This is a genomic window from Noviherbaspirillum humi (assembly GCF_900188095.1).
Lineage (GTDB): Bacteria > Pseudomonadota > Gammaproteobacteria > Burkholderiales > Burkholderiaceae_D > Noviherbaspirillum > Noviherbaspirillum humi.
Genome location: NZ_FZOT01000005.1, coordinates 113,839 through 169,828 on the forward strand (window position 1 = coordinate 113,839; position 55,990 = coordinate 169,828).

Consider the following 55,990-nt stretch of genomic DNA (forward strand, 5'->3'; position numbering starts at 1 on the left):
GGTGTTCCCGGAAGCCATCACCACGCTGGACATGTACAAGACCTTCGCCGACGCGGTGAAGGTGCCCATCCTGGCCAACATCACCGAATTCGGCGCCACGCCGCTGTACACGGTGGAAGAGCTGCGCGGCGTCGACGTCGGACTGGTGCTGTATCCGCTGTCGGCCTTCCGCGCCATGAACAAGGCGGCCGAGAACGTTTATACCGCCATTCGCCGCGACGGCAGCCAGAAGGCGGTGGTCGACACCATGCAGACCCGCATGGAGCTGTACGAGCGCATCAACTACCACGACTTCGAGCAGAAGCTGGATGCGCTGTTCGCCCAGCAAAAAGCCAAATAATCCATAGCCGAAAACGAGGAGATCACCATGAGCGAACAACAGGCAAGCGGCTTCAAGCCGAAGAAATCCGTCGCGCTGTCCGGCGTCACCGCCGGCAATACTGCGCTGTGCACCGTCGGCCGCACCGGCAACGACCTGCACTACCGCGGCTACGACATCCTGGACGTGGCGGAAGCCTGCGAATTCGAGGAAATCGCCTACCTGCTGGTGCATGGCAAGCTGCCCAACGCCGCCGAGCTGCGAGGCTACAAGGCCAAGCTGAAGATGCTGCGCGGCCTGCCGGCCAATGTGAAGGCGGTGCTGGAAGCGTTGCCGGCGGCTTCGCACCCGATGGACGTGATGCGCACCGGCGTCTCGGCGCTCGGCTGCGCCCTGCCGGAGAAGGATGACCACAACATCCCCGGCGCGCGCGACATCGCCGACAAGCTGATGGCTTCGCTCGGCTCCATGCTGCTGTACTGGTACCACTACAGCCACAACGGCAAGCGCATCGAGGTCGAGACCGACGACGACTCCATCGGCGCCCACTTCCTGCACCTGCTGCACGGCCAGAAGCCCTCTCCGCTGTGGGAGCGCGCGATGCACACCTCGCTCATCCTCTACGCCGAGCATGAGTTCAACGCCTCCACCTTCACCGCCCGCGTGGTGGCCGGCACCGGCTCTGACATGCATTCCGCCATCACCGGCGCCATCGGCGCGCTGCGCGGCCCCAAGCACGGCGGCGCGAATGAAGTGGCGTTCGAGATCCAGAAACGCTACGACAATGCCGACGAGGCCGAGGCCGACATCCGCCGCCGCGTGGAGAACAAGGAAGTCATCATCGGCTTCGGCCATCCGGTCTACACCGTTTCCGACCCGCGCAACAAGGTGATCAAGGACGTGGCGCGCCAGCTGTCGCAGGACGCCGGCTCGATGAAGATGTTCGACATCGCCGAGCGCCTGGAAAGCGTGATGTGGGACGTGAAGAAGATGTTCCCCAACCTGGACTGGTTCTCGGCCGTGTCGTATCACATGATGGGCGTGCCGACGGCGATGTTCACGCCGCTGTTCGTGATCGCCCGCACCTCCGGCTGGTCGGCCCACATCATCGAGCAGCGCATCGACAACAAGATCATCCGCCCGAGTGCCAACTACGTCGGCCCGGAAGACCTGAAGTTCGTGCCGATCCAGGACCGCGAGTAAGCAGAAACCATCACCGATCGAGCCTCCATGAATACCCAATACCGCAAGACACTGCCGGGCACCGACCTGGATTACTTCGATGCGCGCGCCGCCGTCGATGCCATCCAGCCCGGCGCCTATGACAAGCTGCCGTACACTTCGCGCGTGCTGGCGGAGAACCTGGTGCGCCGCTGCGACCCGGCGACGCTGACCGACTCGCTCAGGCAGCTCATCGAGCGCCGGCGCGACCTCGACTTCCCCTGGTTCCCGGCGCGCGTGGTCTGCCACGACATCCTCGGCCAGACCGCGCTGGTGGACCTGGCCGGCCTGCGCGACGCCATCGCTGCCCAGGGCGGCGATCCCGCGCTGGTCAATCCGGTGGTGCCGACCCAGCTGGTGGTCGACCATTCGCTCGCCGTCGAGTGCGGCGGCTTCGACAAGGATGCCTTCGAGAAGAACCGAGCGATCGAGGACCGCCGCAACGAGGACCGCTTCGACTTCATCAACTGGACCAAGGAAGCCTTCAAGAACGTCGACGTGATCCCGCCGGGCAACGGCATCCTGCACCAGATCAACCTGGAGCGCATGAGCCCGGTGATCCAGGTGCGTGACGGCGTCGCCTTCCCGGATACCCTGGTCGGCACCGACAGCCACACGCCGATGGTGGATGCGCTGGGCGTGATCGCCGTCGGCGTCGGCGGCCTGGAAGCGGAGACGGTGATGCTCGGCCGCGCATCCTGGATGCGCCTGCCGGACATCGTCGGCGTGGAGCTGACTGGCAAGGCCGGGCCCGGCATCACCGCCACCGACATCGTGCTGGCGCTGACCGAATTCCTGCGCAAGGAAAAGGTGGTGTCGGCCTACCTCGAGTTCTACGGCGAGGGCGCATCCAGCCTGACCCTGGGCGACCGCGCCACCATCTCCAACATGGCGCCGGAGTTCGGCGCCACCGCGGCGATGTTCTCCATCGACGAGCAGACCATCAAGTACCTGAAGCTCACCGGCCGCGAGGATGGGCTGGTGCGCCTGGTGGAAATCTACGCGAAGGAAACCGGCCTCTGGTCCGACACGCTCAAGCAGGCCGAGTACGAGCGCGTGCTGCGCTTCGACCTGTCCTCGGTGGTGCGCAATATCGCCGGCCCGAGCAATCCGCACAAGCGGGTGCCGACCTCGGAGCTGGCGGCGCGCGGCATCGCCGGCAAGGTGGAGAACGAGCCCGGCCTGATGCCGGACGGCGCGGTGATCATCGCCGCCATCACCAGCTGCACCAATACCAACAACCCGCGCAACATGATCGCCGCCGGCCTCCTGGCCCGCAATGCGAACCGGCGCGGCCTGCTGCGCAAGCCCTGGGTGAAGAGCTCGCTGGCGCCGGGATCGAAGACGGTGGCGCTGTACCTGGAGGAGGCCGGCCTGCTGCCCGAGCTTGAGCGGCTCGGCTTCGGCGTGGTGGCCTTCGCCTGCACCACCTGCAACGGCATGTCCGGCGCGCTCGATCCGGCGATCCAGAAGGAAATCATCGAGCGCGACCTGTACGCCACCGCGGTCCTCTCCGGCAACCGCAACTTCGACGGCCGCATCCATCCTTACGCCAAGCAGGCTTTCCTCGCCTCGCCGCCGCTGGTGGTGGCCTACGCCATCGCCGGCACCATCCGCTTCGACATCGAGAAGGATGTGCTCGGCCAGGATGACGACGGCAAGCCGGTGCGCCTGGCCGACATCTGGCCGTCCGACGAGGAGATCGATGCCATCATCGCTTCCAGCGTCAAGCCGGAGCATTTCCGCAAGGTCTACATCCCGATGTTCGCGCCGCAGCAGGCTTCCACCGAGACGGTGAGCCCGCTCTACGACTGGCGGCCGACGAGCACCTACATCCGCCGGCCGCCGTACTGGGACAAGGAAGGGCAGGGCGCGCTGGCGGCCAGCCCGCGCACCCTCAAGGGCATGGTGCCGCTGGCGGTGCTGGGCGACAACATCACCACCGACCACCTGTCGCCGTCCAACGCCATCCTGGCCGACAGCGCCGCCGGCGAATATCTCGCCAGGATGGGCTTGCCGGAGGAGGATTTCAATTCCTACGCCACCCACCGCGGCGACCACCTGACCGCCCAGCGCGCCACCTTCGCCAACCCGACCCTCGTCAACGAGATGGTCGTGGTGGACGGCAAGGTGAAGGCGGGATCGCTGGCCCGCATCGAGCCGGAAGGCAAGGTTGCCCGCATGTGGGAAGCGATCGAGACCTACATGGAGCGCAAGCAGCCGCTGATCATCATCGCCGGCGCCGACTACGGCCAGGGCTCTTCCCGCGACTGGGCCGCCAAGGGCGTGCGCCTGGCCGGCGTGGAAGCCATCGTCGCGGAAGGCTTCGAGCGCATCCACCGCACCAACCTGGTCGGCATGGGCGTGCTGCCGCTGGAGTTCAAGCCGGGCACGGACCGCAAGACGCTGGGCATCGACGGCAGCGAAACCTATGACGTGATCGGCGAGCGCAAGCCGCGCGCCACGCTGACGCTGGTGATCACCCGCCGCAGCGGCGAGACGCTGGAAGTGCCCGTTACCTGCCGCCTGGATACGGCAGAAGAAGTCGCCATCTATGAAGCCGGCGGCGTGCTGCAGCGCTTCGCCCAGGACTTCCTGGCGTCAACCAAGGCTGCGGCATAACGCGAAGCAAACACGAGGAAACCATTCATGTCCCACGTACCCCAAATCAAGATTCCCGCCACCTACATGCGCGGCGGCACCAGCAAGGGCGTGTTCTTCCGGCTGCAGGATCTGCCGGAAGCGGCCCAGGCGCCGGGCGCGGCGCGCGATGCGCTGCTGATGCGCGTCATCGGCAGCCCCGACCCCTACGGCAAGCAGATCGACGGCATGGGCGGCGCCACCTCCAGCACCAGCAAGACGGTGATCATCTCCAGGAGCAGCCAGCCGGATCATGACGTCGACTACCTGTTCGGCCAGGTCTCCATCGATACCAGGTTCGTCGACTGGAGCGGCAACTGCGGCAACCTCACCGCCGCCGTCGGCCCCTTTGCCATCAGCAACGGCCTGATCGATCCGGCGCGGGTGCCGAAGGATGGCATCGCCACCGTGCGCATCTGGCAGGCCAACATCGGCAAGACCATCATCGCCCATGTGCCGATGACCAATGGCGCGGTGCAGGAAACCGGCGATTTCGAGCTGGATGGCGTCGCCTTTCCGGCGGCCGAGGTGCAGCTCGAATTCCTCGACCCGGCGGCCGAGGAGGAGGGCGCCGAGGGCTCCATGTTCCCGACCGGGAACCTGGTCGACGACCTGGAGGTGCCGGGCGTCGGCACCCTGAAGGCGACCATGATCAACGCCGGCATCCCGACCATCTTCATCAATGCCGACGCCATCGACTACCAGGGCACCGAGCTGCAGGACGCCATCAACGGCGATGCGCGGGCGCTGAAGATGTTCGAGACCATCCGCGCCCACGGCGCGGTGCGCATGGGGCTGATCAAGCATGTGGATGAGGCGGGCAAGCGGCAGCACACGCCCAAGGTGGCCTTCGTCGCCAGGCCGGCTGCCTATACCGCGTCGAGCGGCAAGCAGGTCGGCCCAAACGACATCGACGTGCTGGTGCGCACCCTCTCCATGGGCAAGCTGCACCATGCTTCGCCGGGCACGGTGGCGGTCGCCATCGCCACCGCGGCGGCGGTGCCGGGCACGCTGGTGAACCTGGCGGCCGGCGGCGGCACCCGCACCGCCACCCGCTTCGGCCATCCCTCCGGCACGCTGCGCGTCGGCGCCGAGGCGACGCAGGCGAACGGCGAATGGACCGTCACCAAGGCCATCATGAGCCGCAGCGCGCGGGTCCTGATGGAAGGCTGGGTGCGCGTGCCGGGCGACGCGTTCTGATGCCTGTGCGGAGCCGGCCGGTCCGGCTCCGCACAGGCGATTGCATCCAAAAAATGTAAGTGCGCAGTAAGTGGGCAGGCACACAATGTCCACATCAACGGTGCAAGAAACGCCCGCGCGGCGGGCACGATGGATGCCGCAAACAGCCGAGCCTCCGCCAATAAAGCCACCGCAGTTCCGGTTCCCTTTCACGGAGTGCAGGAGACATCATGAACTTCACGGACTTCCATCAGCGGTCGGTCGACGACCCGCAGGGCTTCTGGGCGGAGCAGGCCACCCTCATCGGCTGGAACAAGCCTTTCAGCGAAACGCTCGACTATTCCCGACCGCCGTTCACGCGATGGTTCGTCGGCGGCGAAACCAACCTCTGCCACAACGCCATCGACCGCTGGCTCGATACCCGCGGCGACCAGCCAGCGCTGATCGCCATCTCCACCGAGACCGATACCGAGAAGGTGTACAGCGTGCGCGAGCTGCACCAGGAAGTCATGCGCACCGCCGCCATCATGCAGTCGCTCGGCGTCGGCCGCGGCGACCGGGTGCTGATCTACATGCCGATGATCGCCGAGGCCGCCTTCGCCATGCTGGCCTGCGCCCGCATCGGCGCCATCCACTCGGTGGTGTTCGGCGGCTTCGCCGCCAACAGCCTTGCCACCCGCATCGACGATGCGCAGCCGAAGCTGATCGTCTCCGCAGACGCCGGCTCCCGCGCCGGCAAGGTGGTGCCCTACAAGCCGCTGCTGGACGAAGCCATCGGCCGCGCCAGCCACAAGCCGGCGAAAGTGCTGATGGTAGATCGCGGCCTGGCGCCGATGGACAAGGTGGACGGACGCGACGTCGACTATGCGCTGGCGCGCGAGCAGCACATGCATGCGCAGGTGCCGGTGACCTGGCTGGAGTCGAACGAGATTTCCTACATCCTCTACACCTCCGGCACCACCGGCAAGCCCAAGGGCGTGCAGCGCGACGTCGGCGGATACGCGGTGGCGCTGGCCGCGTCGATGAAATACATCTTCCTCGGCCAGCCTGGCGGCACCTTCTTCTCCACGTCGGACATCGGCTGGGTGGTCGGCCACAGCTACATCGTCTACGGTCCGCTGATCGCCGGCATGGCCACCATCATGTACGAAGGCTTGCCGATCCGGCCCGACGCCGGCATCTGGTGGAGCATCGTGGAGAAGTACAGGGTGACGGCCATGTTCTCGGCGCCGACGGCGGTGCGGGTGCTGAAGAAGCAGCCGGCGGAATTCATGAAGAAGCACGACATCTCCTCGCTCAAGGCGCTGTTCCTGGCCGGCGAGCCGCTGGACGAGCCGACGGCCCAATGGATCTCGGGCGAGCTGGGCGTGCCCATCATCGACAACTACTGGCAGACCGAGACCGGCTGGCCCATCCTCACGGTGGCGCGCGGCATCGACGATACGCCGACCCGCCTCGGCAGCCCGGGCAAGCCGATGTACGGCTACAAGGTGAAGCTGATCGACGAAGCCACCGGCGAGGAGTGCGGACCGAACCAGAAGGGCGTGGTGGTGATCGAGGGGCCGCTGCCGCCGGGCTGCATGCAGACGGTGTTCGGCGACGACGAGCGCTTCGTCAACACCTATTGGTCCAACATTCCGGACCGCCAGGTCTACTCGACTTTCGACTGGGGCGTTCGCGACGCCGACGGTTACTACTTCATCCTCGGCCGCACCGACGACGTGATCAACGTCGCCGGCCACCGGCTCGGCACGCGGGAAATCGAGGAAAGCATCGCCAGCCATCCGAACGTGTCGGAGGTGGCGGTGGTCGGCATCGCCGACAAGCTCAAGGGACAGGTAGCGGTCGCCTTCGCCATCCTCAAGCATCCGGAGCAGGCGGAAACGATGGAGCAGAAGCTGGCGCTGGAAGGCGACGTCATGGCCACGGTGGACAGGCAGCTCGGTGCCGTCGGGCGTCCGGCACGGGTGTATTTCGTGCCGCTGCTGCCGAAGACGCGCTCGGGCAAGCTGCTGCGGCGCTCCATTCAGGCCATCTGCGAAGGCAGGGATCCAGGCGACCTCACCACCATCGAAGATCCGGCATCCCTGCAGCATGTGAGGGACGCCGTCGGGGGCTGAGCCTCGTCGTTCCCGCCGATTCAGGAAGAAAGAAGCCCGACGACGGGCTTCTTCCGGTTTTCCGGCATGGCCGGATTGCTGCCTGCCCAGTGATCAATGCTTGACGGCGTAATGCTCGGCGCCGGTGAAATCGATCAGCATGCAGGGCTGGTCTCCCACCACCCAGGCGTCGTGGCCGGGCGGCATGTAGAAAGCGTCGCCTTCCTGGTAGGTCACTTCCTCGCCATTGTCCATGTGCACGCACATCTTGCCGGACAGGATGATCCCGGTGTGCGCCGCCTTGCAGGAGTCGGTTCCCGCCATCGGCTTGACATGCATGCTCCAGCGCCAGCCCGGCTGGAATTCGCCGCGCCCGAGCGTGCAGCCGCCGACGCCGAATACCGACAGGCGTCCCTTGTCGTCCAGGAAGGTCCTGACCTCATCCGGCTGGTTGATCGGTTTCCTTATCAGCGCCTCCGTCTTTTCCATGACTTCGTTCATGTCTTTCTCCTCGATGAAGAAGCGCCCGCGCCGGGCGCAGCTTCAGTATCGGCGCCGCGGAAGCGATGAACAGGGAAGATCCGGAACGATGCTTGAGCAATGTCAATCCGCACCGGTTCGCGTCCGGCAGTGCCGCGAGAGTCCGGCCTCTCAGCGCAACTCGATCCGCTTGCCGGCCAGCTGCGCCATCTGCATCCACTCGAACACCGAATCCGCGCTCACCGTCTGGATGCGGTCGGCAAAGCGCTTCTCCGGCGGATGGTCGTCGAAGGCGACGTTGGCCGCGGTGATGCGGCCGCCGAGCCGGGTCAGCGGCCCCAGCCGCAGTTCCGCCGGCTGGTAGCCCATGGTTTGCAGCCATGCCTGGGCGCGTTCCCGGCTGGTGATGCCGGGTTCCATGGCCGCCGCCAGGGTTTCGATCAGCCACTGGTTCGACTGCTGATATTTCCGGCCCCAGGCATAGCTGACGATGCTGTACGGCTTGCGGTGCATGAGCAGCGGCCGGTGGCCTTCCAGCAGCGCCGCCAGCAGCTTTTCCTGCACCGCCGGCGACGGGATCACATAGGCGGCTTCATAGCGCCAGGGATCGTCCAGGAAGAATTCGCCCAGCCCCTGGCGGTAGATGGCCGATTCATCGGTGCCGCACTGGTTGAGCTTGTGCAGCACCCGCCATACATGGCCGCCCTTGCCGTCGGGCTGCCGGTAGGCGAAGCCGAGATGGGAATAGCGCACCCGGTACTTGCTCAAGTCCTGGCCGGCGCGCGCCAGCACCACCACCTGCTGGCCGCTGGCGTCGAGGGATTGCATCACCTTCTGCGCCAGTTGCAAGCCGTTTTCGAAGGATTGCAGGCTGGGTTTCTTTTCCTCGCAGCTGCGCCCGGCATGGGCGCCGGTAGCCAGCGCCAGGCTGCACAGCAGGGCGAGGAAGCAGGTTCGCATGGTTTTCATGGCACGTACCCTCAGTCGGTCAGGCGCTCGTTGTGCAGCAGGGCCCTGCCAATGGCATTGGGAATGAAGGCGATGGCTTCGCCGGCAGCGGAGAGGATGACGCCGGCGCCCACCACGCTCACCGCCACGGTGGCGCCGACCGCCAGCGACGCGGCTCCCACGCCTTGGCCGGCGATCTCGATACTGGCCTTCGCGCCGTCCGACAGGCGCTCCAGCACGTAGATGGTGCCGCGGGCGGTGGACTCCACCGTCTTCACCACCAACACCGCGCCGGCCGTGGAAAGCGCGACCGGGATGGCGATCGTGGCGGCTGCGGCCGAGGCCCCTGCGCCGACGATCGAGGCGACCGGCAGGGCGGACAGGGCGCTGGCCGCGGTTTCGCTCTGCGCGGAAGCGCTTCCGGGCAGCGCGGTGCAGACCAGGGAAAGACTCAGGATGAGAATCAGCTTGCGAAAGCGGGTGCTCATGGTCGGCTCCTTTTCAGTGGGTTGCAGCGGAGTTGCGGCGGGCGGCGTCGCGCTCGGCGAGATCGGCTTCATGGTTGTCGCGCAGGGTCTTGGCCAGGGTGAAGGCGCAGGTGACGAGGTAGAGCCAGCTCACGCCGAGGAAGGCCTTGTAGGTATCGCTGATGTCCATGCGCAGCAGGCCCCACAGGGTCAGGCCCATGGCGAGGAAGAAGCCGCTCCAGGCGACATAGCCGAACATCGGATTCCCGCTGCCGTCCGCTTCTTCCCTTTCCAGGTCGCGTACATGCTTGGCGAGCACCAGGGCGGCGGTGAGGCAGAACACATAGCCCATGACCATGAAGGCGCGGTCGAGGTCCTTGCCCGGCAGGTAGGCGAGGCCGACGGCGCAGAGGAACACCGCGACGCCGAAGGAAGCCCAGGCCTGGATGCGCCAGGCGCGCGTGTCGCGGCGGATGATGAGGGTTTTCATGCTGATTCCTTTCTCGTTGTGGGGGTGGAATCAGTGTCGGGCAGGCGCGGCTGACTTTCCAGCGGATGCGATGCCGGTCCGAGGCCGCGCTGCCCCGGGTATCGGATTACGATACCTTTTCTGTCATCAAGGTTGCCACCTGTTCGTGCAGCCGGTCCGGATGCGCGTCCGTGCCAGAGAGCGGCGTGCCCACTTCCAGCCCGACGCGGTTCCACAAGCCGCGCCGGAACGGCTTCGCCATCGCGGTCGGTTCGCCGTCGACCAGCTCGGCGCGGGAGAAAAAGGAGCCCCAGAGGTTGGTCAGCGCCATCGGCACCACCGGCGGCTCGATGCCGTCGGCGCGGGCGCGCTCCAGGATCTTCATGATGCCGCCCTTGAAAGGCTGCAGGGTGCCGTCGCGGGTGATGCCGCCCTCGGGGAAGATGGCCAGCAGGTCGCCTTCGCGCAGCACCGCGGCAGCGCGCTCGAAGGCTTGCTCATAGGTGCGCTCGTCGGCCGAGCGCGGGGCGATAGGGATCGCCTTGGCGAGGCGGAAGATGGCGCCCAGCACCGGGATGCGGAAGATGCGGTGGTCCATCACGAAGGTGATCGGGCGCGGACTGGCGGCCATCAGCAGCACCGCATCGACGAAGCTCACATGGTTGCACACCAGGATGGCCGGACCCGTCAGCGGAATGTTGTCCTCGCCGCGCACGCGAAAGCGGTACATCAGGTGCGAGGTGATCCAGGCGATGAAGCGCAGCAGGTATTCCGGCACCAGCATGAAGATATAGCCGGCCACCACCGCGTTGGCTAGGCCGACCAGCAGGAAGATCTGCGGAATGCTGGCGCCGGCGCCGAGCAGCGCGCCGGCGATTACCGAGCTGGCGATCATGAACAGGGCGTTCAGGATGTTGTTGGCCGCAATGATGCGCGCCCGATGGGTGGGCTGGGAGCGCAGCTGGATCAGCGCATACATCGGCACGCTGTAGAGGCCGGCGAACAGGCTCAGCAGCGCCAGGTCCGCCATCACCCGCCAGTGCGCCGGCACGGCGATGAACTGGCCGAGCGTTTGTGCCGACGACGGCGGCAGGCCGCGCGCGGCGAAGTAGAGGTCGATGGCGAAGATGGTCATGCCGATCGCCCCCAGCGGCACCAGGCCGATCTCCACCTGGCGCCGGCTCAGCACTTCGCACAGCAGCGAGCCGGTGGCGATGCCGATGGAAAACACCACCAGCAGCAGCGACGCCACCTGTTCGTCTCCGTGCAATACGTCACGGGCGAAGCTCGGGAACTGGCTGAGGAAGACGGCGCCGAAGAACCACATCCAGCTGATGCCGAGCAGCGAGCGGAACACCACCAGGTTGCCGCGCGCCATCTTCAGGTTGCGCAGCGTCTCGCTGACCGGGTTCCAGTTGATGACGAGGCCGGGATCGGTCGCCGGCGCCGCCGGGATGAATTGCGCCACGCCGCGGCCGACGATGGCCAGCGCCAGGCAGGCGATCGCCACCTGCGCATGGCCGATCTCCGGCACCGCCACCAGCAGGCCGCCGACGATATTGCCGAGCAGGATGGCGACGAAGGTGCCCATCTCCACCATACCGTTGCCGCCGGTGAGTTCATGCTCGTCGAGCATCTGCGGCAGGTAGGCGAACTTCACCGGACCGAACAGGGTGGAATGCAATCCCATCAGGAAGGTGCAGGCCAGCAGCACCGCCGCGTTGTGCATCATGAAGCCGAAGGCGGCGAGGGCCATGATGCCGATCTCCAGGTTCTTCACCAGCCGGATGATGCGGCGCTTGTCGAACTTGTCGGTGATCTGGCCGCTGGTGGCGGAAAACAGCAGGAAGGGCAGGATGAACAGCGCACCGATTACCAGGCCGGCCATCGCCGGCGGCATCCAGCTGACCTGCAGCTGGTAGGTCACCATGACGGTGAAGGCGAACTTGAACAGGTTGTCGTTGGCTGCGCCGGAGAACTGGGTCCAGAAGAATGGCGCGAAGCGGCGCTGGCCGAGCAGGGCGAACTGGTTGGGATGGGATGGGGCTGCGGCGGGTCGTTGCGCTTCATCGGACGCAACTTGCGCGGTCGCGGTTTGCTTCATTACTGGTCTCCGTTGCGATTTAGAGCATGTTGTAGCCTGAAACTTTCCCGTCAATATACACAGGGCTGGCCTTAATGAAATGGTATTCGGTACCATTCGTGAATCTGCTACCACAGGTATCGCGAGACGAGACTCCATGACGACCACCGCCGACCTCATCACCGCCCTCAAGGAAGAACTGAAGGCCGCCCACATGACCTACGCCGACCTGGCGCGCAAGCTCGGCATGGCCGAGTCCAGCGTCAAGCGCATGCTGGCCAAGGGCGACATGCCGCTGGCGCGCATCGACGCCATCTGCGCCGCCCTCAGCCTGGACTTCGCCGATCTGGCGCGCAAGGTGGCGGATGCGCAACCGCTGCTGGCAGAGCTGACGCTGGCGCAGGAAAAGGCGGTGGTGGGCGACAAGAAGCTGCTGCTGATGGCCATCTGCGTGCTCAGCCAGTGGACGCTGGAGCAGATCACCGGCCATTACCAGCTGAGCGAAGCGGAAGGCATCAAGTACCTGGCGCAGCTGGACCGCATCGGCATCATCGAGCTGCGGCCCTTCAACCGCTACCGGCTGAAGCTGGCCAAGACCTTCCGCTGGCGGCCGCACGGCCCGGTGATGGACTTCTTCCGCCAGCACGCGCTGCAGGATTATTTCGCCGGCGGCTTCGACGCCGAGGGCGAGTCGCTGCTGCTGGTGCACGGCTCCATCAGCCGCGGCCTGGCACCGGCTTTCGTCGAGCGCATGCAGCGGGTGGCGCAGGATTTCGCGCAGCAGCACCAGGCGGATCAGAAACTGCCGGAGCAGCATCGGGAGGGTTACACCCTGCTGCTGGCAATGCGGTCGTGGGAGTTTGAGGCCTTTGCGCAGTTTCGGAGAGAGGTGCAGGAGGTGGTCCTGAAGACGAAGGCGAGCGGGTTTGTGCACAAGTTGTAGTGAGGTCGATCGCAGGCGAAAAGCGGGTTGAGTATTGCGCTTCCAAGACAAATTTAAAACTTGATATGACCATAGAAGAAATAGCTAACAGCAAAGATACTCAAACCAAAGCCTTGTTTGCTCTCAGCGCGGCCGAACTTGTGCTCGACCATCTCAAACCGGAGGACGTCACCTATCGGCTTGCTCACGAAGCCGTGGCGCTGGCGTGGAAATGGATGTACGGCGAGAAGGTCCTGGGAGATGATCTGGCCATCTACTTGGAAGATCCTGATTACGAGAAGGATCTGGGCATTCGCGAATCTGATTGTGAACACGATCAGGGCATGCTGTCGGCCTTGGTCGTGATCACCATCGCAATCGGATTCATCGCGCGATTTGCTTACGAATTTGAAAATAACAACAAACGCCCTGCAGCCGTATGGGAAACCACCGACGCCTTCTTTGCCGAAATCATGAAATTCATCGTTGATGTCCCAGGGTTCGAATCACATGCTCTCGATCAAATCCGATCGCAAATGAACGAGAACCGACAAAAATCAGCGAATTTGAGTTTTCATCGGTTCACACAAGCCTAAAGAATGGCGACTCTCAGAATTTTGCCGAGAGCACGATGGACACAACTGATTGTGCCTGGACTTGGAATGGGAGTATGAGGCGGTACGGCCCGCGGTTCGCATAGCTGGTTTCGAGCGGTTGTGCCAAGTTGGCGCGAGGAGAAGCGGAATAAGAGCAGCGCGGTGCCTGCGCCAGACGCTGGATAGTGGAGCGCACCTATTGCTGGCTCAATCGCTCCTGACGATTATTGGTGCATTGGCGGAGAACAAGATCCTCACCTCGCCATGCTTCACTTGGCTTGCGCATCATCACTTGGCGTTTCGCCGTAGCGAATAGGTTTTAAGCGTAGCGTCTAAATGCGATTGCGAATCCTTCGGCCTGAGGTTCACCGTAGTACCAGTCGATTTGCCGTTCTGGCGAGGGCTTGATAGGGTCACGAAATGCAAACTGCGACTTCGACAACGCGTGCAGATCGCCAATGCCCGCGATGAGAAGAAAGTTGAAGTCGCAGCCACCATTCAAATAGCAGCGATTCGCACCGGTACTCCCTTGCGGTTTAAAAGCATGTAATTCATCTGTATTCGTTCGCTCCCCCGCTTTAACTTGGTGATCTTCATGCGTTGAATGCGCTCGCCATCGCGCTCGACCGCATCATTTCGACGACGCTGCAGTTCACCGCATTGCTCACATCATTGGCTATATGACTACAACTTCCATCTGGTGAAAGGGGTTGTTGCGGTACCCGTAGCGCCTTGGCGACAGACCGCCTTTCCTGAACCATTGCGTACTTGTGCCCGCAGCATCTTTGCCGTACCTTTTCATTCACGACATGCCGTACAGCAACTTTTTACCGCGACGTTACCAGTCTTGTTTTTTCGGCACCGACAAATGAAAGCCCCCAACGCGACAGCTCATCAAGCAATGCAAACCGCTCTCAAACAGCCTTCCGTTATCGGAAAGATCGCCGAGCCGATTTCAGTGCTCGCCGGCGTCGGCGCCGGACTCGGCGCGCTCAAAATCGCCATGTCGGACGAACTGCTGTCGAAGGTCGCCGCAGGCTTCACGCCGGCGAACGTGGCTGCCGCCTCCGGGGCCCTGTTTCTTTGCGCTTGCGCTTACGCGGTTCAGGCGTATCGCGCGAAACTCAAAGCCAATCCCGAGGTGCCGATTGGTACCATCATCGACGACGGATTTCCTCAACCGGAGCCGGAACCAGAAATCAGCAAGAATTTCAACCTGGATCTGGCGAAGCTGGGGCCCGTCTGGATGAATGCATGGCGCTGGAAAGAAGTGTCGAGAAAGGATGCCTTCGGCAATATCGAGATCTGGCAGTTCACCATGATCAAGGGCCGGCTTTACCTGGACCATTACCATCGCGCGCGTCCCTTGAAGGAAGGCGAGACTTGCCCTGAGGGGCGCTTATGGAACGGATACGAAGTCATCTGCTGCTATAACCAGGGTTGCAACGACCCCGAGATCCGGACCGAACAGCCGCCCATGCCCCAGGATGTCCTGCTGGAGGCGGAGCGCAAGCATCTGGACCGCATGGCGCAGATCAGCAGGGGTCGACTGCAGGGCAATCGCCTTCAGGGCACGCTGTGACAATCGCTCCGCGCCCCGGAGGGCACGGAAAAGCCTGATGTGAAGGCACGCAGCCCGCCGGAATGACTGTTTGGGGGCGTGCCAAAGAATGTTTGTCTCAGACGCCGCTCTGTTCGAAAACCGCCGAGCTGATTTGCTGAGTCTGCACCAAGGGCGCAGAAACAATCCATCATCACGCTAAGTTAAGGCTGTCGGCCGTGGCGCAGGGGTGCAAACCTGCAGCCAGCGTACGTGCCGCAGGCAACGGCGCAGCATCACGCCAGGTCGAGCGTCGCCACCACCGGCGTATGGTCCGACGGCTGCTCCCATTTGCGCGGCGCCTTGTCCACCACGCAGGCGCTGCAGCGGGTGGCCAGGGCCGGCGACAGCAGGATGTGATCGATGCGCAGTCCCATGTTGCGGCGGAAGGCCATCTGGCGGTAATCCCACCAGCTGAAGATCTTTTCCGGCTGCTCGAACAGGCGGAAAGCATCCTTGAAGCCGAGCGCCTGCAGGCGGCGGAACTGCTCCCGTTCCGGTTCCGAACAGAGCACCGAACCGGCCCAGGCCGCCGGATCGTGCACGTCGCGGTCTTCCGGCGCGATGTTGTAGTCGCCCAGCAGCGCCAGCTTCTCGTGCGTCTTGCCCTCTGCCGCCAGCCAGTCATGCAGTGCGTCCAGCCAGCGCAGCTTGTAGTCGTACTTGTCGGTGCCGACCGCCTGGCCGTTCGGGATGTAGGCGCAGACGATGCGCATGCCGGCGATGGTGGCGGCGATGATGCGCTGCTGTTCGTCCGGGAACAGCGGGTTGTTCTTCACCACGTCCCGCATCGCATGACGCGACAGGATGGCGACGCCGTTGTAGGTCTTCTGCCCGGAGAACACCACGCCATAGCCGGCCGCCTCGATCTCCGCCACCGGAAACTTGTCGTCGGTGAGCTTGGTCTCCTGCAGGCACAGCACATCGACCGGGCTGTCCTGCAGCCATTGTAGGACCTGGGGCAGGCGGACCTTGAGGGAATTGACGTTCCAGGTGGCGATCTTCATGGGTCGGGATACGGACAGAAAGGGAAGGTGCATCTTACCGCAAGCGGCTGCGCAAATGAAAAGGCCTTCCCGGGGGAAGGCCTGTCGGATGAAGCCAACCGGACCAATTAGCGGCGGCCGTTGCCGCCTTGGGCACGATTCATCAGGAAGGCGGTGAGCAGCGGCACCGGGCGGCCAGTGGCGCCCTTGGCGGCACCGCTCTTCCAGGCAGTGCCGGCGATGTCGAGGTGGGCCCAGGTATAGGCACGGGTATAGCGCTCCAGGAAGCAGGCGGCGGTGATGCTGCCGGCCGGCGGGCCGCCGATGTTGGCCATGTCGGCGAAGTTCGACTTCAGCTGTTCCTGATAGCTGTCCTCGATCGGCATGCGCCAGGCGGTATCGCCGGTCTGCTTGCCGGCGGCGAGCAGTTCGTCGGCGAGGGCGTCATGCGCCTCGTCGTGGCGGGTGAACAGGCCGGTGTTGTGGTGGCCGAGCGCGGTGATGCAGGCGCCGGTGAGCGTGGCGATATCCACCACCGCCGCCGGCTTGAAGCGCTCGGTGTAGGTGAGGGCGTCGCACAGGATCAGGCGGCCTTCGGCATCGGTGTTGAGGATCTCGATGGTCTGGCCGGACATGGAGGTGACGATGTCGCCCGGCTTGGTGGCGCGGCCGGACGGCATGTTCTCGCAGGTCGGGATGACGCCGATGACGTTGAGCTTCAGGCCCATTTCGGCGATGGCGCGGAAGGTGCCGAGCACCGAGCCGGCGCCGCACATGTCGTACTTCATCTCGTCCATGGCGGCGCCCGGCTTGAGCGAAATGCCGCCGGTGTCGAAGGTGATGCCCTTGCCGACCAATACCACCGGCGCTTCCTTGGCCTTGCCGCCCATGTGCTTGAGCACGATGAACTTCGGCGGCTCGTCGGTGCCGCGCGTCACGGAGAGGAAGCTGCCCATCTTCAGCGCTTCGATCTGCTTGCGGTCCAGGACTTCCACGCCGAGGCCGAATTCCTTGGCCAGCCGTTTCGCGGTCTCGGCGAGATAGGTCGGAGTGCAGACGTTGCCGGGCAGGTTGCCGAGGTCCCGGGTCAGGTCCATGCCGTTGGCCAGGGCCACGGCCTGCGCCACCGCCTGCTTGACGGCGGCATCGCCGGCGACGATCACGCGCTTGACGCCGCCGTTCGGCGCTTCCTTCTTGCTTTTCAGCGCGTCGAAGCGGTAGGCATTGTCGCGCAGGGCCAGCACCGCGGCGCGGGCGCCCCAGGCCGGATCGCGCTCCTTGAGCCGCTCCAGCGGCAGCGCCAGGATGGCATCGCCGCCGCCGAGCGTGGACAGGGCCTTGGCCATCGCCTGCACGCCGGCGTTGAAGTTCTTGTCGCTCACCGGCTCATCGGGACCGAAGCCGACCAGCAGCACGCGCTCGGCGCCGACGCCGTCCAGATTGCGCAGCAGCAGGGTGGTGCCGGCCTTGCCGGAAATGTCGCCGGACTTGAGGACGGCGGTGATGGCGCCGCCCGCATCGAGGGCACGGGCTTCGTCGGACAGCTTCTTGTTTTCGAACACGCCGACCACTGCGCAGCCGGTCTTGGCGCCGGCCAGGCCGGTCCTTGTGTCTAGGGGTTTTATGCTAAAGTCCATGGTCACTCCTTATCCAGACGCATATAGTACTCGATGATATTTCAGCGCGCTCTACGTCGCGAATTGGTAAGTACCGCGGGCGCCGTCTTCACCACGCTCTTCACCATCACCATCACCATCATGCTGATCCGCATCCTCGGCCAGGCCGCGGGCGGCAAGGTCGCATCGCAGGACGTGGTGGCACTGATCGGCTTCGCGGCGCTCAACTATCTTCCCATCATCCTCATCCTCACCAGCTTCATCTCGGTGCTGCTGGTCGTCACCCGCAGCTACCATGATTCGGAAATGGTGGTGTGGTTCGCTTCCGGCCTCAGCCTGTCGCGCTGGATCCGCCCGGTGCTCGCCTTCGGCCTGCCCATCGTCCTGCTAACCGGGGCGCTGAGCTTCGTCGCCACGCCCTGGGCCAACCGGCAGAGCGCCGAATTTCGCGAACGCTTCGAGCGGCGTGAGGACATCGCCAAGGTCTCGCCCGGCAAGTTCCAGGAATCGGCGGCGTCGAACCGCATCTTCTTCGTCGAGGCGGTGAGCGGCGAGGCGAACCGGGTGCGCAACATCTTCGTCAACACCTTCCTTCCCGGCCAGGCCAGCGTGGTGGTCGCCAGCGAAGGCACCATCGAGACCGACCAGCGCGGCGACAAGTTCCTTGTCATGGAACGCGGCCGCCGCTACGACGCCACCGACGATGCCAGCGAATTCCGTATCATGGAGTTCAAGCGCTATGGCGTGCTGGTGGCACGCCAGTCCGAGAACGCGGTCGGCGACAAATCGGCGCGCTCGCTGCCGACCATGGAATTGCTGCGCAATCCAACGACCTTCAACCGCGGCGAACTGTTGTGGCGCACGGCGCTGCCGCTGATGTGCCTGCTGCTGATGCTGCTGGCGATCCCGCTCGGCTTCGTCAATCCGCGCGCCGGCCGCTCAGGCAACCTGCTGGTGGCGCTGCTGGTATTCGTCATGTACAGCAATCTGGTGAGCGTACTGCAGGCCACGGTGGTGCAGGGCCGGCTATCCCTGGCCGTCGGCTGGTGGCCGATCCATCTGCTGGCGGGACTGCTGGTGGTGGGATTGTTCCTGCTGCGCCTGAACGTCAACAGCCGCTATCACCCCTCGGTGCTGTGGCGCGCGGTGCGCTACGGCCGTGCGCGCAGGGAGCGCGCGCAATGAGGATCCTGCAGCGCTACATATCGATCGAAGTGATGAGCGCGGTGCTGTTCGTCCTGGTCGCCTTCCTCGCCCTGTTCGGCTTCTTCGACCTGATGGGCGAATTGCCTGAAGTGGGGCGGGGCGGCTACCGGCTGCAGCATGCCTTCCTTTACGTACTGCTCGGCCTGCCGGGCTACATCTATGAGCTGATGCCGATCGCGGCGCTGATCGGCACCATCTACGCGCTGGCCAGCTTCGCTTCCCGTTCCGAGTTCACCATCATGCGCGCTTCCGGCATGTCGACCGGCATGGCGGGGTTGGCGCTGGCGAAGATCGGGTTGGTGTTCGTTTTCCTGACCTTCCTGTTCGGCGAGTTCATCGCCCCGGCGGCCAGCGAAATGGCCCAGACCTACAAGCTGCAGGCGCGCGGCGCTTCCATTTCCCAGGAATTTCGCTCTGGCTTGTGGGCCAAGGACGTCATCCGCCGCAACGGCGTGACCGGAGAACAAATCGGCACTCGCTTCATCAACGTGCGCGAGGTCAAGCCGAACGGCCAGCTGATCGGCGTGCGCCTGTACGAGTTCGATCCGACGCTGCGCCTGACCGCCATCATCCGCGCCGACCAGGCTGTCTTCAGCGGCGCCAACACCTGGCGCCTGATGCAGGTGACGGAAAATCTTTTCGCCGGCAACGTCGCCGACAACAGCGCCGCGGTGCAGAGCCGCACTTTGGCCTCGCGCGACCTGGTGACGGAGGTGACGCCGGACATCCTGTCGGTGCTGTTCGCCGATCCGGACCGCATGTCGGCGATCGACCTGTCGGCCTACACCCGCCACCTCGCCGAGAACAAGCAGAGCACCGCCCGCTATGAGCTGGCCTTCTGGAAGAAGGTGGTCTATCCCTTCGCCGTGCTGGTGATGATGGCGCTGGCGCTGCCCTTCGCTTACCTGCATTTCCGCGCCGGCGGCCTGAGCCTGAAAATCTTCATCGGCATCATGATCGGCGTCGCCTTCCAGCTTCTCAACAGCCTGTTTTCGCACGTCGGCCTGCTCAATACCTGGCCCGCCGTCAGCACCGCCGTCCTGCCGAGCGCCCTGTTCCTGCTGCTGGCCATCGGCAGCCTGCTCTGGGTGCAGCGGCATTAGCATGTAACGCCGGCGCCCGGCCGGCATGAAAGGAATGCGCATGAAGACCCACGCACTCGTTTTGTTCGCCCATGGCGCCCGCGATCCGCGCTGGGCGGAGCCCTTCAAGCGGCTGCAGCAAATCATCCAGGCCCAGCAGCCGGACCTCACGGTATCGCTCGCCTTCCTCGAACTGATGGAGCCACGCCTGCCGGCGCTGACGGCTGAACTGGAAGCCAGCGGCCATACCCAGATCACGGTGGTGCCGGTGTTCTTCGGTCAGGGCGGCCATGTGCTGCGCGATCTGCCGCTGATCCTGGACGAGCTGCGTCAGAAGCATCCGGAAATGACGGTCAAGGCGGTGCCGGCGGTGGGAGAGGATGAGGCGGTGCTGAATGCGATTGCCGCTTACTGCATCGGCAGCCTGGCGCGGCAGTAAGGAGAAATGCGGGGCAGGTCTCGTTCCTGCGCCACGAGTTGATCAGATGCTGAGTCAGCTGCCGGCGGCATCTTCGCGCGGCGCAAACGCCTCGCCGATCATCACCAGCACCGGGCCGTGGCATTGCGCCAGCCCTTGTTCCAGGTCGGCCAGGCGGTAGCGCGCCGCGCGCTCGTCGGGGCGGCTGATGTTCTCCACCACCATCACCGGCAGGTCGGGCGACCGGCCCTGTTCCAGCAGCTTCTGCGCGGTGGTCGCCGCTTCCTTGCCGCCCATGTACTGGATCAGCGTGTCGCAGCCGGGCAGGGTGGCGATGTCGGGCTGATTGGGCGCGGTGGATGAGGTGAAGAAGGCGACGCTGCGGGCGATGCCGCGCTTGGTGAGCGGCTGCCGGGTCGAGGCCGCCGCCGCCAGCGCGGCGGTGATGCCGGGCACGATCTCGACTTCGATGCCTTCCGCTTCCAGCGCGCGCAATTCCTCGTCGGCGCGGCCGAAGATCATCGGGTCGCCGCCTTTCAGACGCACCACGCGCCGATAGCGCTTGGCGTATTCCACCAGCTGGCGGTTGATCTCCACCTGCGCCACCGAACGCCGGCCGGAGCGCTTGCCGACGGAAATTTTTTCCGCCTGCGGGCACAGCGCCAGCATGTCGTCGGTCACCAGCGCATCGTGCAGCACCACCTCGGCCTCTGCCAGGATGCGCGCCCCGCGCACCGTGATCAGGTCCGGCGCGCCGGGGCCTGCGCCGATCAGCCAGACCTTGCCATGCGTGGCCTGGCTGCCTGCGCCGGTCTCTGCAATGGACATCGCGCCGCCTTGCTCCCCGTCAGCCGAGGCGGATCATGCCGGCGGCCACCGTCTGGTGGGTCACTTCATCGATCAGGATGAAGGCGCCGGTGGCGCGGATCGCATCGTAGGCATCGGCCGCCAGCGGCTGCTGGACGTTGATGGAGACGGTGGCGATGTCGTTGAGCTTCAGGCCGTCGGCCGGACGGCGTTCCTGGGTGTTGATGTCGAGCAGGGTGTCGATCCCGGTCACCCGCGCCGCCACCTGCTTGGTGGTGTGCTTCAGCCAGTACTTGCGGCGCATGTCGAGCGGCTCTTCCGACAGCCAGCAGACTTCCGCCTTCACCGTCTTCAGCTGCTCGGCCGGCTGGTCGGCGGCGGCCAGCATGTCGCCGCGCGAGATGTCCACGTATTCGTCGAGCAGCAGGGTGATGGACTGGCCGGCGATGGCCACGTCGAGCGAGCCGTCGAAGCTGCGGATGTCCTTCACCGTCACGCTCTGGCCGCCCGGCTGCACCACCAGCTTGTCGCCCTTGTGCACCTTGCCGGCTTCGATGCGGCCCATGTAGCCGCGGAAGTCGTTGGCCTTGTCGCCGTCGTGGCGGGCAACCAATTGCACCGGGAAGCGGAACGGCTGGTCGTGGGCTTCGTCGTAGACGGAAAGCGATTCCAGCAGGGAGATCAGGGTCGGGCCCTGGTACCACGGCATGCGGTCGCCGGCTTCCACCACGTTGTCGCCGGCCAGCGCCGACAGCGGAATGGGATGCACGTCCTGCAGGCCGATCTGCTGCGCGAACTTGCGGTATTCGGCGACGATGCGGTCGTACACCGTGCGGTCGTAGTCGACCAGGTCCATCTTGTTCACCGCCACGATCACATGCTCGATGCCGAGCAGGCGGGCGATGGTGGAATGGCGCTTGGTCTGGGTCAGCAGGGTGACGCTGCCGTCGTCGCCGAGCTTCACCTTGGACACGTCGACCAGGATGATGACGGCATCGGCGGTGGAGGCGCCGGTCACCATGTTGCGGGTGTACTGCTCGTGACCCGGGGTGTCGGCGATGATGAACTTGCGCTTCGGCGTGGCGAAGTAGCGGTAGGCGACGTCGATGGTGATGCCCTGCTCGCGCTCGGCTTCGAGGCCGTCGGTCAGCAGCGACAGGTCGATGGTGTCGCCCACGGTGCGCTTGTGCTTGGCGCGCGAGATGGAAGCCAGCTGGTCGGCGAAGATGCCCTTGCTGTCGAACAGCAGGCGGCCGATCAGGGTGCTCTTGCCGTCGTCGACGGAGCCGGCGGTGATGAAGCGCAGCAGGCCGCGCTCGCCGTGTTCGCTGCCGGCGGCAGACAGGGGATGTTGATCAGCTACGGCGTTCATCAGAAATATCCTTCCTTCTTGCGTTTTTCCATCGATGCTTCGGATGTCTGGTCATCCATGCGGGTCGCGCCGCGCTCGGTGATCTGGGTGACGGCGGTCTCGGCAATGATTGCCTCCACCGTGTCGGCGTCGGAGGCCACCGGGCAGGTGCAGGAGATGTCGCCGACGGTGCGGAAGCGCACGGTTTGGGTCTCGACCGTTTCGCCTTCCTTCGGCGGAGTCAGGTCGGTCAGCGGCACCAGCAGGCCGTTGCGCGGGATGACCTGGCGCTGGTGGGCGAAATAGATTTCCGGCAGCGCCAGCTTCTCGCGGGCGATGTACTGCCATACGTCGAGTTCGGTCCAGTTGGAAATCGGGAACACGCGCATGTTCTCGCCCGGGTGGACGCGGGTGTTGTACAGGTCCCAGAGCTCGGGGCGCTGGGCTTTTGGGTTCCACTGGCCGAATTCATCGCGGAAGGAGAAGATGCGCTCCTTGGCGCGGGCCTTTTCCTCGTCGCGGCGGGCGCCGCCGATGCAGGCGTCGAACTTGTGCTCGGCAATGGTTTCCAGCAGCGTCACCGCCTGGGCGGCATTGCGGGAATCGGTCTGCGGATTGCGCAGGCGGACGGTGCCGCGCTTGATGGAGTCTTCCACCGAGCCGACGATCAGGCGCTCGCCGAGTTCGGCCACGCGCTTGTCGCGGAAGGCGATGACTTCCGGGAAGTTGTGGCCGGTGTCGATGTGCACCAGCGGGAACGGGAATTTGCCCGGCCGGAAGGCTTTCTCGGCGAGGCGCAGCAGGACGATGGAATCCTTGCCGCCCGAGAACAGCAGGGCGGGGTTGCTGCATTCCGCCGCCACCTCGCGCATGATGTGGATGGCTTCGGACTCGAGCCAGTCAAGATGGCGATTGCTCGCGGCGTCCAGGAAAAGTTTGTCGACTGCTGTGTTCATGATTTTCGATGTGAACAATGATGTTGTTCGGAGATTCGTTTCCCTTCCCGTGCGGGAAGGGAGGGACGTTCAGTTCGCCGGCACCGCCTTGATGCGCACCAGCTTGCCGTCCACCACGTGCAGGCCGCACTCCTTGGTTTCCGGGTTTTCCCACCACCAGCGGCCGGCGCGGACGTCCTCGCCCGGCTGGATGGCGCGGGTGCAGGGTTCGCAGCCGATTGACGGATAGCCCTTGTCGTGCAGCGGGTTGTACGGCACTTCGTTGGCGCGGAGGTAATCCCACACGTCCTGCTCCGACCAGTCGGCCAGCGGATTGAACTTGGTCATGCCGTGCGCTTCGTCGTTCTCCTGCACTTCGAGTCCGGAGCGGGTGGTCGACTGGGCGCGGCGCTGGCCGGTGATCCAGGCCTTGTTGCCGGCCAGGGCGCGGTTCAGCGGCTCCACCTTGCGGATGCGGCAGCATTCCTTGCGCATGTCGACGCTGTCGTAGAAGGCGTTCAGGCCATTGGCCTTGACATAGCCTTCCACGGCGGCGGCATCCGGCTTGTACAGCTCGACGTCGTAGCCGTATTTTTCGCGGATGCGGTCGACCATGCCCAGGGTCTCCTTGTGCAGGCGGCCGGTCTCCAGCGTGAAGATGCGGATCGGCAGCCTGGCGCGCAGAATGAGGTCAGCCAGCACCATGTCTTCCGCCGCCAGGCTGGAGGCGAACACCGCCGGCGAGAAATCGCGGGCGATGCGTTCCAGCGTGGCGCGCGTGTCCGCGATGCGCTGATCCAGCTGGCTCATGCTTCGGCTCCGGCGCGCTGCACGCGGCCGAACAGCGGATACGGACGGTCGACCGAATTCTGGTACGGCTCGGTGAAGTCGGAGAGGCCCTTCAGCGCATCCTCGATGTTCTTGTCGGCGCGCACCGCGAAGGCATCGAAGCCGACGCGCTGCATGTAGAACAGCTGGTCGCGCAGCACGTCGCCGATGGCGCGCAGCTCGCCCTTGTAGCCGAGGCGCACGCGCAGATGGTAGGCGATGGAGTAGCCGCGGCCGTCGGTGAACTTCGGGAAGTTCACCGCGATCAGCGGGAAGCGGCCGAGGTCGTCCTTAAGGTCTTCGGCGCGCTCGTCGCTCTCGATCCAGACGGCGAGGCCGGGATGGTTCTCGAGCGCGGCGCGCTGCGCATTCCATACCGCCAGCGGGACGATGACCTTGCCTTCCGGGATGGCGACGCTGTCCGGCGTCTGGCCTTCCGCCAGGCGCAGCACGGTCCAGTCGTCGGCGACCACGGCGCGGTTCTTGATGATGTTAGGCATATGCGTCTTCTCCTGCGGGGTGCTCGGCCTTGATCGGCGTGGCGTAAACAAATTCCTTGAACGGGGCGATGCCGAGCCGGCGCACGGTGTCGATGAAGCGCTCATCCTCGATGCGCTCGCGCACATACACCTTTAGGATGCGGTCGATGACTTCCGGCATCTGGTGGGCGGAGAACGACGGTCCGATGATCTTGCCGATGCTCGTCTGGTTGCCCTGGGCGCCGCCGAGTGACACCTGGTACCACTCGCTGCCATCCTTGTCCACGCCGAGAATGCCGATGTGGCCGATGTGGTGATGGCCGCAGGAGTTGATGCAGCCGGAGATGTTGAGCTCGATTTCGCCGATGTCGTGCTGGAAGTCCAGGTTGTCGAAGCGCTCGGCGATGTCGCCGGCGATCGGGATCGACTTGGCATTGGCCAGTGCGCAGAAATCGCCGCCCGGGCAGCAGATCATATCGGTCAGCAGGCCGATGTTCGGCGTGGCCATGCCGTTTTCTTTCGCTTCCTTCCAGACGGCGATCAGGTCGGACTGCCTGACGTCGGACAGCACGATGTTCTGCTCGTGGGTCACGCGCAGTTCGCCGAAGCTGTAGCGGTCGGCCATGTCGGCGATCTTGTCCATCTGGGCGGAGGTGGCATCGCCCGGCGGCACGCCGGTCTTCTTCAGCGACAGCACCACGGCGGCATAGCCTGGCTTCTTGTGCCCCTTGACGTTGCGGCGCAGCCAGTTGGCGAAGGCCTTGTCCTCGGCCTTGAAATGCTCGACCGCGGCATCGGCGGCGGGCAGGGTTTCGTAGGCCGGATCGACGAAATAGGCGGCGACGCGGTTCAGTTCGGCCTGGGTGATGGTGCTCGGGCCGTCCTTCAGGTGCTGCCACTCCTCCTCCACCTGGCGGCGGAATTCCTCGATGCCGATGGCCTTGACCAGGATCTTGATGCGGGCCTTGTAGATGTTGTCGCGTCGGCCGTACTGGTTGTAGACGCGCATGATGGCTTCGACGTAGCTCAGCATGTGCTGCCACGGCAGGAAGTCGCGGATCTCGCTGCCCAGGATCGGGGTGCGGCCGAGGCCGCCGCCGACCAGCACGCGGAAGCCGATTTCGCCGGCGGCGTTCTTCACCACCGACATGCCGATGTCATGCATGGCGATGGCGGCGCGGTCCTGCTCGGCGCCGTTGATGGCGATCTTGAACTTGCGCGGCAGGTAGGCGAATTCCGGGTGGAAGGTGCTCCACTGGCGCATGATTTCGCAGTACGGGCGCGGATCGACGATCTCGTCCGGCGCGATGCCGCAGAATTCGTCCGAAGTGATGTTGCGGATGCAGTTGCCGGAGGTTTGGGTGGCGTGCATCTCGACCGAGGCCAGCTTCGCCAGGATGTCCGGCGTTTCCTCGATCTTGATCCAGTTGAACTGGATGTTCTGGCGGGTGGTGAAGTGGCCGTAGTCGCGGTCGTGCTCGCGGGCGATGTGGGCCAGCATGCGCATCTGCTTCGACGACAGCAGGCCGTAAGGCACGGCGATGCGCAGCATGTAGGCGTGGCGCTGGTAATAGAGGCCGTTCTGCAGGCGCAGCGGGCGGAACTCGTCTTCGGTCAGTTCGTCGGAAAGGCGGCGCCGCACCTGATCCCGGTACTGGGCAACGCGCTCCTTGACGATCTGGTGATCATAGTGGTCGTAGCGATACATCTTCGTGTCCTTAAAAAACGAGTTTTGCAGCGACAGCCGTCAGCGTGCTGGCCAGCAGCGCGCGCAGGATTTTTTCCGGAACGCGGCGTGCAGCCAGTGAGCCCAGGGTGATGCCGGGCAGCGAGCCCAGCAGCAGCGCCACCAGCAGTTCCCAGTTGATGGAGCCCAGCCACCAGTGGCCGAAAGCGGCGATGGCGGTCAGCGGAACGGCGTACGCAATATCGGTGCCGGCAATTTCGGCCGGCGCGAGGCGCGGGTAGAGTAACACCAAAAGCGTTGCTCCGATGGCACCGGCGCCGATGGACGAAATGGTGACCAGGGTGCCGAGCAGCGCGCCGAGCACCACGGTGGCGACGGCGAGGCTGCGGCCCTGCAACTGCTTTTCGGGATGGGCCTGCACCCAGGCCTGCATCTTTCCGCGGAAAATCAGGGCGATCACCGTCAGCAGCACGGAAAAAGCGATGGAATAGCGGATGATCTGGCCGATTTCCTTGTCCAGCGCACCGACATGCTTGAGCGCAAAAGTGGCCAGGATGGCGGCTGGCAGCGCGCCAAGGCAGAGATGGCGCACGATGTCCCAACGCACGTTGCCGCTGAAACGATGCGCCAGCGTACCGGCGGCCTTGGTCGTGGAGGCGAAGGCGAGGTCGGTGCCGACCGCCACCGTCGGCGAGATGCCGAACAGCAAGGTCAGCAGCGGGGTCATCAGCGACCCGCCGCCCACGCCCGTCAAACCGACCAGCAGGCCGACGGAGAAACCAGAAGCTACATAAGAAAGAGTCATATAGTCCCACGCAAAGGAGCGTGAATCGTAATAAACTTATTCTTTATTCCAAACTACAGAGTATTTATTTGCTTATATGCTTCTCAGATATAAAAACTCGAAACATGCATAAGGCGGATAAATCGGGCAACTTGGAGCGGGCGCGATGAACCTCCATCAATTGCGCTTCGTGCGCGAAGCCGTCAGGCAGAATTTCAATCTCACCGAAGCCGCCAAGGCGCTCTACACCTCGCAGCCGGGGGTGTCCAAGGCCATCATCGAGCTGGAAGAGGAGCTGGGCGTGGATATCTTCACCCGCCACGGCAAACGGATCCGCGGACTTACCGAGCCGGGCAGGGCGGTGCTGAAGTCGGTGGAGCTGATCATGCAGGAGATCGACGGCCTGAAACGCATCGGCAAGGAATTCGCCGCCCAGGACACCGGCAGCTTCACCATTGCCACCACCCATACCCAGGCGCGTTATACCTTGCCAAAGGTGGTGCAGGCTTTCACCCAGAAGTATCCCAAGGTCAGGTTGTCCTTGTTGCAGGGCAACCCGAGGCAGGTGGCCGACATGGTGCTGCGGGACCAGGCCGACCTGGCGCTCGCCACCGAAGCCATTGCCGACATGGACGGCCTGATCTCGATTCCCTGCTATCAATGGGAGCATGTGCTGGTGGTGCCGCCGGAGCATGCGCTGCTGCGCAGCCAGACGATCACCCTGGAGGAGATCGCCGCTTATCCCCTCATTACTTACGATGCCGCCTTCGCCGGCCGCGCCCGCATCGATCATGCTTTCTCGCTTCGGGGCTTGAGCCCGGATGTTTTGCTGGAAGCCATCGATGCCGACGTCATCAAGACTTACGTGGAGCTGGGACTGGGCGTGGGCCTCATCGCCGGCATGGCTTTCGACGCCGAGCGCGACCGAAACCTCCGCGCCATCGAGGTCGGCCATCTGTTCGGCACCAACGTGTCGCGGGTGGCGCTGAAGCAGGGCGCCTACCTGCGCAGCTACGTGTACACCTTCATCGAGCTGCTGGCGCCCACCCTGAACCGCAAGCTGATCGAGCGCCTGATGAGCGGTGAAAAAGACGTCTATGAGTTATGACCTTGTCTCGCTGAAGCCGCTGGCCGAGTGGCCGCTGGCGGAGCGGCAAGCCATCGCCGGCGTTCTGACCGACATCGATGACACCCTGACCACCCACGGCCGCCTGGACTCCGGCGTGCTGGCCGCGCTGGAAAGCCTGCGCGGCGCCGGCCTCAAGCTCATCGCCGTGACCGGCCGCCCCACGTGGTGGGCAATGCCGCTGCTGCGGCTGTGCGCCTTCGATGCGGTGATCGCCGAAAACGGCGCCAGCGCCTTCTGGCTGGAAGATGCCGGCCGGCAGCAAGCCCTGTTCTATGCCGATGCCGCTACCCGCGGCCAGCATCGCCGCGCGCTGGAAGCGCTCGCGGAGGAACTGCAGGCGCGCTTCCCCGGCCTGCAGGTGGCCGACGATGCCGCCCAGCGTGTCGGCGACCTTGCCTTCGACATCGGCGAGAACATCGCGCCGCTGCCGGCGGAGGCGGTGGAGGAAATCGCCGCCTTCGTGCGCGGGCGCGGCTTCTTCGTTGCCACCAGCAGCATCCACCTGCATGCCTCGGTCGTCCGCTTTTCCAAGCAGGAAACCACGCAGCAGGTGCTGGAAAAAGTATTCGGCATCGGCGATGAGGCGGCCCGCGCCGGCTTTGCCTTCGTCGGCGACTCGGCCAACGATGCCCCCATGTTCAGCCACTATCCGAACACCATCGGCGTGGCCAATGTCCAACGGTTTCTGCCGCGCCTGCCCAAGGCGCCAGTCTATGTCACCCGCCAGGCATCGGGCGCCGGATTCATCGAAGTGGCGCAAGCCCTACTGGAAGCAAGACAATGAATGAAGTAAATACCTCATCCGGCTTTTACCTGCAGCTGGCCGCCATTGCCGAAGCGGCTTACGGCCGTCCCGAGCGAGAGGAGGATTTGCTGGATCTGCAGGAAATGGTGGCCGAAGCGCTGGAAGCGCACGACATCCTGGAACTCGCCTGCGGCACCGGCTACTGGTCGCAGCTGCTGCAGGACGAGGTGGCAATTTCCCTGCTCGCCACCGACATCTGCCCGGAAGTGCTGGACATCGCCCGCACCCGCGATCTGGACGAGGAGATCGTCAGCTTTGCCCAGGCGGATGCCTTCGATCCCAAGGTCGAAGGCGATTTCTCTGCCTGCTTCATCGGTTTCTTCTGGTCGCATGTGCCGCGCCAGGATCAGGACCGGCTGCTCGCCGCCTTGCGCGCCCGGCTCGGCGCCGGCGCCTTGCTGGTCATGGTGGACGACAATCTCGTCGAGGATGATGAGAACCCGATCGCCCGCACCGACGCCGAAGGCAATACCTACCAATTCCTGCGCACGCCCGACGGCGAGCGGGTGGAAGTGCTGAAAAACTTCCCCACCGACAGCGCCCTGCGCAAGAAGCTCGCCGCCCATGCCCGCGAGGTGAGGGTGGAGCGGCTCCATCACTACTGGATGCTGACCTGCAAGCTGAAGTAGGCAGGCGCCGGATGGGTTCTCCGCCCGGCCAAGGCGGCATTCCCCATCGGGTCCGATGCCGATGCCCGTTCTTTGTTCTGGACGAACTGGCGCCTCCTCCCATCGGAAATGCATCGCCTGGGCAACACGGTGATCGCCTCCAGGCAAGAGGCTCGACTGCGCGCTCCCGCGCTCACTCTGCGCCAAAGATGTGGCAAGACGCCCATTCGCAGCGGGATATTGGCTATATTCACCTGTTGACGCAGTTTTGACCTGGACAAGTAATGGTCAAAATTGATCGGTCTCAAATCGGCCAGTGTGGCGTTTCCTAAGATGCAGGGGCCGGCGGCAGGTTGCGCTCCTTCCTCGCGCCGCCATCGTCCCAAGGAGACCCTGATGAGATTTATCCAAACCCTATGTATCCTGGCGCTTTCCCTCCTGCTCGCAGCCTGCGGCGGCGATGACGACGCATCGCCTGCCACATCGAGCGTGGCGGCCTCTACCACCATCGACAAGGTGGCGCAGTCGAACGGCTTCAATGCCTTGCTGGCTGCGGCCGTCAAGGCCGAACTGTCGACCACCCTGGCCGATCCGTCCCAGCGCTTGACGGTATTCGCTCCCACCGATGCCGCCTTCACCCAGCTTGCCAGTCGCCTCGGCTTCGACAGCGCCACCGCCATGGTGCAGGCGCTGCCGGCAACCACGCTCAAAAACATTCTCAGCTATCACGTGCTGCAGGGCGGCAAGCAGGCGGCGGACTTGAGCGCGCCGGCTTCCTCCAGCCAGCCGACCTTGTACAGCTTCGGCGGCCAGCCGGCCACGCTGGCGGTGGCGGCCAGTGGCAGCAGTCTGCGGCTGACCGATGCGGTCCAGACCAGCGCTACTGTCACGACGCCGAATGTGGCAGCCAGCAATGGCGTCATCCATGTGATCGACAAGGTGCTGGTGCCGCCGGGTGTGCTGAACGCAGTGCAGATGGCACGCGCCAATCCGGAGCTTTCTTCCCTGGTCGCCGCGCTGACCGCAGCCAACCTGCAGAACACCTTGTCGGGGGCGGGTCCGTTCACGGTGTTCGCCCCGACCAATGCAGCTTTCGCCCAGGCGCCGGCCGGACTCAGCACCCAGCAGCTGACCACCGTGCTGACCTACCATGTGCTGGGCAGCCAGGTGCTGGCGGCGCAAATCCCGTTCGGCACGCCGGTCCAGACCTTGTCCGGCCAGTCCATCGCGATCGCCAGCGGCACGCCGCCGACCATCGTCGATACCACCGCCACGCCGGCCAGGATCACCGCGACCGACATCCGCGCCAGCAACGGCGTGATTCACCTGATCGACAAAGTCTTGATTCCGGCCCTCTAGTCAGAGTCAGGGAGAAGAAGCGGGCGAGCAGCGCCCAAAGAAAAAGCCGGAGCTGATCGCAGCTCCGGCTTCATGATGGAACCGTCTTCGGCTTACGCTGCCAGGCGGGTGGAGACCGTCTTGCAACCGTCGAGCAGGAAAGCCAGGCTGATCACCAGCACCAGTTCGCCCTCGGCGGAACGGGCGGTGCCGTTCACGCCCGGCACCGACAGCGCGGTGAGCGGCTTGATCACCAGGTCGGCCGTGCCATCCACTGCTTCCACCGCCAGGATGTAGGGTTGGGGCGCGGCGATCACCACGCCGACCTTTTCCTTGCAGGGCTCGTAGCCGAGGATGCCGGCGAGCGAACGCACCGCCAGCGGCCGGCCCTGGTCGCGCAGCACCGGGGCGCCGCCAACCTCGTCGAACTCGTCCGGCAGGGAAACCACCCGTTCCACCGCCACCATCGGCATGGCCAGCGCCGCGCCGGAGGCGCGCACCAGCATGGTCGGGACGATGGACAGCTCGATCGGCAGGCGGATGGTGAAGCGGGTACCCTGGCCCAGCGCGGAGTCGATGCGGATGGCGCCGCGGTGTTTCTCCACCGCCGTCTTGACCACATCCATGCCGACGCCTCGGCCGGAAACGCTGGAGGCGACTTCCTTGGTCGAGAAACCGGGCAGGAACACCAGCTGGAAGGCTTCCTCCGCCGTCTGCGCCGCGTTGTCGCCGATCAGGCCCTTGGCGATCGCCTTGGCGCGCAGCTTGTTCGGGTCCATGCCCTTGCCGTCGTCCGAGAGTTCGATCATGACGCTGCTGCCTTCCTGCCAGGCCTTGAGCAGGATGGTGGCCTTGGACGGCTTGCCGGCGGCAGTGCGTTCGGCGCCTTCCTCGACGCCATGGTCGAGAGCATTGCGCAGCATGTGCACCAGCGGGTCGTACAGGCTGTCGACCACCACACGATCGACTTCGGTTTCGGCGCCTTCGATCACCAGTTCCACTTCCTTGCCGAGGTCGCGCGCCAGTTCGCGCACCAGGCGCGGGAATTTCTGGAACAGGCGGCCCACAGGCTGCATGCGGGTGGAGAGCGTGGCGCGCTGCAGTTCGGTGGAATAGCGCGAGGCGCGGGCCAGCGTTTCCTGCAGGGCCGACATCAGCACCGCCGCCTGGCCGTCGAACTTGAATTGCGCCAGCTTCTCCAGCAGCACCGCCGCCTGGTTCGCCGCCTGCACCGATTCGCCCGCCACTTCCAGCAGGGCGTCGAGCTTGATGGCATCGATGCGGATGCTGTCCTCCTTCACCTGGGCGGTGATGGGGCGGGGCGCATCGTCGGATTTGGCAGGATGCGGCGCTGCTGCGGCGGCGGGCGACGCTGGCTTCGCGGCGTTGTCGGCCACCAGATGCAGGCCGGCCGGCACCACCGCGCGATACAGCGCTTCCCAGTCGAGCTGGACCTCGCCGTCGGTGCTAGTGGCCGCGACCTGCGCCTTCGCTTCTACCGGAACCGCAGGGGCGGCAGGCGCGGCGGGTTCCGCCGGCTTGCTTTCGATGGCGTTGCGCAGCAGCTCTTCCAGCGACTGCGGCATGGCCGGGAGGGCTTCCGGCGCCGTGCCGCTGGCCAGCTGGTTGAGCTGGTCGGCGACGAAGCCGCTGGCCTGCAGGCCGGCCTCGATGGCCACCGGCGTCACCGGCACCTTGCCGGTGCGCAGCGCGTCGAACAGGTTTTCGGTCAGGTGGCAGGCCGACACCATCGCCGGCAGGTTCATGAAGCCGGCGCCGCCCTTGATGGTATGGAAGGAGCGGAACAGGGCATTCAGGGAATCGGTGTCGTCCGGCCGCCGCTCCAGCGACAGCAGGTGCTCCTCCACATTGGTCGCCAGGTCGATCGCTTCGACGACGAATTCCTTGAGCATGTCGTCCATCAGAACCCCAGGTCGGCCAGCAGGCTGTCGACGTCATCCTGGGCCATCGCCGCGCCCGGCGCGGCCGGGCCGGACATCAGCTCGACTTCCTTGTGCTCGGCGGCCATCGCCGCCTTGACTTCCGGCGGCGCGTTGTCGCGCAGCAGCTGCGCCAGCTCGCGCTCGGCGGTGCTGGTGATGTTGACGATTTTCTTGATCAGCTGGCCGGTGATGTCCTGGAAATCCTGGGCCATCATGATGTCCAGCAGGCGCGCCTTTTCCGATTCGGTGGACTGGGTGACGATGGCGGCGAACTGGCGCGAATCGCCAGCCAGCGCCTTGAACTCCTCGATGCCGAGCTTGCCGGCAAACAGGGCGGCCCAGCGGTCTTCCATGTCCTTGGCCTTTTTCGCCAGTTCGTCCTGCTCCGGCATGCCGCCGTCGACGGCATTGAGCACCTTGTTCGCCGCCTGCTCGGTGAGCGAAGCCACATGCTCCAGGCGGCCTTGCGCATCGGTGATCTGGGTGGCGACCTCCGACAGCGAGCGGTCGTAGCCGAGCTGGCGCAGCGAATCGTGCAGCATGCGCACGATGCCGCCGAGACGCTCGTACATCGGCTTGTCGCCGCTTTCGCCGGCGGCCTCCTGGCCGTCGGCCTGTGAAAATTCATCCGCCTGGCCGGCGTCCGCCGGCGGGGCATTATCGGCCGCAGGGGCCGGCGCTTCGGCCACGGCCGAACCGGCCCGTTGCGCGGCCACCTCCTCGAACAATGCTTCGAGATCGTCTTCTGCAGCTTGTGTCATGTCTGGATGTTCCTTTATCGATCGTGATTCTTGCCGTTTTTGCAGCATTCATGGCGATGCCGTCGTTTTGTCTCCGCTCGCAAGAGTCAGTTTCCAGAAAGCATCATAAACCCGGCCTCGCCGGGTGCCAAGCATGATGCAGAAGAATTGTTGCAGTGGCGCTTTTTTGCCCGGTGGACTTGCTTAACTTTCAACGCCGCCGGCTGAGGAGGCGGTGTTTTCAACCAGGTCCAGGGTCGCCTGAAACAACGGCGATTCGGGATCGGCGAAGGCATCGCAGATGGTCATGTGGTTGATGCCATCCAGAGACAGATTGGCCCGGTGGTTGTCCTTCCAATGCTCGGCCAGCAGTTCGGCCTGGCGATGAAACTCCTCCGATTCCAGGGCGCCGACGGCGGTCACGAAAGGCGCCGGATGGCTCTGCGGCATGGTGGCCGGAGACAGGCGATGGATGCGGGCGTCGTCCAGCTTCAGGTCGTCCTTCAGGAAGTCGACATGGCGCAGCGGCTCCAGATCGGCCACGCCGGACATGACTACGCCGGCCTTCACCAGGTCGCGGGGCAGATCGGCGCCCACCTCCGGCCACAGCGCCGCCATCAGCATCGCCGTCAGGTGGCCGCCGGCGGAGTGGCCGGAAACGATGATGCGCTCCGGGTCGAAATCGTATTGCTCGGCGTGGCGGTAGAGCCAGGCCAGGGCGCGCAGCTGCTCATGGACGATTTCGTCCAGCGTGGCGGTCGGCGCCAGGGTGTAATTGGTGATGGCCACGTTCATGCCGGCGGCGACGAAGGAGGGCGCGATGAAGGAGAAGTCCGACTTGTCCATCGCACGCCACCAGCCGCCGTGAATGAACACCAGCAGCGGCGCGCCGCCGCCGCGCGCCGGGAAGAAGTCGAGGCGCTCGGCCGGGGTATCGCCATAAGGCAGGTCGAGCAGGGCGGCATGATTGCGGCGCACCCGCTGCGACTCCTTCAGCCAGCGGGTGAAGATGTGCGGATGGTCGGGGATGCTGGCGCGAGCGTTGTACTGGCGGCTGTAGAAGTCGGTCGGGTTGTCCATGATTGCTGAGCGTCGTTAGGCGAACAAGGCGCCCAGTGTAATCGCAAAGGCAGTGGCACGCGCCAACCGCGCCGGCGATTTGACGCTGGCGTGGGCCGGACCTACACTCGGCGCTTTCCAAACGCCTTCCCTCCAATGCAGCCCTGCGAAATTCAAGCCATCCACGATGCGAGCCTTGCTGCCCGCCTCGACGCGGCCATCGACAACAAGACCAAGCCGCGCGGCAGCCTTGGCGCGCTCGAAAAGCTGGCGCGGCAGGCGGGTTTGATTCAGCGGACCGTTACGCCATCGATCGAGCGGCCGGCCATCATGGTGTTCGCCGGCGACCATGGCATCGCCGCCGAAAACGTCTCGCCCTATCCGCAAAGCGTGACCTGGCAGATGGTGGAAAACTTCCTGGCCCAGGGCGCCGCGATCAATGTTTTCGCCCGCCAGCATGGCTGCGAACTGCAGGTGGTGGATGCCGGCGTCAACCACGACTTCGGCCCGCGTGACGGCCTCATCGATCGCAAGATCGGCCGCGGCACCGGCAATTTCCTGCACGAGCCGGCGATGAGCGCCGAACAGCGCGACCGCGCCATGCAGGCGGGAAGGGAGCTGGTTCGCGGGTTGCCGGGCAACGTCATCGGGTTCGGCGAGATGGGCATCGCCAATACCAGCGCGGCCGCCGCCGTCATGCACCGTCTGACCGGCATCGCGCTCGAGGATTGCGTCGGCGCCGGCGCCGGCCTGGAGGAAGCCGGCGTGCTCCGCAAGCGAGGCATCATCTCCCGCGGGCTGCAACGCCATGCCGATGCGGTGGAACCGCTGCAGGTGCTGTCCGCCTTCGGCGGCTTCGAGATTGCCATGATCGCCGGGGCCATGCTGGGCGCGGCCGAGCGGCGCATGATCATCCTGGTAGATGGCTTCATCGTCACCAGCGCGCTGCTGGTGGCGTCGCGGCTGCAGCCGGCGCTGCTCGATTACTGCGTGTTCTCGCATTGCTCCGACGAACGCGGCCATGCGCTGATGCTGCGCCATCTCGGCGCCGAACCGCTGCTGCGGCTCGGCCTGCGCCTCGGCGAAGGATCGGGCTGCGCGCTGGCGCTGCCGCTGCTGCGCTCGGCCATCGGCTTCCTGAACGAGATGGCGACCTTCGATTCCGCCGGCGTCAGCGAACGGAACGACTGAGGCCATGGAGATGCCGGCCGATTCCCGCGTGACGCTGGGCCAGCGCAGCCTGCATCAGCTGCGGCTGTTCTTCGTCGCGCTGCAGTTCTTCACTCGTCTGCCGATTCCTGGCTGGGTCGGCTTCGAACCGGCCTGGCTGAATCACGCATCGCGCTATTTTCCGGCAATCGGCATCCTGGTCGGCCTGCTCACCGCAGGCTGCTATTTTCTGGCTGCGCTGGTGTGGCCGCAGCCGGTGGCGGTGCTGCTGTCGACCGCCTTCGGCATCTGGATCACCGGCGCCTTCCATGAAGATGGCTTCGCCGACATGTGCGACGGCTTCGGCGGCGGCATGACGGCGCAGCGGGTGTTCGAAATCATGAAGGATTCCCGAATCGGCGCCTACGGCGCCATCGGCATCGTGCTGATGCTGCTGGCGAAATGCGTGGCGCTCTGGTCGCTGCCGCCGCAGGCGGTGGCGCCGGCGCTGCTGGCCGCCCATCCGCTGTCGCGCCTCATGTCGGCGGCACTGATCTGGCGCATGCGGTATGCGAAGGAAGAGGGCAAGGCCAAGCCGCTGGGACAGGCGATGAGCGGCGGCGAGTTCGCCATCGCGGCAGTCGCCGGCCTGGCGCCGGCCGTCCTGCTCGGTGCCGTCGGCAAGCTGCCGCTGGCCGGCCTCATGCTCGCCGCGTTGTTGATGATGGCGGTCGCCTTCTGGCTGGCGCGCCTGTTCCGCCGCCGCATCGGCGGCTACACCGGCGACTGCCTCGGCGGCGTGCAGCAGGCAACCGAACTGGCGTGCTATCTCGGCCTGCTCGCATCGTTCGGCCCACTGTTTGCAGGTTGAGCGATGCGGCTTTTCCTGATCCGGCATCCGAGACCTGCAGTCGATCCGGACATCTGCTATGGCAGCAGCGATATCGCTGTCGCGCACAAAGAGATGACGACTGCATCGGCCCGGCTCCTGCCTCAACTGCCGAAAGGCGTTCCGGTCTTCTCCAGCCCTTTGCGGCGCTGCGCCGCCTTTGCCGAAACGATCGCAGCGGCGCTCGGTTCTTCCTTCCCGCAATGCGATGCGCGCCTGATGGAAATGGATTTCGGCGCTTGGGAAATGCAGCGCTGGGACGACATCCCGCGCGCCGAAGTCGATGCCTGGGCCGCCGACCTCGCCGGCTTTCGGCCCGGTGGCGGCGAGACGGTGCGGGAGGTCGCGCAGCGGGTGCTGGACTTCCGTGCCGAGCTCCTGAACGCTCGCCTGCCGCAGGCGCTGGTGGTCGCCCATGCCGGCACCATCCGGCTGCTGCTGGCCGCGCGCGATTCGCAGGCGGCCGAAGCAGTGGCGCTCAGCGCCGCGGGCGCGGCCCATGGCATCGCCTATGGCGAGCTGATCCTCATCGAGGCCTGACACTTTCAATTGCTTCGCACTACGGTAGTGCACTACAATGGCCGCGTTCTGGTGCCCGCGTGCTGTTCATGCACGCAGTTAAACGGGAAACACGGCGCCTTTCTCCAAGCGAAAGGCCAACGTGTGCTGCCCCCGCAACGGTAAGCAGGCGTCGGCGCGCAAGCGTCCGACGGGTTCTCTCAAGGCCACTGTGCAGATGCATGGGAAGGCGAGCGGACCGGCCTGTCAGCCCGGATACCGGCCAGGACGGGAAGAAGCATCGCCGACGCGAGCCGGCGCTTCTGTTTTTGGCCCGGCATGCGGGGAAGCGCGCCGGGCAACACCATTACCGACCACTCATGACCAAAACCGCACTTCGCCGTGCCTTCCCTGCCTGGGGAACGCATGCGCTCGTACCCGCTTTCGCCGCCTTTTCCGTCTTGCCTGCCTGCATGGCGCAAGCCCAGACCGCCGAGGGCCAATCCTTGCCGCCGGTGACCGTCACCGCCTCCCGTTTCCCGAGCGATCCGGCTGCCGCACCGATCGGCGCCACCGTCATCACCGCCGAGGACATCCGCGCCGCCGGGATCAACAACGTCAATGAAGCGATCCGCAAGCTGGGCGGCGTGTTCGGCCGCCAGAGCACCACCGGCACCCAGGATTACTCCCTCGACCTGCGCGGCTTCGGCGGCAGCAGCGACCAGAACCTGGTGATTCTGGTGGACGGCATCCGCCTCTCCGAGAATGAGTTGTCGAACGCGCTGACTTCTTCCGTGCCGGTCGAGTTGGTGGAGCGCATCGAGATCGTGCGCGGCGGCAGCAGCGTGCTGTACGGCGAAGGCGCCACCGGCGGCACCATCCAGATCATCACCAAGCGCGGTCCGCGGCAGGGCACGCGCGGCACCGTGGTGGCCGAGGTTGGCAATTTCGGCCATCGCGAACTGCGCGGCTATGCAGCCAAGGGCTGGGATGGCTTTTCCATCGATGCCAGCATCGGCACGCTGCAGACCGACAACTACCGCGACAACAACCGCCTGAAGCAAGGCAACTTCAGCGGCGGCATGCAGTGGTCCTTCGATCAGGGCCGGGCCGGCCTGCGCGTCGATTCCCTGCGCCAGGATTCGCGCTTCGCCGGGTCCCTGACGCTGGCCCAGTTTCTCGCCAATCCACGCCAGACCACGTCGCCGGGCGATTTCGGTTCCAACGACGTGGACCGCTTCACCTTCTTCGCCGAGCGCCGCATCGGATCGGTCGATCTGGCGGCGGAACTGTCGCGCCGGGAGAAGACCAACCGCGGCAATTTCGAAAGCGGCTTCGGCACTTTCGTGTCGCGCGCCGACAGCCGCTACACCCAGTTCTCGCCGCGCCTGCGCCAGACCTCGAACTTCGGCGCCATCAGCAATGAAGTGGTGACCGGCCTCGATTTCGGGCGCTGGTCGCGCCGCACCGACAGCAGCTTCGGCGGCTTCCCCTCGAGCGCCGCCGACGCATCCCAGCGCTCCGCCGCCTTCTATGTGCGCGATGAAATCCGTACCGGCGGGTTGCGCGTGGCGGCCGGCGTGCGCGCTGAAAAATTCAGCAAGGACTTCAGCGATCCGCTCAGCTTCAGCAATACCGGCTACCAGCGCGATCACCGGCTCAATGCCTGGGACCTGCAGGCCAGCTATCGCGTCATGCCCAGGTTCGACGTCTTCGGCAAGGCTGGCCGCAGCTACCGCGTGGCCAACGTCGACGAAAATGCGCTCACGCCGGTGCTGAACCAGGCGCTGGAGCCGCAGACTTCGCGCGACCTGGAGATCGGCGCCACCCTCGGCGATGCGGCCGGCAAGGCCACCGTGCGCGCCTTCCGGCATCGGCTCAACAACGAGATCTTCTTCGATCCGACCATCGGTTTCGGCGGCGCCAACGTCAACCTCGATCCGACCCGGCGCGAGGGCGTGGAGCTGGAAGCCAGCACCCGCATCGGCAAGGCTTATGCGCTGAAGGCGGTGCTGCAGCATGTCTCGGCCAAATTCACCGACGGTCCGAACGCCGGACGCGAGGTGGTGCTGGTGCCGCGCAATACCGCGCTGCTGCGCATGTCGTGGATGCCGGGGAACGGCCACAGCGCCGATGTCGGTGTGCAATGGGTGGATTCGCAGCGCTATGGCGGCGACTTCGGCAATACCTGCTCGGCGCGCATTCCTTCCTTCGCCACGGTGGACGGCCGCTACGCGCTGCGCCGCGGGCCATGGGAATTCGCGCTCGTCGGCACCAACCTGGCGAACCGGGATTATTTCAGCAATGCCTTCGGCGCCTGCCGCAGCGGCATCTATCCCGAGAACGGCCGCCAGCTGAAGCTGTCCGCGCGCTACGATTTCTGATAACCGGGGACGGCTGTTACCGCGTCCGGTCTGCCTCCGATAGCGGCGGGCCGGACGTTCATTGAAGAAAGGCCGGCATGACCGCCGAACCGAGCACCAACGCCAGCGCTTTTCATGGCCTTGCCCGCAGGAGAGGCTGGGCCATGCTGTGCGGCCTTGCCCTGGCGGCGGCGCTCAGCCTCCTGGCGGCCTGCCTTGCCGGCTCGGTGGCGATCGATCCGGCCGATATGCTCGCCCTCATCGGGCGGGCCTCCCCGGACGAAGCGCACTCGCTCGCGGCGTCGCTGCTGGCGCTCAGGCTGGAGCGGGCGCTGTCCGCCTTCGCCACCGGCGCCATGCTGGCGCTGGCTGGCACCCTGATGCAGGCCCTGCTGCGCAATCCGCTCGCCGATCCCTATGTGCTCGGCCTGTCGGGCGGCGCCGCCGTCGGCGCGCTGTTGGCCATGCTGCTCGGCGCGGCCGCCTGGCTGATCGATGTGTCCGCCTTCGCCGGCGCCATGCTCGTCGCCGGTCTGATCTTCCTGTTCGCCTGGCGCGATCTGCGCGCCGGATTGTCCGAAGCCAACGGCCCCTTGCTGCTGCTGACCGGCGTGATCCTTGCCGCCGGCTGCGGCGCGCTGGTGACGCTGATGCTGTCGCTGGCCCCCGAAGGCCGGCTGCGCGGCATGGTGTTCTGGCTGGTCGGCGATTTGTCGGCGACGCCGCTGCGGCTGTTTCCCTGGGCGGTGCTCGGCGCCGCCCTCGTCTTTGGTCTGCGCGCGGCGCGCGACATCAACCTCATGGCCTTGCATGCGGAGGGCGCCGTCGCGCTCGGCGTGCCCGTCGGCCGCCTGCGCCAGCGGATTTTCGCCTGCGCCGCCCTGCTGACGGCGGCGGCGGTAAGCAATGCCGGCAGCATCGGCTTCGTCGGCCTGCTCGTGCCGCATGCCTGCCGCTTCGCCCTCGGCCCCGATCACCGCCTGCTGCTGCCGGCGGCAACCCTTTCCGGCGGCGCCTTCCTGGTGCTGGCCGATACGCTGGCGCGCACCGCGGTGGCGCCGCAGCAGTTGCCGGTGGGCGTCGTCACTGCCTTGATCGGCGTGCCGGTCTTCCTCCTGCAACTGCATCAGGCGAGGCGGCGTTGATTCTGCGCGCGCATCAGCTCGGCCTGCGCGTCGGCCAGCGCCTGCTAGTGCAGGGGCTCGATTGGACGATAAATCCGGGCGAATGCTGGAGCCTCATCGGCCGCAACGGCGCCGGCAAGAGCACGCTGCTGCGAGCATTGGCCGGCCTGCGCGAGCCGGACGGCGGCGAGATTCTGCTGGATGGGCAGCCCTTGCCGGCGTGGCAGCCGCTGGCGCTCGCCCGGCGCCGCGCCTTCCTGTCTCAGGGCCGGCAGGATGCCTTCGGCTACCGTGTCATGGAACTCGTGCTGGCCGCGCGCCATCCCTATCAGGCTGCCAATTACTGGGAGTCCGACGCCGATCATTCGTTTGCGCTGCGCTCGCTGCAGGCGCTGGACGTGGCGCATCTCGCTGGGCGCGACATACGCACGCTGTCCGGCGGCGAACGGCAACGGGTGGCGATCGCCGCCGTGCTGGCCCAGGACACGCCGCTGCTGCTGCTGGACGAGCCGACCAGCGCGCTCGACCTTGCCCATCAGATGCAGGTGCTGCGGCTGCTGCGCCGGCTGTGCCGCGAGGAGGGCAGGTCGGTGGTGCTGGTCGGACATGACCTGAACCTGCTGCATGACGTGGCCAGCCATGCGCTGCTGCTGATGGAGGGCGGCGCCTGGCATGGTGGCACGGTCGACGAGGCAATGACGCCTGCGCTGCTCGGCGCCTGCCTCGGCCATCCGGTGCAAGCGTTGCGGCACGAAGGGCGGGTGGTCTTCCTGCCCGGCGGGGATGTTCAGGAGTGAACCCGTGATGGAAACAACCGATAACGCCTGTCCCCCAAAGCCGGTTGAAACGCCCGCGCGCAGCCTGATTCTCGGCGGCGTCCGCTCGGGCAAGAGCGCTCATGCCGAAGCCCTGGCGCGCCAGGCCGGGTCGGCGGGCAGGGAAGTGGTGGTGATCGCCACCGCCCATGCTGGCGATGAGGAAATGGCGCGCCGCATCGCGATGCATCGGGAGCGGCGCGATGCGCGCTGGATCACGATCGAGGAACCGCTGCGCCTGGGCGCCGCGTTGCGCCAGTGGTGCGGGCCGCAGCGCGTCGTGGTGGTGGATTGCCTCAACGTATGGCTGTCCAATCTGCTGTTTGCCGAAGGCGGTGAATACCCTGAAGTGGGGCGGGTCGCGGCGCCCGACTGCTTCGCCGCCGAGCGGGCCGATTTGCTCGCCGCGCTGCAGGCCCCCGCCGGCGATGTCATCCTGGTGGCCAATGAAGTCGGTCTGGGTGTCGTGCCGATGGGCGCCGTGTCGCGCTTCTTCGTCGACGAGGCCGGTCGCCTGAACCAGGCTCTGGCCGCACTGTGCGAGAACGTCGACCTGATCGTTGCCGGTTTGCCGCTGCGCCTGAAGGCGACGTCATGCTGATTCGCCGTACCTGGGCGCATGTCACCGTGCGGTGTGATCAGGCTCGCTGGAGCCGCTGGCGCCCGCTTGCGAATGGAGGGAATCCATGACGTGTTGGTTTCATCGCTGCGCAGCCATCCTGCTCGCCGTCGCGGCGCTGCCCGCGCTGGCGGAGGTCAGCGCGCGAGACGATGCCGGCAACGAAGTGCGGCTGGCGCAGCCAGCGCGGCGCGTCGTCTCGCTGTCGCCGCACGCTACCGAGCTGCTGTTCGCCGCCAGCGCCGGCGAGCGCATCGTCGGCGCGGTCGACTACAGCGACTATCCACCGGCGGCGCGCAGGATTCCGCGGGTCGGCGATAACCAGCACCTCGACATCGAGCGCATCCTGGCGTTGAAGCCGGACCTTCTGGTGGCGTGGCTGCACGGCGCCGCTGCCAAACAGCTCGACAGCCTGCGCCGGCTCGGCATCCCGATCTTCCAGAGCGAGCCGCGCCGGCTGGCGGATATCCCGGACAGCGTCGCCCGGCTGGGCGCGCTGCTCGGCACCGATGCGCAGGCGAAGGCCGCCGCCGGCGGCATGCAGGGTCAGATCGAGCGCCTGACGCGGGACTACGGCGCGAAGCCGAAGGTGCGGGTGTTCTACCAGGTGTGGGAGCGGCCGCTCTATACGCTCAATGGCCAGCATATCGTCAGCGACGCCATCCGCCTGTGCGGCGGCGAAAACGTCTTCGGCGGGCTCAGCGTCATCGCGCCCATGGTCAGCGCCGAGGCGGTGCTGCTGGAGAACCCGGAAGCCATCATCAGCGCCGACAAAAAGGACAGGGGCGCCATCAGCCTGGAGCACTGGAAGCAGTATCCCGGCCTGACCGCGGCGAGGCGCGGCAACCTGTTCATCCTCGACGCCGACGAGATCAACCGCGCCGGTCCGCGCATGATCGATGCCGCCGGCGTGCTATGCAACAAGCTGGAACTGGCGCGCTCGCGGCGGAAGGACGTGCCGCCACGGTGACCGGAACAGCTGTCTCACGGGCCACGGAAGTTGAAGAGATGCAATCCTGCCATGTTATTCTTGCATCCGGTCCAATCGCCGTGGAGGAAGCATGCCCGTTATCGTCGTCGCCAATCCCAAGGGTGGTGTCGGCAAAAGCACCATTGCCACCAACCTGGCCGGCTACCTGGCGCGCCAGGGCCATGGCGTGATGCTGGGCGACATCGACCTGCAGCAATCGTCGCGTTCCTGGCTGTCGCTGCGCCCCGCCAGCCTGCCTGCGATCGCGCCCTGGGACATCCTCGAAGACGGCAGCGCCAAGCCGCCGAAAGGCACCACCCATGTGGTGCTGGATACCCCGGCTGGCTTCGACGGCCCGCGCGCGGAGCAGGTCCTGGCCATGGCGCACAAGGTCATCGTGCCGCTGCAGGCCTCGATGTTCGACATCCTCGCCACCCAGGCCTTCCTGCAGCGGCTGCGCGAGCGGGGCAGCGTCGCCGCCGGCGTGGTCGGCATGCGGGTCAATCCGCGCACCAAGTCCGCCGAGCAGCTGGCGCACTATACCCGCACGCTGGGCGTGCCGATGCTGGGCTTCCTGCGCGATACGCAGAACTATGTGCAGCTGGCGGCGCATGGCGCGACGCTGTGGGACGTGGCCCCCTCCCGCGTCGAGAAGGACCTCGAGCAATGGCAGGGACTGCTGCAGTGGCTGCAGCAGTCCTGAATCCGACAACAATATCCAGAACAGAAGACCCGGAGAGAACTATGGCAAATCAAACCATCCGCAAGGCGGTGTTCCCGGTGGCTGGCCTCGGCACCCGCTTTCTTCCCGCCACCAAGGCCAGCCCCAAGGAAATGCTGCCGGTCGTCGACAAGCCGCTGATCCAGTATGCGGTGGAGGAAGCGGTCGCCGCCGGCATGACCGAGATGATTTTCATCACCGGACGCGGCAAGCGCTCCATCGAGGACCATTTCGACAAGGCCTACGAGCTGGAATCGGAACTGGCGCTGCGCAAGAAAATGGACGTGCTTGAGAGCGTGCAGAACATGCTGCCCAGGCACATCAACTGCGTCTACATCCGCCAGCCCGAAGCGCTCGGCCTCGGCCATGCGGTGCTGTGTGCCCGTCATGTGGTCGGCAACGAGCCTTTCGCGGTATTGCTGGCCGACGACCTGCTCGATGCACAGACGCCGGTGATCGGGCAGATGGCAAACGTGTACGACTACTACCGCTGCTCGGTGCTCGGCGTGCAGGATGTGCCGCGCGAAGACACGAAGAGCTACGGCATCGTCGATGCGCGCAAGATTGGGGAGCGGCTGGAGCAGCTCAACGGCATCGTGGAGAAGCCGTCGCCGGAAAAGGCGCCTTCCACGCTGGCGGTGGTGGGCCGCTACATCCTGTCGCCGCGCATCTTCCACCACCTGGAAAAGGTGGAGCGGGGCGCCGGCGGCGAGATCCAGCTCACCGACGGCATCTCGGCGCTGCTGGCCGAGGAGCAGATCCTGGCGCATCGCTACGAAGGCAAGCGCTACGATTGCGGCTCCAAGCTCGGCTACCTGCAGGCCACCATCGTGTTCGGCCAGCGCCATCCGGAAATCGGCACCGATTTCTCGAAATGGCTGCTCAGCCTGGCGGAGTCGCCGCAAATGTGAATCGAGTGGAATTGAAAGAAAAATGCCCGGCTTCCAGGCCGGGCATTTTTACTTGCGGCGTTCGGCGCGAGACCGTATCAGATTTCCAGGTTGTCGATCAGGCGAGTGGCGCCCAGCTTGGCGGCGGCCACCACCACCAGCGGTTCGCCCTTGGCAAGGTCGCCGGCGGAAGGCGGCTGCAGGTCGATGCGCTTGCGGATCGAGATGTAGTCCGGCTTCCAGCCGCGGCCGGCCAGCTTCGCCATGGCAGCGCGCTCCAGTTCGAAGATGTCGAGGTGGCCGTTGCGCACCTCGTCCGCCACCTGGTTCAGCTGGCGGTACAGCGAGGGCGCCTCGGCCCGTTCCTGCGGCGAGAGATAGCTGTTGCGGGAAGAGAGCGCGAGGCCATCGTCGGCGCGATAGGTCTCGGCGGCGATGATCTCGGTCGGCAGCGCGAACTGGCGCGCCATGTTACGCACGATCATCAGCTGCTGGTAATCCTTCTTGCCGAACACCGCCACGCGCGGCTGCACGCAGGAGAACAGCTTCAGCACCACGGTGGTGACGCCGGTGAAGAAACCGGGGCGGAACTCGCCTTCGAGGATGTTGCCTAGGTCGTCCGGCGGCCGCACCCGGTACTCCTGCGGCTCCGGATACATGTCCTTCTCGGTCGGCGCGAACAGCACGTAGACGCCTTCCTTCTCCAGCTTCTCCACGTCCGCCTGGAAGGTGCGCGGGTACTTGTCGAAATCCTCGTTGGGACCGAACTGCAGGCGGTTGACGAAGATGGAGGCGACCACCGGGTCGCCATGCTTGCGCGCCAGGCGCATCAGCGACAGGTGGCCCTCATGCAGGTTGCCCATGGTCGGCACGAAGGCGGTGCGGAGCTGGCCGCGCAACTGGTCACGCAGCTCGTCGATGGAGGAAATGATTTTCATGGCTTGAATCCGGTTGCGGCCCGAGGCGGGTTCTTCTGTATTTGCGCGTCAGGCCGGTGAATAGGAGAGGCGCACGTAGATCGGCGCGAAGGCTTCCGCCTGGGTGATCTCGATCAGCGTCTCCTTGGCCAGCTCCAGCAGGGCGATGAAATTCACCACCACCACCGGCACGCCGCGCGAGGGATCGAAGAGTTCGGAAAACTCGACGAAACGGCTGGATTGCAGCCGGCGCAGGATGGCGGTCATGTGCTCGCGCACCGACAATTCCTCGCGGCTGATGGTGTGGTGCTGGGTCAGCTTGGCGCGCTTGATCACGTCGGCCCAGGCCGCCTGCAGGTCGTTCAGGTTGACATCCGGCCAGCGCACGACGACGCTCTGGTCGATGTAGATCTGGGCGCGCACATAGTCGCGGCCGAGCTGGGGCAGGGCATCGATTTGCTGCGCCGCCAGCTTCATTTGTTCGTATTCCAGCAGGCGCCGCACCAGCTCGGCGCGAGGGTCTTCCGCTTCCTCCCCGGTATCGGCTTTCTTCACCGGCAGCAGCATGCGCGACTTGATTTCGATGAGCATGGCCGCCATCAGCAGGTACTCGGAAGCGAGTTCCAGATTGCGCACCCGGATCTGCTCCACGTACTCCAGGTACTGCAGCGTGACCTGGGCCATCGGGATGTCGAGGATGTTGAAGTTCTGCTTGCGGATCAGGTAGAGCAGCAGGTCGAGCGGGCCCTGGAAGGCTTCCAGGAACACTTCCAGCGCGTCGGGCGGGATGTAGAGGTCGGTAGGCAGCTTGAACAGCGGCTCCCCGTACAGCTTGGCGAAGGCCATGCCGTCCACGGTATCGGGTGTCGAATCCGGCTGGCCGGCGAGTGCCGCTTCAGGCGCGTCGGGCGGCAGCGCCGGCAGCGGCGCTTCCTGCGGTTTGCTCACGATGGCTTAGAGCTTGGACTGGTAGACGTAGCCGTTCTGCTTGACGCGCGATTCGGCGGCGCGTCGCTGGTTGTCGAGGTCGAGCGGGCCCTTGTCCCACAGCAGCAGGCGGCCATTGCGCTGCTTTTCCTCGAGGTTCGGGTCTTTCTGCTTCAGTTCCTTCAGGAACTTGGTGAAATCGGATTCGTATTCCTTGAGCTTCATGATGCACCACCGAAATGAAAGTGGCGGTATTTTACCTTGACTCGCCCAAGTTTCCGTTGAAGCGCTGACAATTCGGCGTTGGTTATGGGCAAAGAATTCCGGATGGGACGTTCTTTCACCTCAATATCTGAGCTGCTTGCGCATCACCATCGGTTCCGGTTCCGCCGGGTTGGCATAGGTATAGACCAATTCCGGCGCCGGTTCGAAACCGTAGGCGGCATACAGGTCGAGGAGAGGTGTTTGGTCCGGCCTCACCGCCAGACGCAATTCTTCAATCTCGCAGGCTTGCGCCTGGTGGATCACCGCCTCGAGGAGATGCTGCGATAGCTGGACGCCCCGATACTCCGGGAGCACGCCCATGCGCATGATTTCCCAGACATCTGATTCGCCTTCCAGCGGATGCCAGCGCACCGAGCCGACCGGGCGCTCGTCGGCCAGCAGAATGAAGCCGCCGCCGTCGCGCAGATCGCTTACCACCCGTTGCGGGCTTTCCTGGTGTCCGCTGGAACTGGCCACGACCTTGCCGGCCCAGGCGGAACGGGTCAGATCGGCAATCAGCTGGGCGTCTTCTTCCTTCGCTTCGCGAATCAGAATGTCCATTGCGGCAAAGAGCGGTAAGTCAAAGATGATGCAATCATCATAAGAGACAAGGCCCGGGTTGCAAAGTTTTGCAGCCCGAGCCCTGGGTTTCAGGCGGTTAGCGCACCCGCATGCCCGGCTCGGCGCCCGGCCAGGGGTTCAGCACGTAGATGCCCGGATTGGATTTCTCGTCCTTGGCCGAAGCCGCCAGCACCATGCCTTCGGAAACGCCGAACTTCATCTTGCGCGGCGCGAGGTTGGCCACCATCACCGTCAGCTTGCCGATCAGGTCTTCCGGCTGGTAAGCCGACTTGATGCCGGAAAACACATTGCGCAGCCGGCCCTCGCCCGCATCCAGCGTCAGGCGCAGCAGCTTGTCGGAGCCTTCCACATGCTCGCAGTTGACGATCCTGGCGATGCGCAGATCAATCTTGGCGAAGTCGTCCACCTTGATCTCCGGGGCGATTGTTTCAATCGCGCCGCCGTTCCCACCTTCTCCCTCAGGGGGAAGGCCGGGATGAGGGTGGGTTTCGGTCACAGAAGACGATGCTTTAGCAGAAGAAGAACCCGCGCCCGTCTCCTGCGCTGCCGGCATCTCAAACAGCGCATCCAGCATCTTCGGCTCCACCCGCGTCATCAAATGCTCGAACTTCCCGATCGCCGTCGGGCTGCTTTGCAAATCAGCCCAGGCCAGTTCGCGCTCGATGCCATACAGCGTCGCCACGCGGCGCGCCAATGCAGGGAGAATGGGCGCGAGGTAGATCGTCAGGCGATAGAAGGAATGCAGCAGATCGCTGCACACATCCTGCAATGCCTGATCGTTAGCCGCATCCTTGGCCAGTTCCCACGGCTTTTTCGTGTCGACGAACTGGTTCACCTCGTCGGCCAGCGCCATGATCTGGCGGATGGCCTTGCCGTATTCCCGCGCTTCGAAGGCGTCGCGGATTTCCTGCTCGGCGCCGCCCTGCACCAGTTCCCAGAACCGATTGGTGGTGCGGCCTTCGGAAACCGGGTTGCTCAGCTTGCCGCCGAAGCGCTTGGTGATGAACCCCGCCGCCCGGCTGGCGATGTTGATGTATTTGCCGATCAGGTCGGCGTTGACCCGGGTGACGAAGTCGTCCGGGTTGAAGTCAACGTCCTCGACCCGGGCATTGAGCTTGGCGGCGATGTAGTAGCGCAGCCATTCCGGATTCATGCCAATTTCGAGGTAGCGCAGCGGCGAGATGCCGGTGCCGCGCGACTTCGACATCTTCTCGCCGCTCACGGTGATGAAGCCATGCACGAACACGTTGTTCGGCACCTTGCGGCCGGCGAAGTGCAGCATTGCCGGCCAGAACAGGGTGTGGAAATAGGTGATGTCCTTGCCGATGAAATGGTATTGCTCGGTGGACGGATCCTTCATGAAGGCGTCGAAGTCGCGGCCGGTCTTGGCGAAATAGTTCTTCAGCGAGGCGAGGTAGCCGATCGGCGCGTCCAGCCAGACATAGAAGTACTTGCCCGGCGCATCCGGGATCTCGATGCCGAAATACGGCGCGTCGCGGCTGATGTCCCAGTCGCCCAGGCCGCTTTCGCCTTCCAGCCACTCGCGCGCCTTGTTCGCCACCTCCGGCTGCAGCCGGCTCGGATCGAGCGCCCAATCGCGCAGGAAGGCGGTGCATTTCGGGTCGGACAGCTGGAAGAAGAAATGCTCGGAGGAACGCATCACCGGCGTCGCGCCGGACAGGGTGGAGTAGGGGTTCTTCAGGTCGGTCGGAGCGTAGACAGCGCTGCAGACTTCGCAGGAATCGCCGTACTGGTCCTTGGCGCCGCACTTCGGGCATTCGCCCTTGATGTAGCGATCCGGCAGGAACATGTTCTTCACCGGGTCGTAGAACTGCTCGACCGTGCGGCTGGTGATCAGCTTGGCATTGTCGCGCAGCGCCCGGTAGATTTCCTGCGACAGCTCGGTGTTTTCGGCGCTGTCGGTGGAGTGCCAGTTGTCGAACTCGATATGGAAGCCGTCGAGGTACTGCTTGCGGCCGGCGGCGATCCGGGCCACGAACTCCTGCGGCGTGACGCCGGCTTTCTCGGCCGCGATCATGATGGGCGCGCCATGCGCATCGTCGGCGCCGACGAAATTCACCTCGTTGCCCTGCATGCGCTGGAAGCGGACCCAGATGTCGGCCTGGATGTACTCCATGATGTGGCCGATATGGAAGGCGCCGTTGGCGTAGGGCAGGGCGGTGGTCACGAACAGCTTGCGTGGCGTCGGGTTGCTCATTTGACGATGCTTTGGTTGAAATGGGAAAACGCACATTTTAGCAGTGCAAGGCCTGCGGACGCCGCAGCCTGCCATGGGCGCCGGGTAAGCGGTTAGAATACGGCTTTATTGATGACAACGGCTTTGGCGCTCCAAGGCCGTTTTTCTTTGCCATGACTGTCCGCACACGTTTCGCTCCCAGCCCCACCGGCTACCTGCATCTCGGCGGCGCACGCACCGCGCTGTTTTCCTGGGCCTATGCGCGCCATTTCGGCGGCACCTTCATCCTGCGCATCGAGGATACCGACCTGGAGCGCTCCACCCCGGAAGCGGTGCAGGCGATCATCGACGGCATGCAGTGGCTCTGCCTGAACCATGACGAAGGCCCGTTCTACCAGATGCAGCGCATGGACCGCTACCGCGAAGTGGTGGCGCAGATGCTTGCCGGCGGCACCGCCTATCACTGCTATTGCACGCCGGAAGAAGTGGAGGCCATGCGCGAGCGCCAGCGCGCCGCCGGCGAAAAACCGCGCTACGACGGCACCTGGCGTCCGGAACCGGGCAAGACCCTGCCGACGATTCCGGAAGGCCGCAAGCCGGTAGTCCGCTTCCGCAATCCGCTCGACGGCGAGGTGACCTGGAACGACGTGGTGAAGGGCGAGATCACCATCGCCAACAAGGAGCTGGACGACCTGATCATCGCCCGTTCCGACGGCACGCCGACCTACAACTTCTGCGTCGCCGTCGACGACTGGGACATGCGCATCACCCATGTCATTCGCGGCGACGACCATGTGAACAACACGCCGCGCCAGATCAACATCCTGAAGGCGCTCGGCGCGCCGCTGCCCGAATACGGCCATGTGCCGATGATCCTCGGCGCAGACGGCGAGAAGCTGTCCAAGCGCCACGGCGCCGTCAGCGTGATGGAGTACCCGGCCCAGGGCTACCTGCCGGAGGCGATGCTCAATTATCTGGCGCGCCTGGGCTGGAGCCATGGCGACGAGGAGATCTTCTCGGTGCAGCAGTTCTGCGAATGGTTCAACCTCGACCACCTGTCGAAGTCGCCGGCGCAGTTCAACCCGGAAAAGCTCGCCTGGCTGAACAACCATTACATCAAGCTCGCCGACAACGGCCGCCTGGCAGAACTGGCGATGCCCGTGCTGGAGCGGGAGGGCGCAGCGTTCGAGGGGGCGCCGCCGCTGGCCGAGGTCATCGGCCTGATGAAGGAACGCGCCAACACCATCAACGAGCTGGCCGGTGCCGCCATGCTGTTCTACCGCCAGCCGCAGCCCGACGATGCGCTGGTGGCGCAGCACATCACCGACGCCATCAAGCCGGCGCTGGCGCAGTTCGCCGCGCAGTGCGGGACGGTGGAGTGGAGCAAGCCGGCGCTCTCCGCCCTGATGAAGGAAGTGCTGGGCGCTCACAAGCTGAAGATGCCGCAGCTGGCGATGCCGCTGCGCCTCATCATCACCGGCCAGCTGCAAACGCCGGCCATCGATGCGGTGCTGGCGCTGTTCTCGCGCGAGGTGGTATTGGCTCGCCTGCAGAAGTTCGTCGGCTAAATTTCCGGAAAGAAGGCCGAAGGGATTTACAGGGCAGAAAACTCTTTGCTATACTCTCGTTTCTTCGCACACGGGGGTATAGCTCAGCTGGGAGAGCGCTTGCATGGCATGCAAGAGGTCAGCGGTTCGATCCCGCTTACCTCCACCAGTGCAGAAGACTAGGTCCCCATCGTCTAGAGGCCTAGGACATCACCCTTTCACGGTGAGTACCGGGGTTCGAATCCCCGTGGGGACGCCAGGATTCAATGAGATGCGAAGCAGGTTGGCGGCATCTCGCAGCAGCAAGCTTCCGGTGGTTGGCCGGCCGGAAGTGGCAACAGGACAGATTACTGTCCCCATCGTCTAGAGGCCTAGGACATCACCCTTTCACGGTGAGTACCGGGGTTCGAATCCCCGTGGGGACGCCAGACAAGACGCCGCGCAGCAATGCGCGGCGTTTTTCATTTGTGTCCCGAATGATTGGCGATGCAGCGCTGGCTGCGAACCAGTTTTGACACTGCTCCGCCCTTTCGGCTACCGCATCAATGCTGCAGGCTTGCGAGATCCGCTTGCGCGCCGTCTCAGCCTCTCGTGTTTCTCCACTACCTGCATTGCCAGTCTCGTCGGCTACTTCCTGATGATTGCCTTCTGCTTGCCGGCAGGCGTCATGTCGCAGGAAACGCCTCTTCTAGCTTCAGCAGCCTCCCGGTCTCGCCCGCATCGTAGCCGGAGAGGGTCTGTACCTCGTCGCGGAAGGCCGGAGACTGCAGCACGTTCCTCACCTCCCGCATGAGGGTTTGTTCCAGACCGGCAATCGGCACGGCGAAGAAATACCGCTCTTCCAGCAGCGGCAGGAAGTCCAGGCCGAAGCGGCGCGCCGCCGTTTCCACGCCGATGCCCACGTCGGCCATGCCGCTGGCGATATAGGCGGCCACCGCCGAGTGCGTGAATTCAGCGCTGTCGAAACCGCTGATGCGTGCCGGGTCCATGCCGGCATCGGCTAGCATGAGTTCCACCAGCATGCGGGTGCCTGAACCGGCCTGGCGGTTGACGAAGCGGACATCCGGCCGCAAGAGGTCTTCCAGACGGCCGATATGCTTCGGATTGCCCGGCGCCAGAAACAGGCCCTGGCGGCGCACGGCGAGGTGGATCAGGCAATGCCGCGCCGGGTCCAGCCATTGCGCGTAGCGGCGGGCAGCAGCCTGCTCGAATTTTCCCAGTGGCACATGAAAGCCGGCGAGGTCGCATTCATTCTGCGCGAGCGCGGCGACGGCGTCGGTGCTGTTCCGATAGCGCAGCTTGACCGGCAGCCGCGCCGCGTCCAGGTGATTGAGCATCGCCGCCACCGCGAAGCCATGGCTGGCATCGATGCGTATCGTCGCCGGTGGCTGCATCACCATGCGGTTCAGCTCGTCGCCGAGTTCCGAGGCCAGGCTTTCCAGCGTCGGCGTCAGCCGGGCGGCAATGCGCCGGTCGGCCCAGATCAGCTTCTCGGCAAGCGGCGTGAGCCGGGTGCCGCGACCGCGGCCGGTTTGCATCAGCGGACTGCCGAACAGCTTCTCGCCGTCGCGCAGCAGGCCCCAGGCATAGCGGTAGGAGAGGCCGGCCGCCTGCGCCGCCTGAGCGATCGAGCCGGTGTCCTGCACGGCTTTGAGCAGCGACAGCAGAATGGCGGTGTCGAGCGCTTCTTCGGTGCCGCGGGCGATTTCCCAGTGAGGGCTGATCTTGATCCGGTACATTATGCAAAAAATAGCTTATTGAACTGGGGTATGAGGCAATGGTATTTTCCGTCCTGCCCAGAACTAGAGACTATAATTCCAGGAAAGTGGGCGCAGCGGTTTGACGAAATATGCAGGATAGAGCATATATTCGGCAAGCAAAAAAATATCGGCCCGTCAGGTGCGCCGTCACATGGCGCAGCCGACCTCATCGAGACAAGCAGGCACATTCATGTCCCACCCCGTGATTCCCATCGTCGCCGAAGGCGCCAGCCGGCAGCGCAAGCGCGAAGCGCCCAAGGGCCGGCGCGTCGATCCCGACAGCCTGGCCGACGTGCAGACGCTGACTGCCGGACTGCCGCGCCGGCGCGATCTCCTGATCGAGCATCTTCACCGCATCAACGACGCCCTCGGCTGCCTGCCGACGACGCATCTCGCCGCCCTCGCGGCCGAGCTGCGCATGGCCCAGACCGAAGTCTACGAAGTCGCCAGCTTTTATCACCACTTCGAGGTGGTGCGGGAAGGACAGGCGCGTCCGGCGGCTCTGACCGTGCGCGTATGCGCCAGCCTGTCCTGCGAACTGGCCGGCGCGGCGGAACTCCTCGAGAAGTTGCCGGCCATTCTCGGCGCCGACGTGCGCGTGCTCGCAGCGCCCTGCGTCGGCCGCTGCGAGCAGGCGCCGGTGGCGGTGGTCGGGCAGAACGCCATCCCGCATGCCGACTGCGCCAAAACCGCCGCCGCCGCGCAGCAAGGCCTGACCGCGCCGGTGCTCGAAGACTATATCGACCATGAGCGCTATCTCGCCCATGGCGGCTACCGCCTGCTGCAGGAATGCCATGCGGGCGGGCGCGATGCCGAGGCGGTGATCGGCGCAATGGAAGACTCGGGCTTGCGCGGCCTCGGCGGCGCCGGCTTTCCGGCAGGGCGCAAATGGCGCATCGTGCGGGCCGAGACGGGGCCGAAGCTGATGGCGGTGAACATCGACGAGGGCGAGCCGGGTACCTTCAAGGACCGGACCTACCTGGAGCGCGATCCGCATCGCTTCCTGGAGGGCATGCTGATCGCCGCCTGGGCGGTGGGCATCGACGACATCTACCTCTACCTGCGCGACGAATACCATGCCTGCCGCGTGATGCTGGAGCGCGAGCTGGCGAAGCTGCTGGCCGATCCGCCGGTGGCTAAGCTGCCCGGCATCCATCTGCGGCGCGGCGCCGGAGCCTACATCTGCGGCGAAGAGTCGGCGATGATCGAGTCGATCGAAGGCAAGCGTGGCATGCCGCGCCTGCGGCCGCCCTATGTCGCCCAGGTCGGCCTGTTCGGCCGGCCCACGCTGGAACACAATTTCGAAACCCTCTACTGGGTGCGGCAGATCGCGGAGCAGGGCGGCGCCTGGTTCGCTGCCCATGGCCGCCACGGCAGGAAGGGCCTGCGTTCCTTCTCGGTGTCGGGCCGGGTGAAGAAGCCGGGCGTCCACCTGGCGCCAGCCGGCATCACCGTCGCCGAACTGATCGAGGAATACTGCGGCGGCATGCAGGACGGCCACCAGTTCTATGCCTACCTGCCGGGCGGCGCTTCCGGCGGCATCCTGCCGGCGTCGCTGGGCGACGTCCCGCTCGACTTCGATACCCTGCAGCCGCACGGCTGCTTCATCGGCTCGGCGGCAGTGATCGTGCTGTCCGACCAGGACCGGGCCATCGACGCGGCGCGCAACATGATGGCCTTCTTCAAGGATGAGTCGTGCGGCCAGTGCACGCCCTGTCGCGCCGGCACCGCCAAGGCGCTGCAGCTCATCAGCCAGCCGCGCTGGGACGTGGAATTGCTCGGCGAACTGTCCGCCGTGATGCGCGACGCCTCCATCTGCGGCCTGGGCCAGGCCGCGCCGAATCCGGTGGACAGCGTGATCCGCCATTTCCCGCACGAACTCGAAGGCTGAACCATGAATGCCATCACTCCCAAGGAAGCACTGCAGCCGGCCGGGCAAGCCGTCAGCTTCAGCCTCAATGGCCGCACGGTCACGGCCCGGGCCGGCGAGACCCTGCTATCGGTCTGCAAGCGCGAAAACATCGACGTGCCGCATCTGTGCCACAAGGATGGACTGGAATCGGCCGGCAATTGCCGCGCCTGCGTGGTCGAGGTCGCCGGCGAGCGCACGCTGGCGCCGTCCTGCTGCCGCAGCGTGGCGCCAGACATGAAGGTGACCACCGACAGCGAGCGCGCCGTCAAGGCGCAGCGCATGGTGCTGGAACTGCTGCAATCGGACCTGCCCGAGGCCGATTACACCCGCCACAATGAAGTGGATGAATGGGCGCGGAAGATGGAAGTGGGCCGGCCGCGCTTCGCGCCGCGCGCGCCTTTTCCATCGGATTATTCGCACCCGGCCATCAGCGTCAACCTGGACGCCTGCATCCAGTGCACCCGCTGCCTGCGCGCCTGCCGCGACGAGCAGATGAACAATGTCATCGGCCTGGCGCTGCGCGGCGAGGCTGCCACCATCGTCTTCGACATGGGCGACCCGATGGGCAACTCCACCTGCGTCGCCTGCGGCGAATGCGTGCAGGCCTGCCCGACCGGCGCCATCATGCCGGCGCGCGGCGCCGCCCTGGCCGTGCCCGACAAGTCGGTGGACTCCGTCTGCCCCTACTGCGGCGTCGGCTGCCAGCTGACCTACCATGTGAAGGACAACCGCATCGAGTATGTGGAAGGGCGCGACGGCCCGGCCAATTCCGGGCGGCTGTGCGTCAAGGGGCGCTATGGCTTCGACTACGCGCATCATCCGCAGCGCCTGACCAGGCCGCTGATCCGCCGCGCCGATGCGCCCAAGCGAGCCGACATGGCGATGAATCCGGAAGACGTGCTGTCGGTGTTCCGCGAGGCGAGCTGGGAAGAGGCGCTGGCGCTCGCCGCCGGCAAGTTGAAGACGATACGCGACCAGCACGGCGGCCGGGCGCTGGCGGGCTTCGGCTCGGCCAAGGGCAG

51 protein-coding genes, 3 tRNA genes and 1 riboswitch (2 of these 55 running past the window's edge) are annotated in these 55,990 nt (G+C 65.2%); of the genes, 31 read left to right on the top strand and 23 right to left on the bottom strand.

The features are described 5' to 3' along the window. The 5 genes from prpB to CHB88_RS10425 all read left to right on the top strand — a co-directional run. Positions 1-340: the 3' portion of a methylisocitrate lyase gene (gene prpB / locus CHB88_RS10405; protein WP_089399257.1), read on the top strand. Its footprint begins 551 nt before the window's first position; 340 of the gene's 891 nt are visible here — the last part of the coding sequence; its start codon lies off the left edge, out of view; it ends in the stop codon at positions 338-340. 27 nt (positions 341-367) lie between these two features. Continuing rightward, a complete protein-coding gene (gene prpC / locus CHB88_RS10410; RefSeq protein ID WP_089399258.1) occupies positions 368-1,522 on the top strand; it encodes a bifunctional 2-methylcitrate synthase/citrate synthase in 1,155 nt (384 codons plus the stop codon). A 27-nt stretch (positions 1,523-1,549) separates the two neighbouring features. Further along, a complete protein-coding gene (gene acnD / locus CHB88_RS10415; protein WP_089399259.1) occupies positions 1,550-4,162 on the top strand; it encodes a Fe/S-dependent 2-methylisocitrate dehydratase AcnD in 2,613 nt (870 codons plus the stop codon). A 27-nt stretch (positions 4,163-4,189) separates the two neighbouring features. Then, the gene (prpF, locus tag CHB88_RS10420; protein WP_089399260.1) at positions 4,190-5,380 is read left to right on the top strand and encodes a 2-methylaconitate cis-trans isomerase PrpF; all 1,191 of its coding nucleotides are present in this window, start codon (positions 4,190-4,192) and stop codon (positions 5,378-5,380) included. A 209-nt stretch (positions 5,381-5,589) separates the two neighbouring features. Next, positions 5,590-7,479, top strand: coding sequence for a propionate--CoA ligase (locus CHB88_RS10425; RefSeq protein ID WP_089399261.1), 1,890 nt, complete (start codon positions 5,590-5,592; stop codon positions 7,477-7,479). Positions 7,480-7,572: 93 nt separating this feature from the next. Here CHB88_RS10425 and CHB88_RS10430 read toward each other — a convergent pair whose 3' ends face one another. The 5 genes from CHB88_RS10430 to CHB88_RS10450 form a co-directional block, all read right to left on the bottom strand. After that, positions 7,573-7,959 (bottom strand): cupin domain-containing protein, encoded by a 387-nt coding sequence (locus tag CHB88_RS10430; protein ID WP_245844888.1) that lies wholly within the window; start codon positions 7,957-7,959, stop codon positions 7,573-7,575. Positions 7,960-8,109: 150 nt separating this feature from the next. Further along, positions 8,110-8,898 carry a DUF2145 domain-containing protein gene (locus tag CHB88_RS10435; RefSeq protein ID WP_425436095.1) on the bottom strand — a complete coding sequence of 263 codons (789 nt, stop codon included), beginning with the start codon at positions 8,896-8,898 and terminating at the stop codon, positions 8,110-8,112. Between the two features lie 20 nt (positions 8,899-8,918). Continuing rightward, positions 8,919-9,374, bottom strand: a complete 456-nt coding sequence (locus CHB88_RS10440; protein ID WP_089399263.1) for a hypothetical protein — start codon at positions 9,372-9,374, stop codon at positions 8,919-8,921. 13 nt (positions 9,375-9,387) lie between these two features. Then, entirely contained in the window at positions 9,388-9,843 is a 456-nt protein-coding gene (locus tag CHB88_RS10445) for a YiaA/YiaB family inner membrane protein (RefSeq protein WP_176442411.1), read from the bottom strand. 106 nt (positions 9,844-9,949) lie between these two features. Then, positions 9,950-11,926 carry an MFS transporter gene (locus tag CHB88_RS10450; protein ID WP_089399265.1) on the bottom strand — a complete coding sequence of 659 codons (1,977 nt, stop codon included), beginning with the start codon at positions 11,924-11,926 and terminating at the stop codon, positions 9,950-9,952. Positions 11,927-12,062: 136 nt separating this feature from the next. On the opposite strand from CHB88_RS10450, the gene CHB88_RS10455 reads away from it, so the two are divergent. The 3 genes from CHB88_RS10455 (at position 12,063) to CHB88_RS10465 (ending at position 15,005) form a co-directional block, all read left to right on the top strand. Continuing rightward, positions 12,063-12,848 (top strand): helix-turn-helix domain-containing protein, encoded by a 786-nt coding sequence (locus CHB88_RS10455; protein WP_089399266.1) that lies wholly within the window; start codon positions 12,063-12,065, stop codon positions 12,846-12,848. A 65-nt stretch (positions 12,849-12,913) separates the two neighbouring features. Further along, entirely contained in the window at positions 12,914-13,423 is a 510-nt protein-coding gene (locus tag CHB88_RS10460) for an Imm6 family immunity protein (protein ID WP_089399267.1), read from the top strand. Positions 13,424-14,291: 868 nt separating this feature from the next. Next, a complete protein-coding gene (locus CHB88_RS10465) occupies positions 14,292-15,005 on the top strand; it encodes a hypothetical protein (protein ID WP_143131210.1) in 714 nt (237 codons plus the stop codon). A gap of 254 nt (positions 15,006-15,259) precedes the next feature. Here CHB88_RS10465 and xth read toward each other — a convergent pair whose 3' ends face one another. Further along, positions 15,260-16,030, bottom strand: a complete 771-nt coding sequence (xth, locus tag CHB88_RS10470) for an exodeoxyribonuclease III (protein ID WP_089399269.1) — start codon at positions 16,028-16,030, stop codon at positions 15,260-15,262. Between the two features lie 107 nt (positions 16,031-16,137). After that, on the bottom strand, positions 16,138-17,646 hold the full coding sequence (locus CHB88_RS10475; protein ID WP_089399270.1) for a leucyl aminopeptidase: 1,509 nt from the start codon (positions 17,644-17,646) through the stop codon (positions 16,138-16,140). A 33-nt stretch (positions 17,647-17,679) separates the two neighbouring features. Here CHB88_RS10475 and lptF point away from each other — a divergent pair, with 33 nt between their 5' ends. Genes lptF through CHB88_RS10490 form a run of 3 tightly spaced genes read left to right on the top strand, consistent with a single transcriptional unit; the run spans position 17,680 to position 20,352 of the window. Next, complete coding sequence (gene lptF / locus CHB88_RS10480) at positions 17,680-18,810, top strand: LPS export ABC transporter permease LptF (protein WP_089399271.1); 1,131 nt, start codon at positions 17,680-17,682, stop codon at positions 18,808-18,810. After that, positions 18,807-19,934, top strand: a complete 1,128-nt coding sequence (lptG, locus tag CHB88_RS10485) for an LPS export ABC transporter permease LptG (protein WP_089399272.1) — start codon at positions 18,807-18,809, stop codon at positions 19,932-19,934. Before lptF ends, lptG begins: the two co-directional genes overlap by 4 nt. A 40-nt stretch (positions 19,935-19,974) precedes the next feature. Next, a complete protein-coding gene (locus CHB88_RS10490) occupies positions 19,975-20,352 on the top strand; it encodes a sirohydrochlorin chelatase (protein ID WP_089399378.1) in 378 nt (125 codons plus the stop codon). 54 nt (positions 20,353-20,406) lie between these two features. On the opposite strand, the gene cobA is transcribed toward CHB88_RS10490, so the two are convergent. The 7 genes from cobA to CHB88_RS10525 form a co-directional block, all read right to left on the bottom strand. Beyond that, entirely contained in the window at positions 20,407-21,159 is a 753-nt protein-coding gene (gene cobA, locus CHB88_RS10495; protein ID WP_089399273.1) for a uroporphyrinogen-III C-methyltransferase, read from the bottom strand. Positions 21,160-21,178: 19 nt separating this feature from the next. Beyond that, positions 21,179-22,510, bottom strand: a complete 1,332-nt coding sequence (locus CHB88_RS10500) for a sulfate adenylyltransferase subunit 1 (protein WP_089399274.1) — start codon at positions 22,508-22,510, stop codon at positions 21,179-21,181. Continuing rightward, positions 22,510-23,445, bottom strand: a complete 936-nt coding sequence (gene cysD, locus CHB88_RS10505; RefSeq protein ID WP_089399275.1) for a sulfate adenylyltransferase subunit CysD — start codon at positions 23,443-23,445, stop codon at positions 22,510-22,512. The genes CHB88_RS10500 and cysD overlap by 1 nt, the downstream gene beginning before the upstream one ends. A 69-nt stretch (positions 23,446-23,514) precedes the next feature. Then, positions 23,515-24,234: a phosphoadenylyl-sulfate reductase gene (locus tag CHB88_RS10510; protein ID WP_089399276.1), complete on the bottom strand. Its 720-nt coding sequence runs from the start codon at positions 24,232-24,234 to the stop codon at positions 23,515-23,517. Further along, positions 24,231-24,752: a DUF934 domain-containing protein gene (locus tag CHB88_RS10515; protein ID WP_089399277.1), complete on the bottom strand. Its 522-nt coding sequence runs from the start codon at positions 24,750-24,752 to the stop codon at positions 24,231-24,233. The genes CHB88_RS10510 and CHB88_RS10515 overlap by 4 nt, the downstream gene beginning before the upstream one ends. After that, positions 24,745-26,439: a nitrite/sulfite reductase gene (locus CHB88_RS10520; RefSeq protein ID WP_089399278.1), complete on the bottom strand. Its 1,695-nt coding sequence runs from the start codon at positions 26,437-26,439 to the stop codon at positions 24,745-24,747. Before CHB88_RS10520 ends, CHB88_RS10515 begins: the two co-directional genes overlap by 8 nt. Positions 26,440-26,449: 10 nt before the next feature. Further along, positions 26,450-27,223, bottom strand: coding sequence for a sulfite exporter TauE/SafE family protein (locus CHB88_RS10525; protein ID WP_089399279.1), 774 nt, complete (start codon positions 27,221-27,223; stop codon positions 26,450-26,452). 145 nt (positions 27,224-27,368) lie between these two features. On the opposite strand from CHB88_RS10525, the gene CHB88_RS10530 reads away from it, so the two are divergent. The 4 genes from CHB88_RS10530 to CHB88_RS10545 all read left to right on the top strand — a co-directional run bounded on the left by CHB88_RS10530 (position 27,369) and on the right by CHB88_RS10545 (position 31,103). Continuing rightward, positions 27,369-28,310, top strand: coding sequence for a CysB family HTH-type transcriptional regulator (locus CHB88_RS10530; RefSeq protein WP_089399280.1), 942 nt, complete (start codon positions 27,369-27,371; stop codon positions 28,308-28,310). Then, positions 28,300-29,115 carry an HAD family hydrolase gene (locus CHB88_RS10535; RefSeq protein ID WP_089399281.1) on the top strand — a complete coding sequence of 272 codons (816 nt, stop codon included), beginning with the start codon at positions 28,300-28,302 and terminating at the stop codon, positions 29,113-29,115. The genes CHB88_RS10530 and CHB88_RS10535 overlap by 11 nt, the downstream gene beginning before the upstream one ends. Further along, positions 29,112-29,765, top strand: coding sequence for a class I SAM-dependent methyltransferase (locus CHB88_RS10540; RefSeq protein WP_089399282.1), 654 nt, complete (start codon positions 29,112-29,114; stop codon positions 29,763-29,765). Before CHB88_RS10535 ends, CHB88_RS10540 begins: the two co-directional genes overlap by 4 nt. Before the next feature lie 375 nt (positions 29,766-30,140). Next, positions 30,141-31,103, top strand: coding sequence for a fasciclin domain-containing protein (locus CHB88_RS10545; RefSeq protein ID WP_089399283.1), 963 nt, complete (start codon positions 30,141-30,143; stop codon positions 31,101-31,103). Between the two features lie 92 nt (positions 31,104-31,195). On the opposite strand, the gene CHB88_RS10550 is transcribed toward CHB88_RS10545, so the two are convergent. The 3 genes from CHB88_RS10550 to CHB88_RS10560 all read right to left on the bottom strand — a co-directional run bounded on the left by CHB88_RS10550 (position 31,196) and on the right by CHB88_RS10560 (position 34,845). Continuing rightward, the gene (locus CHB88_RS10550; RefSeq protein WP_089399284.1) at positions 31,196-33,004 is read right to left on the bottom strand and encodes a chemotaxis protein CheA; all 1,809 of its coding nucleotides are present in this window, start codon (positions 33,002-33,004) and stop codon (positions 31,196-31,198) included. Further along, positions 33,004-33,786: a protein phosphatase CheZ gene (locus tag CHB88_RS10555; protein WP_089399285.1), complete on the bottom strand. Its 783-nt coding sequence runs from the start codon at positions 33,784-33,786 to the stop codon at positions 33,004-33,006. Before CHB88_RS10555 ends, CHB88_RS10550 begins: the two co-directional genes overlap by 1 nt. A gap of 183 nt (positions 33,787-33,969) precedes the next feature. Then, positions 33,970-34,845: an alpha/beta hydrolase gene (locus CHB88_RS10560; protein ID WP_089399286.1), complete on the bottom strand. Its 876-nt coding sequence runs from the start codon at positions 34,843-34,845 to the stop codon at positions 33,970-33,972. A 135-nt stretch (positions 34,846-34,980) separates the two neighbouring features. Between CHB88_RS10560 and cobT the strand changes: the two genes are divergently transcribed. The 10 genes from cobT to galU all read left to right on the top strand — a co-directional run bounded on the left by cobT (position 34,981) and on the right by galU (position 44,883). Continuing rightward, positions 34,981-36,015, top strand: coding sequence for a nicotinate-nucleotide--dimethylbenzimidazole phosphoribosyltransferase (cobT, locus tag CHB88_RS10565; RefSeq protein ID WP_089399287.1), 1,035 nt, complete (start codon positions 34,981-34,983; stop codon positions 36,013-36,015). A 4-nt stretch (positions 36,016-36,019) separates the two neighbouring features. Continuing rightward, on the top strand, positions 36,020-36,844 hold the full coding sequence (locus CHB88_RS10570; RefSeq protein ID WP_425436091.1) for an adenosylcobinamide-GDP ribazoletransferase: 825 nt from the start codon (positions 36,020-36,022) through the stop codon (positions 36,842-36,844). A gap of 3 nt (positions 36,845-36,847) precedes the next feature. Then, on the top strand, positions 36,848-37,402 hold the full coding sequence (locus tag CHB88_RS10575) for a histidine phosphatase family protein (protein ID WP_089399288.1): 555 nt from the start codon (positions 36,848-36,850) through the stop codon (positions 37,400-37,402). A gap of 32 nt (positions 37,403-37,434) precedes the next feature. Further along, positions 37,435-37,662, top strand: a riboswitch (cobalamin riboswitch). A 78-nt stretch (positions 37,663-37,740) separates the two neighbouring features. Continuing rightward, a complete protein-coding gene (locus CHB88_RS10580; RefSeq protein ID WP_089399289.1) occupies positions 37,741-39,744 on the top strand; it encodes a TonB-dependent receptor family protein in 2,004 nt (667 codons plus the stop codon). A 77-nt stretch (positions 39,745-39,821) separates the two neighbouring features. Then, complete coding sequence (locus CHB88_RS10585; protein WP_176442412.1) at positions 39,822-40,868, top strand: FecCD family ABC transporter permease; 1,047 nt, start codon at positions 39,822-39,824, stop codon at positions 40,866-40,868. Next, positions 40,865-41,644 carry an ABC transporter ATP-binding protein gene (locus tag CHB88_RS10590; protein ID WP_425436092.1) on the top strand — a complete coding sequence of 260 codons (780 nt, stop codon included), beginning with the start codon at positions 40,865-40,867 and terminating at the stop codon, positions 41,642-41,644. Before CHB88_RS10585 ends, CHB88_RS10590 begins: the two co-directional genes overlap by 4 nt. 7 nt (positions 41,645-41,651) lie before the next feature. Then, positions 41,652-42,263, top strand: coding sequence for a bifunctional adenosylcobinamide kinase/adenosylcobinamide-phosphate guanylyltransferase (gene cobU, locus CHB88_RS10595; protein WP_089399290.1), 612 nt, complete (start codon positions 41,652-41,654; stop codon positions 42,261-42,263). An 85-nt stretch (positions 42,264-42,348) separates the two neighbouring features. Beyond that, complete coding sequence (locus tag CHB88_RS10600) at positions 42,349-43,251, top strand: cobalamin-binding protein (RefSeq protein WP_089399291.1); 903 nt, start codon at positions 42,349-42,351, stop codon at positions 43,249-43,251. Between the two features lie 91 nt (positions 43,252-43,342). Further along, positions 43,343-43,954, top strand: a complete 612-nt coding sequence (locus CHB88_RS10605; protein ID WP_089399292.1) for a ParA family protein — start codon at positions 43,343-43,345, stop codon at positions 43,952-43,954. A 41-nt stretch (positions 43,955-43,995) separates the two neighbouring features. After that, entirely contained in the window at positions 43,996-44,883 is an 888-nt protein-coding gene (gene galU / locus CHB88_RS10610) for a UTP--glucose-1-phosphate uridylyltransferase GalU (protein WP_089399293.1), read from the top strand. A gap of 77 nt (positions 44,884-44,960) precedes the next feature. On the opposite strand, the gene panC is transcribed toward galU, so the two are convergent. From panC to metG, 5 genes are all read right to left on the bottom strand, one after another. Beyond that, positions 44,961-45,800 (bottom strand): pantoate--beta-alanine ligase, encoded by an 840-nt coding sequence (gene panC, locus CHB88_RS10615; RefSeq protein WP_089399294.1) that lies wholly within the window; start codon positions 45,798-45,800, stop codon positions 44,961-44,963. A gap of 48 nt (positions 45,801-45,848) precedes the next feature. Further along, positions 45,849-46,727 carry a segregation and condensation protein A gene (locus tag CHB88_RS10620; RefSeq protein WP_425436093.1) on the bottom strand — a complete coding sequence of 293 codons (879 nt, stop codon included), beginning with the start codon at positions 46,725-46,727 and terminating at the stop codon, positions 45,849-45,851. A 6-nt stretch (positions 46,728-46,733) separates the two neighbouring features. Next, positions 46,734-46,931 (bottom strand): DUF3460 family protein, encoded by a 198-nt coding sequence (locus tag CHB88_RS10625; protein ID WP_089399295.1) that lies wholly within the window; start codon positions 46,929-46,931, stop codon positions 46,734-46,736. A gap of 120 nt (positions 46,932-47,051) precedes the next feature. Next, positions 47,052-47,531 (bottom strand): GNAT family N-acetyltransferase, encoded by a 480-nt coding sequence (locus CHB88_RS10630; protein ID WP_089399296.1) that lies wholly within the window; start codon positions 47,529-47,531, stop codon positions 47,052-47,054. A gap of 97 nt (positions 47,532-47,628) precedes the next feature. Continuing rightward, positions 47,629-49,770, bottom strand: a complete 2,142-nt coding sequence (gene metG, locus CHB88_RS10635; RefSeq protein WP_089399297.1) for a methionine--tRNA ligase — start codon at positions 49,768-49,770, stop codon at positions 47,629-47,631. A gap of 152 nt (positions 49,771-49,922) precedes the next feature. Between metG and gltX the strand changes: the two genes are divergently transcribed. The 4 genes from gltX to CHB88_RS10655 all read left to right on the top strand — a co-directional run bounded on the left by gltX (position 49,923) and on the right by CHB88_RS10655 (position 51,724). Continuing rightward, positions 49,923-51,317, top strand: coding sequence for a glutamate--tRNA ligase (gltX, locus tag CHB88_RS10640; RefSeq protein WP_089399298.1), 1,395 nt, complete (start codon positions 49,923-49,925; stop codon positions 51,315-51,317). A 72-nt stretch (positions 51,318-51,389) separates the two neighbouring features. After that, positions 51,390-51,465 (top strand) — tRNA-Ala (locus CHB88_RS10645). 14 nt (positions 51,466-51,479) lie between these two features. Further along, positions 51,480-51,555, top strand: a tRNA-Glu gene (locus CHB88_RS10650). A 93-nt stretch (positions 51,556-51,648) separates the two neighbouring features. Then, positions 51,649-51,724: transfer RNA gene (locus CHB88_RS10655), tRNA-Glu, on the top strand. Positions 51,725-51,961: 237 nt separating this feature from the next. Here CHB88_RS10655 and CHB88_RS10660 read toward each other — a convergent pair. After that, a complete protein-coding gene (locus CHB88_RS10660) occupies positions 51,962-53,035 on the bottom strand; it encodes a substrate-binding domain-containing protein (protein WP_089399299.1) in 1,074 nt (357 codons plus the stop codon). A gap of 211 nt (positions 53,036-53,246) precedes the next feature. Here CHB88_RS10660 and CHB88_RS10665 point away from each other — a divergent pair, with 211 nt between their 5' ends. Continuing rightward, positions 53,247-54,947 carry an NADH-ubiquinone oxidoreductase-F iron-sulfur binding region domain-containing protein gene (locus CHB88_RS10665; RefSeq protein WP_089399300.1) on the top strand — a complete coding sequence of 567 codons (1,701 nt, stop codon included), beginning with the start codon at positions 53,247-53,249 and terminating at the stop codon, positions 54,945-54,947. Between the two features lie 3 nt (positions 54,948-54,950). Then, a protein-coding gene (gene fdhF, locus CHB88_RS10670) for a formate dehydrogenase subunit alpha (protein WP_089399301.1) crosses the window boundary here: on the top strand, positions 54,951-55,990 show its 5' portion. 1,789 nt of this gene lie beyond the right edge of the window; only the first 1,040 of its 2,829 coding nucleotides appear in the window; its start codon is at positions 54,951-54,953; its stop codon lies beyond the right edge, outside the window.

What these genes read in the sequence shown, in the direction of transcription:
- prpC (WP_089399258.1), top strand. Translation starts at nt 368, where the DNA reads ATGAGCGAACAACAGGCAAGCGGCTTCAAGCCGAAGAAATCCGTCGCG.
- acnD (WP_089399259.1), top strand. Translation starts at nt 1,550, where the DNA reads ATGAATACCCAATACCGCAAGACACTGCCGGGCACCGACCTGGATTAC.
- prpF (WP_089399260.1), top strand. Translation starts at nt 4,190, where the DNA reads ATGTCCCACGTACCCCAAATCAAGATTCCCGCCACCTACATGCGCGGC.
- CHB88_RS10425 (WP_089399261.1), top strand. Translation starts at nt 5,590, where the DNA reads ATGAACTTCACGGACTTCCATCAGCGGTCGGTCGACGACCCGCAGGGC.
- CHB88_RS10430 (WP_245844888.1), bottom strand. Translation starts at nt 7,959, where the DNA reads ATGAACGAAGTCATGGAAAAGACGGAGGCGCTGATAAGGAAACCGATC.
- CHB88_RS10435 (WP_425436095.1), bottom strand. Translation starts at nt 8,898, where the DNA reads ATGCGAACCTGCTTCCTCGCCCTGCTGTGCAGCCTGGCGCTGGCTACC.
- CHB88_RS10440 (WP_089399263.1), bottom strand. Translation starts at nt 9,374, where the DNA reads ATGAGCACCCGCTTTCGCAAGCTGATTCTCATCCTGAGTCTTTCCCTG.
- CHB88_RS10445 (WP_176442411.1), bottom strand. Translation starts at nt 9,843, where the DNA reads ATGAAAACCCTCATCATCCGCCGCGACACGCGCGCCTGGCGCATCCAG.
- CHB88_RS10450 (WP_089399265.1), bottom strand. Translation starts at nt 11,926, where the DNA reads ATGAAGCAAACCGCGACCGCGCAAGTTGCGTCCGATGAAGCGCAACGA.
- CHB88_RS10455 (WP_089399266.1), top strand. Translation starts at nt 12,063, where the DNA reads ATGACGACCACCGCCGACCTCATCACCGCCCTCAAGGAAGAACTGAAG.
- CHB88_RS10460 (WP_089399267.1), top strand. Translation starts at nt 12,914, where the DNA reads ATGACCATAGAAGAAATAGCTAACAGCAAAGATACTCAAACCAAAGCC.
- CHB88_RS10465 (WP_143131210.1), top strand. Translation starts at nt 14,292, where the DNA reads ATGAAAGCCCCCAACGCGACAGCTCATCAAGCAATGCAAACCGCTCTC.
- xth (WP_089399269.1), bottom strand. Translation starts at nt 16,030, where the DNA reads ATGAAGATCGCCACCTGGAACGTCAATTCCCTCAAGGTCCGCCTGCCC.
- CHB88_RS10475 (WP_089399270.1), bottom strand. Translation starts at nt 17,646, where the DNA reads ATGGACTTTAGCATAAAACCCCTAGACACAAGGACCGGCCTGGCCGGC.
- lptF (WP_089399271.1), top strand. Translation starts at nt 17,680, where the DNA reads ATGATATTTCAGCGCGCTCTACGTCGCGAATTGGTAAGTACCGCGGGC.
- lptG (WP_089399272.1), top strand. Translation starts at nt 18,807, where the DNA reads ATGAGGATCCTGCAGCGCTACATATCGATCGAAGTGATGAGCGCGGTG.
- CHB88_RS10490 (WP_089399378.1), top strand. Translation starts at nt 19,975, where the DNA reads ATGAAGACCCACGCACTCGTTTTGTTCGCCCATGGCGCCCGCGATCCG.
- cobA (WP_089399273.1), bottom strand. Translation starts at nt 21,159, where the DNA reads ATGTCCATTGCAGAGACCGGCGCAGGCAGCCAGGCCACGCATGGCAAG.
- CHB88_RS10500 (WP_089399274.1), bottom strand. Translation starts at nt 22,510, where the DNA reads ATGAACGCCGTAGCTGATCAACATCCCCTGTCTGCCGCCGGCAGCGAA.
- cysD (WP_089399275.1), bottom strand. Translation starts at nt 23,445, where the DNA reads ATGAACACAGCAGTCGACAAACTTTTCCTGGACGCCGCGAGCAATCGC.
- CHB88_RS10510 (WP_089399276.1), bottom strand. Translation starts at nt 24,234, where the DNA reads ATGAGCCAGCTGGATCAGCGCATCGCGGACACGCGCGCCACGCTGGAA.
- CHB88_RS10515 (WP_089399277.1), bottom strand. Translation starts at nt 24,752, where the DNA reads ATGCCTAACATCATCAAGAACCGCGCCGTGGTCGCCGACGACTGGACC.
- CHB88_RS10520 (WP_089399278.1), bottom strand. Translation starts at nt 26,439, where the DNA reads ATGTATCGCTACGACCACTATGATCACCAGATCGTCAAGGAGCGCGTT.
- CHB88_RS10525 (WP_089399279.1), bottom strand. Translation starts at nt 27,223, where the DNA reads ATGACTCTTTCTTATGTAGCTTCTGGTTTCTCCGTCGGCCTGCTGGTC.
- CHB88_RS10530 (WP_089399280.1), top strand. Translation starts at nt 27,369, where the DNA reads ATGAACCTCCATCAATTGCGCTTCGTGCGCGAAGCCGTCAGGCAGAAT.
- CHB88_RS10535 (WP_089399281.1), top strand. Translation starts at nt 28,300, where the DNA reads ATGAGTTATGACCTTGTCTCGCTGAAGCCGCTGGCCGAGTGGCCGCTG.
- CHB88_RS10540 (WP_089399282.1), top strand. Translation starts at nt 29,112, where the DNA reads ATGAATGAAGTAAATACCTCATCCGGCTTTTACCTGCAGCTGGCCGCC.
- CHB88_RS10545 (WP_089399283.1), top strand. Translation starts at nt 30,141, where the DNA reads ATGAGATTTATCCAAACCCTATGTATCCTGGCGCTTTCCCTCCTGCTC.
- CHB88_RS10550 (WP_089399284.1), bottom strand. Translation starts at nt 33,004, where the DNA reads ATGGACGACATGCTCAAGGAATTCGTCGTCGAAGCGATCGACCTGGCG.
- CHB88_RS10555 (WP_089399285.1), bottom strand. Translation starts at nt 33,786, where the DNA reads ATGACACAAGCTGCAGAAGACGATCTCGAAGCATTGTTCGAGGAGGTG.
- CHB88_RS10560 (WP_089399286.1), bottom strand. Translation starts at nt 34,845, where the DNA reads ATGGACAACCCGACCGACTTCTACAGCCGCCAGTACAACGCTCGCGCC.
- cobT (WP_089399287.1), top strand. Translation starts at nt 34,981, where the DNA reads ATGCAGCCCTGCGAAATTCAAGCCATCCACGATGCGAGCCTTGCTGCC.
- CHB88_RS10570 (WP_425436091.1), top strand. Translation starts at nt 36,020, where the DNA reads ATGGAGATGCCGGCCGATTCCCGCGTGACGCTGGGCCAGCGCAGCCTG.
- CHB88_RS10575 (WP_089399288.1), top strand. Translation starts at nt 36,848, where the DNA reads ATGCGGCTTTTCCTGATCCGGCATCCGAGACCTGCAGTCGATCCGGAC.
- CHB88_RS10580 (WP_089399289.1), top strand. Translation starts at nt 37,741, where the DNA reads ATGACCAAAACCGCACTTCGCCGTGCCTTCCCTGCCTGGGGAACGCAT.
- CHB88_RS10585 (WP_176442412.1), top strand. Translation starts at nt 39,822, where the DNA reads ATGACCGCCGAACCGAGCACCAACGCCAGCGCTTTTCATGGCCTTGCC.
- cobU (WP_089399290.1), top strand. Translation starts at nt 41,652, where the DNA reads ATGGAAACAACCGATAACGCCTGTCCCCCAAAGCCGGTTGAAACGCCC.
- CHB88_RS10600 (WP_089399291.1), top strand. Translation starts at nt 42,349, where the DNA reads ATGACGTGTTGGTTTCATCGCTGCGCAGCCATCCTGCTCGCCGTCGCG.
- CHB88_RS10605 (WP_089399292.1), top strand. Translation starts at nt 43,343, where the DNA reads ATGCCCGTTATCGTCGTCGCCAATCCCAAGGGTGGTGTCGGCAAAAGC.
- galU (WP_089399293.1), top strand. Translation starts at nt 43,996, where the DNA reads ATGGCAAATCAAACCATCCGCAAGGCGGTGTTCCCGGTGGCTGGCCTC.
- panC (WP_089399294.1), bottom strand. Translation starts at nt 45,800, where the DNA reads ATGAAAATCATTTCCTCCATCGACGAGCTGCGTGACCAGTTGCGCGGC.
- CHB88_RS10625 (WP_089399295.1), bottom strand. Translation starts at nt 46,931, where the DNA reads ATGAAGCTCAAGGAATACGAATCCGATTTCACCAAGTTCCTGAAGGAA.
- CHB88_RS10630 (WP_089399296.1), bottom strand. Translation starts at nt 47,531, where the DNA reads ATGGACATTCTGATTCGCGAAGCGAAGGAAGAAGACGCCCAGCTGATT.
- metG (WP_089399297.1), bottom strand. Translation starts at nt 49,770, where the DNA reads ATGAGCAACCCGACGCCACGCAAGCTGTTCGTGACCACCGCCCTGCCC.
- gltX (WP_089399298.1), top strand. Translation starts at nt 49,923, where the DNA reads ATGACTGTCCGCACACGTTTCGCTCCCAGCCCCACCGGCTACCTGCAT.
- CHB88_RS10660 (WP_089399299.1), bottom strand. Translation starts at nt 53,035, where the DNA reads ATGTACCGGATCAAGATCAGCCCTCACTGGGAAATCGCCCGCGGCACC.
- CHB88_RS10665 (WP_089399300.1), top strand. Translation starts at nt 53,247, where the DNA reads ATGTCCCACCCCGTGATTCCCATCGTCGCCGAAGGCGCCAGCCGGCAG.